Raw genomic sequence first — 46,859 nt, forward strand, 5'->3', positions numbered from 1 at the left:
GGATTCGGCGGCGGGGGCCGTGGGGGCCGGGAAGAGGGCGGCCACGGCGGCTACGCGGCGTTGGGCTGCGGCGATGACGGCCGCGCCCGCGCCCATGCCGTGGCCGGCGAGCACGAGCCGGTCGGGGTGGACGCTGATATCGCCGTCGCCGAGGCGGACGCCGGAGCAGATGTCGAGGGTGGTGAGCAGGTCGGTGGCCAGGCCGAGGTGGGAAGGGATGGGGCCGCGTTCGGTGTCGGGGGCGGCGGTGACGAAACCCCAGGACGCCAGGTGTTCCAGCAGGGTGCGGTAGTTGTCGGAGCCGGTCATCCAGCCGTGGCCGAACGCGATCGCGGGTAGATTCCGGCCGGATTCGGGGGTGTACACGACGCCGGGCTGGCCCGCGATGGCCAGGTTGCCGCGCAGCACCCGATGCGGGCCGCGGCTGGTCAGGGTGCTCAGGAGGGATTTCACAGACGCCGACACGACGTGAACGTTATCCGATAAGTACTCTGGTGAGCCATGTGCGGAATCGTGGGGTACGTCGGGTACCGGGATGCTCTCGGCGTCGTCGTCGACGCGTTGCGCCGCATGGAATATCGCGGATACGACTCGGCTGGTGTCGCGATCCTCGACGGCGCGGGCGCGATCGCGGTGGAACGCAAGGCGGGGCGCCTCGCGAATCTGGAGGCTGAGCTGGGCGAAGCCGGTGCGAGCGAGTTCGCGGGCAGCACCGGGATGGGGCATACGCGCTGGGCCACGCACGGCGCGCCGACCGACCGCAACGCCCACCCGCATCGTGACGCGGCAGGTGCCGTCGCTGTGGTGCACAACGGGATCATCGAGAACTTCGCGCCGCTGCGTCGCGAGCTCGAGGAGGCCGGTGTCGAGCTGCGCAGTGACACCGACACCGAGGTCGCGGTGCATCTGGTGTCCCGTGCCTACGCCGAAGGGCCGACAGCGGGCGACTTCGAGGCGAGCGCGCTGGCCGTGCTGCGCCGCCTGGAGGGTGCGTTCACGCTGGTCTTCACCCATGCCGAGCACCCGGACAAGATCATTGCCGCGCGTCGCTCCACTCCACTGGTCGTGGGTGTGGGCAAGGGCGAGATGTTCATCGCCTCGGATGTGACAGCCTTCATCGAGCACACCCGCGAGGCTGTCGAGCTGGGCCAGGATCAGGCTGTGGTGATCACCTCCGACAGCTACCGGGTCACCGACTTCGCCGGCAACGACGCGGGTTCGCGCACCCGGCCGTTCACCATCGACTGGGATCTGGCCGCCGCCGAAAAGGGCGGACACGATTACTTCATGCTCAAGGAGATCGAGGAACAGCCCGCCGCGGTCGCCGAAACCCTGATGGGGCATTTCGACACCAGCCACGGTGGTTCCGGTCGTATCGTGCTCGATGAGCAGCGCCTCGCCGATCAGGAACTGCGCGACGTCGACAAGGTCTTCGTCGTCGCCTGCGGCAGCGCCTACCACTCGGGTCTGCTCGCCAAATACGCGATCGAGCATTGGACCAGGCTGCCCGTCGAGGTGGAGCTGGCCAGCGAATTCCGCTACCGCGACCCGGTGCTGGACCGCTCCACCCTGGTGGTGGCGGTCTCGCAGTCCGGCGAAACCGCGGACACGCTGGAGGCGGTGCGCCACGCCAAGGAGCAGAAGGCGCGCGTGCTGGCGATCTGCAATACCAACGGCGCGCAGATTCCCCGCGAATCCGATGCGGTGCTCTACACCAGGGCCGGGCCGGAGATCGGTGTCGCCTCGACCAAGGCGTTCCTCGCCCAGGTGACCGCCAACTACCTGGTCGGGCTGGCCTTGGCGCAGGCGCGCGGCACCAAGTACCCCGATGAGGTGGCGCGCGAGTTCGCCGAGTTGGAGGCCATGCCGAAGCTGGTCTCGCGGGTGCTGGAGGTGGCGCCACAGGTGCGGGCAATCGCACGTGAGCTGGCGCAGGTACCGACGGTGCTGTTCCTCGGTCGCCATGTCGGTTACCCGGTGGCGCTCGAGGGTGCGCTCAAGCTCAAGGAACTGGCATACATGCATGCCGAGGGTTTCGCGGCGGGTGAGCTCAAGCACGGACCGATCGCCCTGATCGAGGATGGGCTGCCGGTGATCGTGGTGATGCCGTCGCCGAAGGGGCGTGCGGTGCTGCATTCGAAGCTGCTGAGCAATATCCGCGAGATCCAGGCGCGTGGCGCGCGGACGATCGTCATCGCGGAGGAGGGCGACGATACGGTGCGCCCGTTCGCCGACGACCTCATCGAGATCCCGTCCGCGCCGACGTTGTTCCAGCCGCTGCTGTCGACGATCCCGTTGCAGATCTTCGCCGCTGAGGTGGCGCAGGCACGCGGGTATGACGTCGACAAGCCGCGCAACCTGGCCAAATCGGTCACGGTCGAATAAGTAGCTGAACCATGAACACCGACCTGGCCGAAAGCGGCCAGGTCGGTGTTCATGCGTGTGACAGCGAGGGCGTCTTCGCGCTACCGCACTTGTGCCATGACCTCGCTGCCGACGTGGTCCGGACTGCCCGTGGCCGGATCGTGGCGGTCCGACGGCGCCGGCGCGTCACGACGCTCCAGCCTCGCCGAGACGACCGCCAGCACCAGAGCGCTCGCCGCGAGCAGCGCCCCCACCCAGTTCGGTGCGGTGTAACCGAGACCGGCGGAAATGACGAGCCCGCCGAGCCACGCCGCCAGCGCGTTGCCCAGGTTGAACGCGCCGATATTGATCGCCGAGGCCAACGTGGGTGCACCGGCGGCCTGGTCAAGGACGCGCTTCTGCAGGGGCGGCACGGTGGCGAAGCCGAGCGCTCCGATCAGCACGATGGTGATCGCGGCGAGGGGCTTGCTGTGCGCGGTGACGGTGAACAGGGCGAGGACCGCGGCGAGCAGACCGAGCGCGATGTAGAGCATCGGCATCAGATGACGATCGGCGTAGCGGCCACCGATCAGGTTTCCCGCGAACATGCCGAGGCCGAACAGTACGAGTAGCCAGGTCACCGAAGTTTCGGCGTATCCGGTGACGTCGGTCATCATCGGTGCGAGATAGGTGATGGCCGCGAACACGCCACCGAAGCCGAGGACCGTCATGGCCATGGCGAGCAGCACCTGCGGATTGGCCAGCGCGGAGAATTCCGACCGCGGCCGGGCCTCGCGCGGTGCGGGCTGCTCGGGGATCAGCGCGACGACGCCCACCATCCCGATCACGCCGATCACGGCAACCAGGGCGAAGGTGAGTCGCCAGCCGAACTGCTGTCCGAGCAGCGTGCCGAGCGGTACGCCGACGACGGTTGCGGCGGTCAGTCCGGTGAACATGATGGCGATCGCACCGGCCTTGCGTTCCGCGGCGACGAGGCTGCCCGCGACGACCGCGCCGATACCGAAGAACGCGCCGTGCGCCAGCGAGGCCACGATCCGCCCGGTCAGCATCAGGGCGAAGCTCGGAGCCAGCGCCGACAGCAGATTTCCGGCGATCAGCAGCAGCAACGATCCGAGCAGCATGCGTTTGCGGGATACGCGGGTGCCGAGCCCGGTCATGACCGGCGCGCCCGCGACGACGCCGAGCGCATATCCGGTGACCAGCAGCCCGGCGGTGGGAATGGACACCGCGTAGTCGGCGGCGATGTCGGGCAGCAGCCCGACCACGATGAATTCGGTGGTGCCGATGGCGAACGCCCCGAGGGTGAGGGCAAGGAGGGCGAGCGGCATGGGGAGAGCCTCCACTTGATGTTGCGCATGAGCTTTACAGGCGTTGAGAATAATTGCACATGCATTTAATTGCAAGCGCGGGCTATTTCGGAAGTCATCTATCCTGAGTGGAGAGTTCCGAGGGAAGGACCACCATGACCGCCGATGCCGCCCTCACCGGCCTCGCCGACGGCTGGTACGCGCTGTCGCTGCTGCACGACCGGATCGAGGCGCACATCGAACGCGCCTTGCAGACCGGCCATGAGCTGAGCGTGCGTGAGTACTCGCTGCTCGTGGTGTTGTCCCGGCAGCACGACGGGCCCGGTGGCCACCTTCGGATGCATCAGGTCGCCGAGGCGGTCGTGCTGAGTCAGAGCGCGACGACGCGACTGGTCTCACGGCTGGAGGATCGCGGGCTGCTCCAGCGCTACCTGTGCCCGGATGATCGCCGCGGCATCTACACCGACGTCACATCGACCGGCCTCGAACTACTCGACCGCGCGCGGCCGACCCATGACGCGGCATTGACGAGCGCATTGCGGCAGGCCGCCGCGAACCCCGAACTGGCGCCGCTGGTCTCGGCGGTCGAGGCGTTGAACGACGGCAGTCCGCGCACCCGCGAATACCGACCGATATGAGGCAGTAGGCCCCGGTCGGTGCTGTCCCTACTGCACCGTGATCGTGCCGCGCATATCCGGATGGATGGGGCACAGGTAGCGGAACGAACCGGTGGTGGTGAAGGTATGGCTCCACTCGCCCTCGGTGAACAGCGGGCTGTTGATACCCATCGCCTTGTCCCCGATGCCCTGAACGCCGTGCACCACGTCGTCCTCGAATTTCCAGGTGACGGTGTCGCCGACCGAAATCGTGAGGTCGGCCGGGGAGAATTTCATATCGTCGACCTCGACGACGAAGGTCTGCGCCTGTCCATCGTCGGCAGCGGGCGCCGAGGTCGGGGCCGACGTCGCGGTGGTGGCCGGTTCGGAGGCGCTCTCGTCGTCGGAGCCGCATCCGGACAACAGCGCCGCGGTGAGGACGAACCCGGCGGCGATGACGGAGGTGGCGTGACGACGCGGCATGGCCATGATGGTCAAGCGTAGTCTGCTGACGTCGCGGCCCGAGCAACCAGTGGAGGTGCGTGTCCGATGTCCTCGCAGCGTGGCTATTTCACCGTCGACGCGGTCCGGGCGGCCGAAGCGGAACTGTTCACCCGGGTCGCTGCCGGCGTGCCGATGCGGCGCGCGGCCTACGGTTTGGCGACCGTCGTCGCCGGGGAACTGCGTGCCCGCACCGGGGGCGTGGCCGGACGGTCGGTGACGCTGCTGGTCGGATCGGGTGACAACGGTGGTGACGCGTTGTGGGCAGGCTACTTCCTGCGGCGGCGCGGGGTGACGGTCGACGCCGTGCTGCTGAATCCGGTGCGCGTGCATGCGGAAGGCCTTGCGGCGCTGCGGAAAGCCGGAGGCCGGGTGCGTTCGGAGGTCGGCGATCCGGATCTGGTGATCGATGGGATCGTCGGCATCTCCGGTCGTGGTTCGTTGCGGCAGGCCGCGGCGGAGATCGTTTCGCGGATCGAGGCGCCGATCGTCGCGGCGGACCTGCCGAGTGGGGTCGATCCCGATACCGGTGCGGTGCACGGTCCGGCGGTGCGCGCGCAGGTGACGGTCAGTTTCGGTGCGTACAAGCCGGTGCATGCGCTGGCCGCGGCGTGGTGCGGGCGAATCGAGCTGGTGCCGATCGGGTTACGGCTCCCATCGCCCGATCTCGCTGCGCTCGAGCCATCCGCGATCGGCGCGGAATGGCCGGTGCCCGGTCCCGCCGACGATAAGTACAGCCAGGGTGTCACCGGGATCTGCGCGGGCAGCGCGGCCTATCCTGGCGCCGCCGTGCTGTGTACCGGGGCGGCGGTCGCGGCGACGTCCGGCATGGTCCGCTATGCGGGCACCGGTGCCGAGGACGTGCTCGCTGCCTACCCGGAGGTTGTCGCCTCTCGCGATATCGCCTCGACCGGCCGAGTCCAGGCCTGGGTATTCGGTCCAGGTGCGGGCACCGATGACGGCGCGTTGGCTCGACTCGCGCAGATCCTTTCGACCGATCTGCCCGTGGTCGTCGATGCCGATGGCTTGACCCTGCTCGCCGACCATGCCGCCATGGTGCGCGAGCGCACCGCGCCGACAGTGCTGACCCCGCATGCCGGTGAGTTCGCCCGCTTGACCGGGCAGCCACTCGGCGACGATCGGGTCGCGGCGGTCCGTGAGCTGGCCGCATCGTGGCAGGTGACGGTGTTGCTCAAGGGGCGCGCCACCCTGATCGCCGAACCCGGACGGCCGGTGCTGGTGAACGAAGCGGGTGGATCATGGGCGGCGACCGCCGGTGCCGGCGACGTGCTGTCCGGTGTCATCGGCGCCCTGCTCGCCGCCGGACGAGATCCGGTCTGGTCCGCCGCCGCGGCCGCACGCGCCCACGCCCTCGCCGCCAACCTCGCGGCCGCCGAGGGTCCCGCCGCCGCCCCGATCTCCGCGACCCCGCTGCTGCGCCATCTTCGGCCCGCGATTCGAACCCTTCGCGCCCTTGCCGATTGATGTGTTCGGACTGGGCGCGACACCGGGGCTGTGCTGCTCGAGGTCGCTCCGCCCTGACCGGCCCAGCGCGGCCGGGCCTGGTGAGCAAGACACGGCATCCGGGTGGCAACGCCGGCGCACCCCTCGCTGGCTGCTGCCCTCGCACAACCGATGACGGCCGGGCGGTTGCCGACCGCGGGCTGTCGGCCGAAGCGATCGGCGCCGTTGGCAACCACAGCCTGCGTCTCAGCACTCCGTCGCCGATGGAGTTGAAGGTTCAAGTTTATCGCCACGCGAGCTCGATCCCAGGTGGGTGCCCACCGCCGACGACCCCAGTGGTGGTAGGATCGGGAATCGTGAATGCGCAAGTGGAGACGGTCGTCGATCTGGATGCCATCGCTCATAACGTGCGGATCCTGCGTGAACACGCCGGCGACGCGGCGGTGATGACGGTGGTGAAAGCCGACGGCTACAACCATGGCGCGGTCGAGGTCGGGCGGGCCGCGCTGGCGGCGGGAGCCGCCGAGCTCGGCGTCACCACGATCAGTGAGGCGGTGCACCTACGCGAAGCGGGGATCACCGCCCCGATCCTGTGCTGGCTCAACAACTCCGGTGCCGATTACGGAGCGGGCATCGCGGCCGATATCGAAATCGGCATCTCCTCGATGTCCCAGCTGCGCGCGGTCGAGGCGGCGGCGCGGCGGCTCGGGCGCACCGCGACGCTGACCCTCAAGGTCGATACCGGACTCAACCGCAATGGAGTCTCGGTCACCGAATACCGCGACGTCCTCACCGCGCTACGCCCCCTCGTCGACGAACAGGTGCTGCGATTCCGCGCGATCTTCTCCCATCTGGCGCACGCAGACCAGCCGCATCACCCCACCATCGACGTTCAACGCGACCGATTCGTCGACGCCATCGCCACCGCCAAGGAATACGGGCTGGTGCCGGAGGTGACGCACCTGGCGAACTCGGCCGCTGCCCTGACCAGACCGGATCTGGCCTTCGACATGGTGCGGCCGGGGATCGCCATGTACGGATTGTCGCCGGTCCCCGAACTCGGCGATTTCGGCCTGCGCCCGGCCATGACCTTCCAAGCCGAGATCTCCCTGATCAAACACGTCGCCGCCGGTGAGGGCGTTTCCTATGGGCACGAATGGATCGCACCGCACGACACCACAGTCGCACTCATCCCGGCCGGATACGCCGACGGCGTCTCGCGCCGACTCGGCGGACGCTGCGAGGTGTGGGTGCGTGGTGCGCGGCGCCCGAGCATCGGGCGGGTGTGCATGGACCAGATGGTCATCGACCTCGGCGACAACCTCGACGGCGTCGCCGAAGGTGACACCGCGATCCTGTTCGGCACCGGAGAATCCGGCGAACCACACGCCCAGGATTGGGCCGATCTCCTCGACACCATCCACTACGAGGTGGTGTGTTCGCCTCGCGGCCGCGTGGTTCGCCGTTTCCGAGGTGGCCAACAGTGAGTCGTAGGCGGGTGACCATCCTGCGCGGCGGGATGGCGACAGCGGGCCTGGTCGGCGCATTGGCGGGCGTGCACGCGCTGCGCCGAGCGGGAGCGCGCGTGCTCGTGCCGGTGAGTCGCGACCCCTACCGTGGTGAGGACTTCTCGCTCATCGACGCCGATCCCGCCGACGAGGTCAGCGCCGATGACGGTGTGCCGCTCGCCACCAGGGAATGCGGTCCCGCCGACGCGCCGGTCACCGTCGTGTTCGTGCACGGTTTCTGCAACACCATGGAGTCGTTCCACTTCCAGCGCCGCCACCTCGAACAGCGCTGGGGCCCGCGGGTGCGGATGGTGCTGTTCGACCTGCGCGGCCACGGCCGCTCGGGCGTCCCGGAGACCGAAACCTGCACCGTCGGCCAACTCGGCCGCGACCTGGCCCGCGTGATCGAGGCGAAGGCGCCGCAGGGGCCACTGGTGCTGGTCGGGCATTCGCTCGGCGGGATGGCGGTCTTGGCCGCCGCCGCCCAATTCCCCGATCTGTTCGCGCAGCGGGTGGCGGGCGTAGCGCTGTTGTCGACGGCGGCGGCCGAGGTGGCCAGTGCAGGCATCGGGCAGTTGTTGCGTAATCCGGCGCTCGACGGTTTCCGGATGGCGGTGCACACCGCGCCCGCGCTGGTCCAGACCGGGCGGATGACCGCAAAGCACGTGATCACACCGATCCTGCACGTCAGCTCGTTCCATGGTTCGGTGAGCCCGACGCTGTCGCGGTTCGCCACGCTGATGATCGACCGCACTCCAGTCGAAACGATCGTCAAGTTCCTGAAGGCGATCGAACTCCACGACGAATCGGCCGCGCTGCCGGTGCTCGCCGACATCCCGGTGCTGATCATGGGCGGCAAACATGATCTGGTCATCCCGTTCCGCAATTCGCGCGCACTGGCCCGCGAACTGCCAGGCGCCGAGCTCGTCGAACTGCCGGACGCCGCGCACATGCCCCACCTGCAATTCCCCGACCTGATCGACACCGCCATCGACCAGCTGCTGTTGCGCGCGCGCGTCGTCACCGAGACCGATGCACCAGAGGTGACGCGTGACTGAACCACACCGGCGGGTCCTGCCCACTGTGGACGACACCGAGGCACTCGGCCGCGAACTGGCCGCAGGCCTGACCGCCGGCGATCTCGTGGTGCTCGACGGTCCGCTCGGCGCGGGCAAGACCGCGCTCACCCGAGGCATCGCCGCCGGGCTCGGGGTGCAGGGCAGGGTGAGCTCGCCGACGTTCATCATCGCCCGCAGGCATCGGGCAGGCGAACGCGATAACGGCGCTCCGGTAGCGCTGGTGCACGTCGACGCCTATCGTCTCGGCGGCGGTCTCGACGAACTCGACGCCCTCGATCTGGACACCGATCTGCACGACGCGGTGGTCGTCGTCGAATGGGGCGGAGGTGTCGTGGAACACCTCTCCGACCGTCATCTGCGCGTGCGGCTGGCCCGGGATCCGGAATCGGAAGTGCGTACCGCGACCTGGGAATGGGTTGGGCGCCAGGCCGATCCCGCCGCGGGCTAGCAGCACACCCGCCAGCGCTTCGGACCTGCGCGCCCTGACGGCGTGCCGTGCCCGGCCGCGTGGTCGGGCGTATCTGCGCCACGCGCGGCCCGACGCCCCGGCGTCCGCGACCGCCCCGCAACGCTGTGACGTGGGCAACCTCGACGAGGACGGGCACACACGCATCGCGGCCGCGACCCTCATGGCTGCGCGGCGCGTGGGGACCAACCGGTATCGTTGGGCCAATCATGCTTGTACTTGCTGTCGACACCGCGACGCCCGCCGTTACAGCGGGATTGGTGGAACTGGAGCAGTCCGCGGCCGGTGCCGAGGCACCGGCCGACGTGCGCACCATCGCCGTCCGGGTGCGGGTCGACGCCCGCGCCCATGCCGAGGTGCTCACCCCGCAGATCCTCGAATGTCTCACCGAGGCAGGCCGTTCCAGGACCGATATCGCGGCCGTCGTTGTCGGTGTCGGGCCGGGCCCGTTCACCGGATTGCGGGTCGGAATGGCGACGGCGGCGGCGTTCGGCGACGCGCTCGGCATCCCGGTGTACGGCGTGTGCAGCCTGGATGCGATCGCCGCCGACGGCGCCCGCGATCTTGCCCCCGGCGCGGAGCTGCTCGTGGTCACCGACGCTCGCCGCCGCGAGGTGTACTCCGCGCGCTACCGCGAGGATGTGCCGTGGGCGATGGGCGGTATCGGCCGTCGCGTCGCGGGCCCGGACGTCGGCAAACCGGGCGAGCTCGACACCGAGCAGGCGACCGTGATCGCGGGCTCCGCTTCCCATGTCGACCTGTTCGACCTGCCCGTTCTCCCGGTGGAGACCCCGTCACCGGCCGGACTCGTGCGCGTCGCCGCACCTGTCGTGCTGGCACGCGCAGTTCCCGAACCGCTGGTCCCGCTGTACCTGCGCAGGCCGGACGCGGTCGAGAAGAGCTACCGCACCCTCGATCGGACGGGAGCGTGAGCGTGGGCATCCGCATCGAACTGATGACCGTCGGGGATATCGACCGCTGCGTGGAACTCGAGCAGCTGCTGTTTCCCGAGGACGATCCGTGGCATGCGATCTCGTTCCGGTCGGAGTTGGCGGCGCGGCACAACCGCTACATCACTGCCCGCGACGAGGACGGCCGCATGGTCGGTTACGCCGGTATCGCGCTGCTCGGCGACGCCGAACATCCCGAGGCCGAAGTGCACACCATCGGCGTCGACCCGCAATGCCATCGCGGCGGTATCGGCACCAAACTGCTCGAGGCGTTGCTCGCCGAGGCCGGACGCCGTGGCGGGCCGGTGTTCCTCGAGGTCCGCACCGATAACGCGGCGGCCATCGCGCTCTATGCCAAGCACGGCTTCCACATCATCGGGTTGCGCAAGAACTACTACCACCCCAGCGGTGCCGACGCGTACACGATGCGCAGGCCCGCGCTGTCGTCGATGACCACTGAGTGGGGCGACGCGAACCGACCGGACGAGGTGCTGTCGTGATCGTCATGGGAATCGAGAGCTCCTGCGACGAAACCGGTGTCGGCATCGTCCGGCGCAACCCGGACGGCAGTTGCGAGTTGCTGGCCGATGAGGTCGCCTCGAGTGTGGATCAGCACGCCCGGTTCGGTGGTGTGGTGCCCGAGATCGCCTCACGCGCGCATCTGGAGGCCATCGTGCCAGCGATGCGGCGTGCGTTGTCCTCGGCGGGCATCGTCGCGCCGGATGCGCTCGCGGTCACCATCGGTCCCGGCCTCGCCGGTGCTTTGCTGGTCGGGGTCGCCGCCGCCAAGGCGTATGCGGCGGCCTGGGACGTTCCGTTCTACGCGCTCAATCACCTCGGCGGGCACGTCGCGGTGGACACACTCGAGCACGGTCCGATGCCTCCGTGTGTCGCGCTGCTGGTCTCGGGTGGGCACACGCATCTGCTGCACGTCACGGATCTGGCCGAGCCGATCGTCGAGCTGGGCAGCACCGTCGACGACGCGGCGGGCGAGGCGTTCGACAAGGTCGCGCGGTTGCTCGGTCTCGGCTTCCCCGGCGGTCCCGCGCTCGACGCCGCCGCCGCGTCCGGTGACCCGAAGGCGATCGCGTTCCCGCGCGGTATGACCGGCCCGCGTGATCCACGCTACGACTTCTCCTTCTCCGGTCTGAAGACCGCGGTGGCTCGCTACGTGGAGGCCGCGCAACGCGACGGGTTGGCCGCCGCCGACCTGCCGATCCCGGATATTGCCGCCTCGTTCCAGGAGGCGGTCGCGGATGTGCTCACCATGAAGGCGGTGCGCGCCGCGCAGGACGTCGGCGTCGGCACGCTGGTGCTCGGCGGTGGCGCGACGGCCAATTCCCGGATCCGGTCGCTGGCCGAAGAGCGCTGTGCGGCCGCCGGTGTGGAGCTGCGGGTACCGAAGCCTCGGCTGTGCACCGATAACGGTGTGATGATCGCGGCGCTCGGCGCTCATGTGATCGCAGGTGGCGCGCAGCCTTCTCCGTTGACCGTGGCCACCGATCCGGGTCTGCCGGTGTCGGTCAGCCAGATTTCCTGAGCCGCGCAGAGATTCAGTCCGTCGGCGCCAACGATGTGCCATCGGAGGAGCCGGTGCCGACTCGTGGCACCGGATTCCGGCCCTGCGCCGGTGAGCTGCTCGGACGCGAAGTGCTCGGCGCCGCACCCGGAGTCGGCGTACCACTGGTGGTCGGCTCCGAATCCGGGTCGCCCTCCCTGGCATTGTCCGGAGCGGCCCCCGAGCCCGACGGTGGTGTGGTGGTCGGCGGGAACAGCGGGCCGAGCAATTCCGGCAGCTCCGGGAACGGGATCTGCGGCAGGTTCGGGTCCGGGCGCAGCGTCGGCTGCGACGATGAGGTGTGCGGAGTGGTCGGCGTGACGCCGGTGGTGGTCGGCACCTCATCGGGACTGCTCGGCGCGACGGTGGTGTCGGTGGGCCGGATCGGCGGAGTCTCGCGCACGCCACCGGTGGTAGCGCTGCCGGGAACGGGGGGCGGGTAGGACGTCATCGGTGGCGGCAGCTGGGTGCTGCTCGTGGTGCCTGCGGGGGAGACCTCCTCGCCGGAGGTCGGGGCGAGCGCCTTGACTCCATAGCCGATGACCAGCCCGACGACGACGATCGCGCCGGCCAGCGTACCGACGACCTTGGTGAACGTGCCCACCGGCGCGTCCGAACCGAGCGCGGCGACCGGGCCCGCGGCAGGCTGGGCGTCATCGGCGACCAGCGCCGCGCCCTTCGCGATGACCGCGTCCGGATCCGGCACGGTGAGCACCGGCATATCGAGTTCGTGCTGCAGGGTGTCGACCACGGACGGAACATTGGCGCCGCCGCCGATCACGGCGACCGCTTCGGGCCGCTCGGGCGCGCGCCCGAAGGTGACCGCGGTGAACGCGGCGAGTTCGCGCAGTTGGTCGGCGATCAGTTCTTCGAAGTCGGTGCGGGTCAGCTTGAGTGGCCGCCCGGCGACATGGTCGATAGTGACCGCGGGCGCGATGGACAGGTGTTCCTTGGCCGCACGGCCGCGGTTGGTGAGCATGCTCCGGTTGGGCCGGGTGCCGCGGCGGGCATAGTGGGCGTCGACCAGATGGTGGTAGATGAGCTCGTCGATCGCATTGCCGCTGACGGTGGTGGTGCGCGCCGAATGCAGGATGGTGCCGTCGGCCTGGGTGGCGACGGTGACGGTGACCCCGGAGGCGCCGACATCGACGAGCGCGACGGTGCGGTACCGGTCGACGAGGCCGGTGTGGCGCAGGTAGGCGAGGGCGGCGGTGGCCTCGGGGACCAGCTGTAGGTCGTGCTGCTTGCCCGTGGCCGATCGAATGGCCTGGGCCTGAGCCTTGCTGCGGTAGGCGACGGCCACGGCCGTGGGTGGACGGCTGAGGGCCGCGTCGAGGTTGTAGGCATGGGTGCCCGCATATCGAGTCCCGGCCGCGCCCGTATCGTGCGGGTGGGTGGCAGGTAGCTGGGTCGTCATCAGTTCGATCGATGATGCGACGAGATCGCCGAGATCGGAATGGGCCTCCGCCGACACGACGCGGTAGTCGAAGCTCTGGGCTCCGTTGGTCGCGGTGGCGACGAGCGCCGAGCACACCACCTCGTTCCCGGCCGAGATACCGAGGGATGTTCGCATGTTCACCTCCCTTCGAGCGGATGGTCCTGGTGTCGGGCGACCATCTCGAATGGACTCCCGGAACGGCGTGTGGGTCACGATCGCACCGGGCTCGCTATCCGGGCCGCCTCGTTGCCTGGTGGGCGCGGAGACGGCCGTGGATCGGGTGTTGCTGGTGGCTCTCTGTTCAGCTGGCCGGATCGTTCGTGACGACCTGTCGTTCGGGCGGGACGCCGGTTCGTGATGAACACGGCGGCCACTGAGCGACCGTCGTCAATACTGTCACAATCCGTTATCCGAACGTTACAGATTTTGTGAAGTAATAGGAAGCCCTAGGAGCTGGGGGCGTGCCGAATGTATAGATCGGCCCTGCGCTGCGGCGATCGGTGTTCTGTCGATCGGGCTCGACGCCGGGAGATTGGCACCTCCCGCCCTTGAGCGCTGGCACTCGCATGTATAGAGTGCTAGTGGCGCTGTGTGATGTGTGCCAGTGCCGAGTTCGACTACTGAGCAGGTCCCGGCACCCGCGACGACGGGGCTGTGCGCAGGGTCGGCATCGTGACCGAACCGATGGTCCGGGACAACAGTCCCGGACGACCGTAAATCCCCTGAAAGTGGAGGGCTCAACGTGGCGAGCGTGAACATCAAGCCGCTCGAGGACAAGATCCTCGTCCAGGCCAACGAGGCCGAGACGACGACGGCCTCCGGCCTGGTCATCCCGGACACGGCGAAGGAAAAGCCGCAGGAGGGCACCGTTGTCGCCGTCGGCCCCGGCCGGTGGGACGAGGATGGCGACAAGCGCATCCCGCTGGATGTCCAGGAGGGCGACACCGTCATCTACAGCAAGTACGGCGGCACCGAGATCAAGTACCAGGGTGAGGAATACCTGATCCTGTCCGCGCGCGACGTGCTGGCTGTCGTCAGCAAGTAAGTCATCGCTGCGCATGGCGTTCCGCCCCGGTGTCGGTGTTTGCGACCCGGGGCGGAGTGCGTTCCGCGCACCGTGACAGCGCACCGAAACACAGGAGCGAACACATATGGCAAAGCAGATCGAGTTCGACGAGAAGGCTCGCCGGGCTCTCGAGCGCGGTGTGGACAAGCTCGCCGACGCGGTCAAGGTCACCCTCGGTCCGCGCGGCCGGCACGTCGTGCTCGCCAAGGCGTTCGGCGGCCCGACCGTGACCAACGACGGTGTCACCATCGCGCGTGACATCGATCTCGAGGACCCGTTCGAGAACCTCGGCGCCCAGCTGGTCAAGAGCGTCGCCACCAAGACCAACGACGTCGCGGGCGACGGCACCACCACCGCCACCGTGCTGGCGCAGGCGCTCGTGCGCGGCGGACTCAAGAACATCGCCGCAGGCGCCAACCCGATCGGCATCGGCTCGGGCATCGCCAAGGCGGCCGAGGCGGTCTCCGACGCACTGCTGGCTCTGTCCACACCGGTTTCCGGTGAGCAGGCCATCGCGCAGGTCGCGACCGTCTCCTCACGTGACGAGGAGATCGGCGCGATGGTCGGAAAGGCGCTGACCACCGTCGGCAAGGACGGCGTCGTCACCGTCGAGGAGTCCTCGACGCTGCAGACCGAGCTCGTGGTCACCGAGGGTGTCCAGTTCGACAAGGGCTACCTCTCGCCCTACTTCGTCACCGACACCGACACCCAGCAGGCCGTGTTCGAGGATGCCTACATCCTGCTGCATCGGGAGAAGATCAGCTCGCTGCCCGATTTCCTTCCGCTGCTGGAGAAGATCGCCGAGTCCGGCAAGCCGGTGCTGATCATCGCCGAGGACGTCGAGGGCGAGGCGCTGTCGACGCTGGTCGTCAACGCGATCCGCAAGACGATCAAGGCCGTCGCGGTCAAGGCGCCGTTCTTCGGTGACCGCCGCAAGGCGTTCCTCGACGACCTCGCCGTCGTCACCGCGGGCACCGTGGTCAACCCCGATCTCGGCATCAACCTGCGTGAGGCGGGCCTCGAGGTGCTCGGCAGCGCGCGTCGCGTCGTCGTCACCAAGGACGACACCACGATCATCGACGGTGCGGGCACCGCCGAGGACATCGCGGCCCGCGGCGCCCAGCTGCGTCGCGAGATCGAGGCGACCGATTCCGATTGGGATCGGGAGAAGCTCGAGGAGCGGCTGGCCAAGCTGGCCGGCGGCGTCGCGGTGATCAAGGTCGGCGCGGCCACCGAGACCGCTCTCAAGGAGCGCAAGTACCGGGTCGAGGACGCGGTCAGCGCGGCCAAGGCCGCGGTCGAGGAGGGCATCGTGCCCGGCGGCGGTACCGCGCTGGTGCAGGCGGGCACCAAGCTGGTCGACCTGCGCGAGTCGCTGTCGGGCGACGAAGCGGTCGGTGTCGAGGTCGTGCGGCAGGCCCTGCGGGCACCGCTGTTCTGGATCGCCACCAATGCCGGCGTCGACGGCTCGGTCGTGGTCAGCAAGGTCACCGAGGGCAAGGAAGGCTTCAATGCCGCCACCCTCACCTATGGTGATCTGCTCACCGACGGTGTCGTCGATCCGGTGAAGGTGACCCGTTCCGCGGTGATCAACGCCGCCTCGGTCGCTCGGATGGTGCTCACCACCGAAAGCGCTGTCGTGGACAAGCCTGCCTCGGACGAGGGCAACGGTCACGGACACGGCCACAGCCACTGATCGACCGATCGGCGGCCGTCGGGCCAAGGTGATCGAGCGGACCGTTCATGTTCCCCCCGGACGTGAACGGTCCGTTCGTCTTTCGGCCGTCAGGGCCGGAACGCGGGGAAGTCTCGGGAGAATCCGCCAGAAGAAGTCAGGAGGCCACCGGCGGCTGCTCCGCGGAGATCGCGGTGAGCAGCCGCCCGCGCAGCGCCGCCGGCGGCTCATGGGCCGTCGCGACGGCGAGCGCTGCGAGCGCTTCTCTGGTCAGGTGCACTTCGGTGATGAACTCGGCACGGCGAGCAGGGTCTTCACTGTCGAGCAGGTCTTGTACCGCTTGATGGTCTTCGTCGTCGATCGATCCGAGCGCGACGGTGTGCGCGAGATCGATCTGGCGTTCGTTCATCTCACGTCACCCCCAAACTTTTCTTCAGTCGTGTCAGGCCGTCCCGAATTCGGGACTTAACGGTCGGTAACCCTACGCCGAGATGGGTGGCCACTTCTGCGTAGGTTCGCCCGCCGTAGTAAGCGAGCGAGATGGCTTCTCGCTGTGTTTCGGTCAGTGTGCCGAGGCTGTCCAGGACGGCCCGCTGTTCGAACTTGCGCTCGACTTCCTCGGTGACCTCGTCGAATTCGTTGCCGAGAACCCGTATCCCGTAGGCGACTTCGCGTTGGGTATGGGCCTGCTCGGCCCGCACCCGGTCGACGGCGCGGCGATGTGCCAACGTCATCAGCCAGGTGGCGGCCGAACCCTTGTCCGGATCGAAACTCGCCGCCGTTCGCCAGACCTGGAGATAGACCTCTTGTGCGGTCTCCTCCGCGTAGCCCGGGTCGTGTAGGACGCGTAGCACCAGGCCATAGACGCGCGCACACGTTCGGTCGTATAGCTCGGCGAAGGCTTCCTGGTCGGACTGGCCACACCTGTGTAAAAGCGCGGCGAGTTCGATGCTTTCAGCTGCGCGTGCCGAGACCGCAGATTCCACGCTGGGTGGAAAGGCTTCTCCACGGAACGAGTCGCCCTCTGCGGCCGGCGGCCGCGTTGTCACAACGCTCCATTCTGTGTCATCGGTCACTACCGTAGCGTGCCGCTATCGGGTTCGCTCGGTAGGGGGCTGTGAAACTGCGTGCGTTCGACGCCGGCAGGCGCACCCGGTGGTGACCGGGGGCCTGACGGGCGTTGTCGTGCGTGCGAGCCGAAGGACTGTGTGCCAGTGCACGGCTCGCACCCATGGTGCTGGTCGGCAGTTGTTGCTAGGAATTCGGCGCCCTGCGTGGCGCGGATGGGAAGGGATTCACAATCACCCGCCGACCCGGGCGTGCCGTGGTGACCAGCGGCTTCTCAGACCGCCATCCGACGCCGATTGCGCCGGGCATGTGTCTCGCGCTCGGTCTCGGACATGCCGCCCCAGATGCCGTAGGGCTCGCTCACTTTGAGTGCGTGGCTGCGGCACTGCATCAGCACCGGGCAGCTGTGGCAGATCTCCTTGGCGCGCATCTCGCGCGCGGTACGGGCCCGGCCGCGTTCGCCGTCGGGATGGAAGAACACCGCGGAGTCCACACCGCGGCAGGATCCGCGCATCTGCCAATCCCAGACATCAGCGTTCGGCCCGGGAAGGTGGGTGGGCATGGGCATGTATGAACTCCTCGTGGTGCGAGCTCGTCGGCGTTGTCGAGCAGGTGTGATCTGCAACGGTCGCTCGGCGCGGATGTATGTCCGGCCGAGCGCATTCCGGCCACGGTGCGGCGTATGTCGTCCGAGAGCCCGCCAATGATGGTCGCTGCAATTTCGCGCGGCGCCGTCCGTGGCGATGAGCTACGTTAGGTCCCGCCGCGAATTTCCGTCAATAGTTCGGCGCAGGGGTTTCGCAAATGTTCGGCGGACAAATTTAACCTTCTCGCTGTTTACTTTTAACGATGCTTCCGGAGATAATGGCCGGTTGACCCAACGGCGGTGTACCGCCTTGTCTTCGAGGTCGGCGTATCCGTGCAGGTGGTGGCCTGGTTTCGAGCGTTGGCCGGGCGGCCGTCGGGTGAGCGCACCCGAGTCGGCGGTGATCCGGTTCACCCGCCGGGGTGGGCGAGGCCGGGGGAGATGGCGATAGCGGGGCGCACGGGTTAATTGCTCGAAACGCATATGAATTCATGGGGTGCATGCCCGGCGATTGCCGGGATGGTTTTTACCTGATGGAAACATGATGTGCGCATGTTCGCATTCCCTCCGGCTGGGTGCGCCCGTAAAGAAATGCTGATCGGTTGCTCACCGGCTCCGGTCTTTCGCCGGATGCGGTAGCTGTTGCGGGCGCCGAGATAGAGTGCGGCCGTGTTCGTCCCGGATCCCCGCCCAGATGACCGTCGCGCGCTCCTGGTCGACGCCGCCTTCGGTGCCACCCCCGCAGTGGCCGCTGCAGAGTTGCCGCTCGCGCGTGACGCGGGCGAAGCCTGGCTGCGCGCAGTCGTGCTCGGCGGTCAAGGCCGCTACGCCGCCGCCCGCGCCGAACTCGGTGGTCTCACGGTCCATCACGCCGATCCGGTACTCGCGGCCCTCGCCGCCTCCACTCGCGGCTCGTTGCTGCGTCAGCTCGGCTGGCACGCCGCGGCCGCACGCCACGACGGCGCTGCGGCCGCCTTGGTAGTCCCCGAGCTGTCCCCGGCCCGCGCGGGTGAGCCCTCGGTGTCATCGGATCTTCGCTTCCGGCCCGACCGTCTCGATGCCGCATGCGACGCCCTGACAGGTCTGGCCGCCGACGCGCTCGGCACTGGTAGAACCGACCTCGCCACCCGTCTGCTCAACCGGGTACGGGTTCTGCTCGGCGACGCCGCCGAAGTGCCCGATCCGCCCAGGCTGCGGCTCGCGATCAGGCTGCGCTGGGTCAGCGCGGAGACCGCGCTGGCCGCGGGTCGCCTGCCAGAGGCCATACCCCACGCCGAGGCCGCGCTCACACTGGCCGAGCAGGGATCCTCGGTGCGGCATCGGGTGAAATCGCGGCTGCTGGTCGCGGCAGCCACCGCGGCCAATGGCGGTGATGCGCGCGAGCTCGCCGAGTCGGTGGCCGCCGAATGCCGAGAACACGGCCTGCTGCCCTTGCGTTGGGCCTGTGCCATGTTGCGGACCGGGTTGTCCGGAGGTGACATCGATCGCACTGCGGCCGAACGAGAAGCCGCCGAATGTGCGAGCGTCATCGAACGGCTCGGTGGGCACTTCCGTCCGGCGGACGCGCGCTGAGGGTTCGCGAACCTCTGGATCGACCCGGTCGAATGATCAGTTGATGACGCAGTTACCCGGTTCGCCAACGGGTATCGCTATTGTTAGACCCGTTCCGCTGCACCCGCGGAAGCATCGGTCGATACCCGGCCGTGCCACTTGTAACGCCAGGAAATTCTCTGACGATGTCGAACACGGGCGAAGAGTTGGACCTCGCCGTCGCTGCCGCTGCGCAGGGCGACAGATCCGCTCTAGCTCAGGTACTGGAGTTGATCCGCCCACTGGTGATGCGTTATTGCCGGGCAAGGATCGGAGCTGCGGAGCGTGGATCGCTCTCCGCGGACGACGTTGCGCAGGAGGTCTGTCTGGCGGTCATGACAGCCCTGCCCAGGTATCAGGACCAGGGCAGGCCGTTCATGGCCTTCGTATACGGAATCGCTTCGCACAAGGTCGCCGACGCTCATCGCAACGCCTCACGTAACAAGGCGGAGGCGATGGCCGAAGTACCAGATGTCATATCCACCGACCACGGGCCGGAGCAGCGAGCTCTCGAATCCGAAACGAGCAGGCAGATGAACCGTTTGCTTGCCACGCTTCCGGAAAAGCATCGAGAGATCCTGATCCTGCGCTTGGTCATGGGTTTGTCGGCAGAAGAAACCGCGACCGCCGTGGGCAGTACGGCGGGAGCGATACGGGTCGCCCAGCACAGGGCACTCGCGAAATTGAAGTCACAAGTGGCGAGGGCAGGTGAAATGTATGGCTAGGGATGGCGGACGCGGTCGGGGTGACTGGAGGGCGCGACGTGGATCGCGGGACAGCGGTCCCTACGCCGAGGGGTCCTCTGGCGACAACGCTCCGGTCGACATCGCGGCGGTACGCCGCGACGACGCGCTGATTGATGCCATCGCCAGCGACGGGCCGGTTCAGACCGACAGCACCGAAGAGTTCCAGCTGGCGGCTCTGCTGGCCGACTGGCGGGCAGAGATCGTCACACCACCGATTCCGGACGCCCCGGATCTCGACACGGTGGTCGCAGCGGTCAATCAGGAAATCGGCGCGCGACAGGCGCGAGTCGGCGCACGGACGGGTAGCAGGCTTCGGCTTGTGCGTCCGATTGCCGGTGCCGCTGCCGGTTTGGCGCTGGTGTTCGGCGGTATGACGGCCTTCTCCTACAACGCCGAGCCCGGCGATCCGCTGTGGCGGTTCAAGGAGGTCGTGTTCAGCGAGCAGGCCCAGTCGACCGTGGTGCAGCGCGCCGACGACGATCTGGCGGCGGCGCAGGAACTGATCGACCAGGGCAATCCCGAGCGTGCGCGGGCACGGCTGGAGCAGGCGTCGGCCAACGCGACCAAGGTTGATGATCCGGCCAAGCGCGGCGATCTGATGGATCGCTGGGAGCGACTGCTGAACGACCTGCGTGGCCTGTCGCCGGAGGCGGCGGCTCAGCTGGAGCAATCGCGTCCAGGCGAGACACGGCCGGGTTCGACCACCGATCCCCGGGCGACGACCACCGAGACGACAAAGCCTGGTGAGACGACGCGGCCCGGTGGTGGCGACGGTAGCGGCAGCACCGCGCCGACGATCATGGGTGTGGATCCGTCGGTGTCGGCTACCAAGCCGCCGGTGACCACCGCTCCGGACACCACCGCGCCGACCACGCCGCCGACGACCGGCCCAGAGGACACCGGCACTCCGCCGACCGTCGAGCCGACCACGCCGCCGGTGACCACTCCTCCGGTGACTCCGACCACCGTGTCGCGGCCGACGGATATCGAGCCGCCGGTGATCACCACGATTCCGGATTTGCCGCCGACCGGTGGAAACACCGGGACGCCGGGGACGGGCGGAAGCACAAGTTGACCGGTCGGCCCTGATGTGGGCAACGGCCGCGAACAACTGAGCGGGATCGAAAGACGGGTGAAACCGATCGCCAAGAGGGCGGTCGGTCTTTTTTTATCCGGCCGTTATTCCATGCCGTGGGAAGTGTGGTGATATGCCACACATCATGATGTCGCGCACGTGACGAAGCGGCGCTCATGGTCTCCGCGTTGCGTATTCGTGCGGTGGACCGAAGGGGCGGACCGATTGTGGCCGACCGAGAAGGGATCAGCTGTCGAAACCGTCGAAGCCGTCGCCGTGGAATGCCTCATTCATCGAAGCATCGGCGTAGCCCCGGCAATAATCCCAGGTGACGTAGGCCTCGGGTGTCGGATCGTAGGCCGGCTCGTGCGGGCGGACCGTTCCGTCGACCAGTAGCTGAAGCAGGTTGGCGCGCAGCATGTCCCAGTCGTGGTAGTGATCCTGCCTGCAGTCCTCACAGCTGACTACAAGGCCGCGGATGCCGCGATGGCCGAGTAGTGCTTCGTACACTGCGAGGTCGGCGAGATCTTCCTCGACCGCGAGGCGCTCATGAGGATCCAGCGGTTCGCCCGGCTCGATGGCATCGAGCGCGGCCGACGGGTCGGAGGGGTCTCCGGCGAATGGATCCGGCGGCAAGCCAGGTGGTAGATGGTCACGCACATCCCCACGGTACGCAGAACAGGGCGGTCTGCGCCAGCTATGCGCGCCGCCAGTTTCGGCAACGGCCTCACTTGATGGCGCGTTCCACCGGACAGATACCATAGGTGAAACGCGCCGACGCGTACCCGACAACCCGTCGGCGGTGTCAGATCCGCACAGTCCATCCCATGAAACAGTCCGCACGGCTACCTCGGCCTTCGCGGAACTGTCGACGTCCAGGAGGGGTCGATCCGAATGAGTAATCCCGTAACGGGCGAACGAAGCGCTGTCCGCCCTCATACGGGTGGTGACGATCCGAACAAGATCGCCATGCTCGGCCTCACGTTCGATGATGTGCTGCTGCTGCCCGCGGCGTCGGATCTCATTCCCAGTTCGGTCGAGACCTCGAGCCAGCTGACCAGGGAGATCCGCCTGCGCACCCCGCTGTGCAGCTCGGCAATGGATACCGTCACCGAGGCCAGGATGGCGATCGCGATGGCGCGGGCGGGCGGTATGGGCGTGCTGCATCGCAATCTGTCGGTCGCCGATCAGGCAGGCCAGGTGGAGACGGTCAAGCGGTCCGAGGCCGGCATGGTGACCGATCCGGTGACCTGTCGCCCCACCGACACGCTCGCCGAGGTCGACGCGATGTGCGCGCGGTTCCGCATCTCCGGCCTGCCCGTGGTGGACGAGACCGGCGCGCTGGTCGGCATCATCACCAACCGCGATATGCGCTTCGAGGTGGACCAGGATCGCCGAGTCGCCGACGTGATGACCAAGGCGCCGCTGATCACCGCCCAGGAGGGCGTCACCGCGGAGGCCGCGCTCGGTCTACTGCGCAGGCACAAGATCGAGAAGTTGCCGATCGTCGACGGTAAGGGCACGCTGCGCGGCCTGATCACCGTGAAGGACTTCGTCAAGACCGATCAGTACCCCAACGCCACCAAGGACCGTGACGGCCGGCTGCTGGTGGGTGCCGCGGTCGGTGTGGGCGAGGACGCCTGGTCGCGGGCGATGACCCTGGCCGACGCCGGCGTGGATGTGCTGGTGGTCGACACCGCACACGGCCACCAGGCGCAGGTCCTGCAGATGGTCACCAAGGTCAAGGCCGAGGTCGGCGACCGGATCCAGGTGGTCGGCGGCAATATCGCCACCCGGGCCGGGGCGTTGGCCCTGGTCGAGGCGGGCGCGGACGCGGTGAAGGTCGGTGTCGGACCCGGCTCGATCTGCACCACCCGCGTGGTCGCCGGCGTCGGCGCACCGCAGATCACCGCCATCCTGGAGGCCGTCGCGGTGTGCAAGCCCGCCGGTGTTCCGGTCATCGCCGATGGCGGCATCCAGTTCTCCGGTGACATCGCCAAGGCCATCGCCGCGGGCGCGTCCACCGTCATGCTCGGTTCGCTGCTGGCGGGCACCGCCGAATCGCCCGGTGAGCTGATCCTGGTCGGCGGTAAGCAGTTCAAGAGCTACCGCGGTATGGGATCGCTCGGCGCCATGCAGGGCCGTGGCCAGGCCAAGTCCTTCTCCAAGGACCGCTACTTCCAGGACGACGTGCTCGCCGAGGACAAGCTGGTCCCCGAGGGCATCGAGGGGCGGGTGCCCTTCCGCGGCCCGGTCAATCAGGTCATCCACCAGCTCGTCGGCGGCCTGCGCGCGGCCATGGGCTACACCGGCTCCCAGTCCGTCGCCGACCTGCAGGAAGCGCAGTTCGTGCAGATCACCGCGGCAGGCCTGAAGGAAAGCCACCCGCACGACATCACCATGACGGTCGAGGCGCCGAACTACACCGGCCGCGGCTGACGGGGAGCCGATTGTGCGCACGGCACGATCGGCGCGGTCTGGCTCGCCCCGGTGTTCGCATCCGATTCGTCCGGGTCGCGTCGGCATGCCCGCAATAGTGGATCTGGTCACGATGGGTATCGTTCGTAGACGGTGACGGCACGACATTGCCTGGATCCACCACAAACAGAATCCTGCCCGTGGCCTGCCCACGGACGCGAGCTTGCGATGCAAAAGTGCCGCAAGTCCACACAACGGAGGGGCGACCTCGAGGAGCCCCGTTCGCGGCCCGTCTCGTGTTCCGCGGCCGCTGCGCACGCCGAAGGCAAGCAGCGGCCGCGGAAACACGAGACACCGGGGGCCGCGAACACGCGGTGCCGCAGGCGCCGCAATTAGATACAGGAGCGAGCACAGTGCGCGACATGGTCGAGATCGGGATGGGCCGGACGGCTCGGCGTACCTACGAGCTGGACGATATCGATATCGTCCCCTCGCGCCGGACCCGCTCGGCCAAGCAGGTATCGCTGGCGTGGCAGCTGGATGCCTACCGGTTCGAGATCCCGTTCCTCACGCATCCGACCGATGCGCTGGTGTCGCCGGAGTTCGCGATCGAGCTCGGCAGGCTCGGCGGTCTTGGCGTGATCAACGGTGAGGGGCTGTGGGCGCGGCACGCGGATGTCTCGGCCAAGATCGATCAGCTGCTCGACCTGGTCGCCAAGGGTGGCTACGAGCGGGCCATCGCGTTCCTGCAGGAACTGCACGCCGCGCCGATGCAGCCGGATCTGCTGGCCGCCGCGGTGGCGCAGGTGCGGGCCGCGGGCGTGACCACAGCAGTTCGGGTGAGCCCGCAGAACGCCCAGGCGCTGACCCCTGCGCTGGTGCAGGCCGGTATCGATCTGCTGGTCGTGCACGGCACGATCATTTCCGCCGAGCATGTCGGCGATGGTGAGCCGCTGAACCTGAAGACCTTCATCGCCGAGCTGGATGTGCCGGTGGTTGCCGGTGGGGTGAGCGATCACCGCACTGCGCTGCACCTGATGCGTACCGGTGCGGCGGGCGTCATCGTCGGTTACGGCTCCTACCCGGGTGCGACCACCACCGGTGAGGTGCTCGGTATCGGTGTGCCGATGGCGACGGCCATTGCCGACGCGGCCGCGGCGCGTCGCGACTACCTGGACGAGACCGGTGGCCGCTACGTGCATGTCATCGCCGACGGCGATATCGCGGCGTCGGGTCAGCTGGCGAAGGCGATCGCCTGCGGTGCGGACGCGGCCATGATCGGTGTGCCGCTGGCAACGGCTGCCGAGGCGCCGGGTCGTGGCTGGTACTGGCCGTCGGCGGCAGCGCATCCTTCGGTGCCGCGTGGATCGATGCTGCATGTGGACGATCCGTGGGATCTGGGTGGCGACGGTGAGGAGTCCGTGCGGCCGAGCCTGGAGCGGGTGCTGTTCGGTCCGTCCGATGATCCGTTCGGTTCGCTCAATCTCGTCGGCGGATTGCGCCGGTCGATGGCGAAGGCCGGGTACTCGGATCTGAAGGAGTTCCAGAAGGTTGGGCTCAGCGTTCGCGCCTGATCGCCCGATCAGCGGCGCCGGGTGGCGGTGCTGACCGCGCGGCTGCGCAGGAACTGACGGATGGCGTGATTGACCGGATCCGGATGGGTCATCGTCACCGCTAGCCGCGCGCCGTCGATTTCGATGAAGGTCGAACCGGGGATCGACTCGACGAGGAGTTTCCCGCGCTCCCGGGCGATGCCGCTGTGGCTGGCGTGTACGACCAGGGCCGGGCAGCTGATCTCGGACAGCCGGTCCAGCACCGAATCCCGGCCGAGCAGACAGCCGGCGGCGACTTCGATGCCGTGCCGGTCGTGGGTGAGCCAGCGCTCGGTCCACACCGAGCGGTGTCGGTCATGGTCGCCGATGAGCCAGTGCGCCAGGCGCTGTACCGCTCGTGGACGGGATCCGTCGTCGTACCATTCGGCCAGGAAACGCTGTGTGGCCGTTGACTGTTCGGGTGTCGGGCCATGAGCCTCGGTGCTGATCAGGATCAACGCGGTAACCCGCTCGGGCGCGATGAGCGCGGTGCGCAATGCGGTGAACCCGCCCTGGGCGGTGCCACCGACCACGGCGCGTTCGGCGCCGAGATGGTCGAGCACGGTCAGTGCGTCACGGGCGGCGGTCCAGTAGGTGAACGGCAGGCCCTGATCTCTGGTGTGGCCGTGCCCGCGCGCGTCCCAGGTGACGATGCGGAACTCCGGCGCCAGCGCGTCCATCTGTTCGGCGAACATGGTGCGGTCCATGAAGAATTCGTGTGCCAGCAGAACCAGTGGGCCGTTGCCGCCGGTGTCCTCGTAGTGGATGTCGGCATCGATCGCGCGGGCGAATGGCACGACGTCGAGGATAGCCAGCAGTCCGGGGACGCGTCGGGCGATTCGCCCGCGGTGCGGGCTGCGGTCAGAGCGGTGATGGCCGAGCTCTAAACTATTCGGGTGGCAGATTCGCAGAGACCCGTCCTCGTCGTCGACTTCGGTGCGCAGTACGCGCAGCTGATCGCCCGTCGAGTCCGCGAAGCGAGTGTCTACTCGGAGGTGATCCCGCATTCGGCCTCGGTCGAGGAGATCGCGGAGAAGCAGCCGCTGGCCGTCATCCTGTCCGGCGGACCGTCCAGCGTGTACGCCGAGGGCGCGCCGCAGCTGGACGCGCGGCTGTTCGACCTCGGTCTGCCGGTGTTCGGCATCTGCTATGGCTTCCAGGCGATGGCGCAGGCGCTCGGCGGCACGGTGGCCCACACCGGCACCCGCGAGTACGGCCGCACCGAGCTCAATATCGACGGTGGTCTGCTGCACGGCGGTCTGCCGACCATCCAACCGGTATGGATGAGCCACGGTGATGCGGTCACCGACGCTCCCGCCGGTTTCGAGGTCACCGGCACCACCGCGGGTGCACCGGTCGCCGCGTTCGAGAATCCGGCCAGACGGCTGGCCGGTGTGCAGTACCACCCGGAGGTGCTGCACTCCCCGCACGGTCAGCAGGTGCTGAGCCGGTTCCTGCACGAGATCGCGGGCATTCCGTCCACCTGGACGCCTGCCAATATCGCCGAATCGCTGATCGAGCGGGTTCGTGAGCAGGTCGGCGACGCGCATGCCATCTGCGCGCTGTCGGGCGGTGTGGACAGCGCGGTGGCCGGTGCCCTGGTGCAGCGCGCCATCGGCGATCGACTGACCTGTGTTTTCGTCGATCACGGACTGTTGCGTTCAGGGGAGCGCGAGCAGGTGCAGCAGGACTTCGTCGCCGCGACCGGTGCCCGGTTGGTCACTGTCGACGCGGTTGATCAGTTCCTCGGCGAGCTGAAGGGCGTCACCGACCCGGAGGAAAAGCGCAAGATCATCGGGCGGGAGTTCATCCGGTCCTTCGAGGACGCGGTGTCGGAGGTCGTCGGTGCGCACAGCAGCGCCGATGGCGTCGTGCCCGAGGTCGAGTTCCTGGTGCAGGGCACGCTGTACCCCGATGTGGTGGAGTCCGGTGGTGGCGCGGGCACGGCCAACATCAAGTCCCATCACAATGTCGGCGGCCTGCCGGAGGACCTGGAATTCGAGCTGGTCGAGCCGCTACGGCTGCTGTTCAAGGATGAGGTCCGCGCCGTCGGCCGCGAACTCGGCCTGCCCGAGGAGATCATTTCCCGGCAGCCGTTCCCCGGCCCGGGTCTTGCCATCCGCATCGTCGGCGAGGTGACCGAGGACCGGCTGCACACGCTGCGTCAGGCCGATGCCATCGCCCGTGAGGAACTCACCGCGGCCGGGCTGGACCGCCAGATCTGGCAGTGCCCGGTGGTGCTGCTCGCCGATGTCCGCAGCGTCGGCGTGCAGGGCGATGGCCGCACCTACGGTCATCCGATCGTGCTGCGTCCGGTGTCCAGCGAGGACGCCATGACCGCGGACTGGACCCGCCTGCCCTATGAGGTGCTCGAGCGCATCTCCACCCGGATCACCAACGAGGTGGCCGAGGTCAACCGCGTGGTGCTGGATGTGACCAGCAAGCCGCCGGGCACCATCGAGTGGGAGTGATCAGCCGATTCGGTAGGGCCAGCCTCGGCCGAGGATGATGCGGCCGAGTGGGACGCCGTCCGACGGTGCCGCGGACGTGGGTTCGAGTGGATGCTCGTCGGGTGTGATCGGCGGGTGTTCGGGATGTTCGTGGTGCTCGGAACGGTACTGCGACATCGGATCTCCTGTCGGCCGTGGTTCGGCTGCGTCGGTCGGTGCGAGTCGGGTTGCCGCGGAAGGCTTCTCGATCCGACCGCGACGGTGGTGCTACGCGAACAGCCCGCCGGTGCGGGCGGGCCGTTCCTATGAGGTTGTGTTACCGGCGTTTACGTGGGGAGAGTACGAGCAGCAGCCCGACGATGATGGCTGCCGCCACGATGATCCAGCCGATCGAGAGGACGCCGGCGGCGGGCCAGGACACCGGCCCGGTCAGGGCCCAGACGCTCAGGGCGAGCGCCAGCAGCCCGACGATCAGCAGGGAGAACGAGGGCCCGCGGCGCTTGTCGGTCGCGTTGCCGGTGTGGTTGTCAGCCACGGCGCACCTCCGCACTTCCCGCTCGGACATCGATGTTCAGGTCGAGCACGGGAGCGTCGCCACCGGGCCCGGTCAGACCCTCGGGGCATTGAGCGTCGCCCATCCGCACCGTGCAGTCGGCACGGACGTTCATATTCTCAGGTACCAGCACAATCGCCTCGCCCATTTGCACCGACACGTCGACGGTGCGGTTCTCGGTCAGGCCGAGTTCACGCAGATCCAGCGTCCCCGAACCCATCGTGACGCTGTACTCCGGCTTCAGATCGCCGGTCGCCAGCGGGGTCCAGGTGCGCTCACCCATGGTGGCGCCGTCGAAGCTGACCGGCCCGATCATCGAGGCCAGCACCACGAACCCGGCCAGCGGTGCGGTCACCACCAGCAGGCCGTAGCCGCGCCGCAGGAACGCACCGAGGATCAAGCCGAGACCGACCACGCCGAGCGCTACCGCGGCAATCCGCCCCGGCGTCATCCACTCCACTCCCGACGCGGCCGCCGCACCCGCGCCCGCGGCGGCCAGAATCGCCAGGCCGAGCACCATCGGAGTCAACCGGGAACGCGGCTTCTCCGGCTCCGGGGCGACGACAGTCTTCGCCGGGGAGGGTTCGGGCAGATCCCAGGCCAGCGGAGCCACACCGAGGGGATCCCAAGAGGGCGGGGTGGGGTTCGCGGTGAGCGGTCCGGTGCGCAGGGTGCTCGATGTGCGGGGCACTGCGGGTTCGACGCGGGGCGAGGCAGCCCCCTCAGCGGTGCTGCTCGACGCCTTGTCGAGGGAAGTCGTCGCACCGTCGGTGACATTCGCGCTGGAGTCGATGGCTTCTGTGGCCCCCGCACCGGTACCGAGGACCTCGGTGGCCTTGGTGGTTGCGATGACCTCGGTCGCACGTTCGATTTCCGGCACCTCGGTGCTGTTCTGGTCGGATTGCGCCGTCGAGGAGTCGGCTGCGGGATCTGTAGGCGTCTGCCGCGACGAGTCGGCTGCGGGTGGCGCGCTCTGAGAGGTGGGTGCGTTCGACTCCTTCCGCAGAACGACCTGCTGCTCGGGCACGTACCGCTCGGGCAGTTTCGTGTACGGCGTGTAGGGGCCGTAGGTGGGGGATTCGAAGGTGTCCTGGCCGGTCCACAGCGGCGTGGTCTGCGGGAGGGCGGTGCCCGGGTACCCGGTCCCCGTGACACCGTCGACCTCGCCGAACCCCAGTGCCGGTGGTTCCGGGGTGCGCATGAACAGCATCCACCAGCCGGCCAGCATGGCCGCCAGCCCGATCACCCCGGACCCGCCGAGCCCGACCCCGATCGGCCCCACCGCGCTCACCGCGATGGCAAGGGCCACGATCAATACGATCGTCTTGGTCTGCGACTGCGAGCTGTGTCCCTTACCGATCAACGACTCGGCCGCCGACGTCTCATCGCCCTGCGCGCTGCACAACAGCCAGGCCAGCAGATACAGCACGATCCCGGCGCCACCGAAGATCGTCGACACCACGAACGCCACCCGCACCAGCACCGGATCGACGTTGTAGCGCTGTCCGAACCCGGCCGCGACGCCCGCGATCGGCCCACGCCGCGGCAACCGCACCGGCCGCGTCCGCCACATCTGCTGAAGCTGATCGCCGAAGCTCGTCCTAGTCATGGAATCCATGGTCGGCCCAGGCGCGCCTCCTGCGCATCGGGGTTCACCCTGAAAATCCTCCTGAACCGCATGGACGAGAGTCGGCGAAGGGATTTCAGGGTGTTTCCCCATGGCTGGCCGTCGGTGGGGCGTGCCAGTATCGGAAGTATGTATCCGTCTGTTCCGGCGTTCGACTCACGTGGGTTCGATGCTGCGCGCGGGGGCGAACCCGTCGAGGCGGCCCGGATGCGGCTGGTGCGTCGATCGGGTGGACGGATCGTCGGTGGGGTGGCCGGCGGGATCGCCGATCATCTCGGGGTCGACGTGTTCAAGGTGCGGATGGCGTTCGTGCTGCTGTCCGCGCTGGCGGGGGCGGGAATCGTCGCGTACGCGATGCTGTGGATCTTCACACCGGGCGGTGCCGACGAGGTGCGGCCGTCGGGGCAGGAGCGGCGTCAGGCGATCGGGCTCGCGTTGCTCGGGTTCGGGCTGTCGGTGGCGATGTCCGCGTTGTTCAGCGGGACGGCGGCGCGGATCATCGTCCCGCTGATCGCGGTGGCCGTCGGTGCGGCGCTGGTATGGCGCGAGTACGACGCGGACGGTCCGCGATCACTGCTCGGCCTGCCCGCGAAACCGACGATGGTCACATGGTCGCGCATCGTCGCTGGCATCACCTTGATCGTGGCGGGGCTCGCGGTGGTGGTACTTGCCCGCATCGACATCGGCTCGCTCGGCTCGGCACTGCTGGCGGTGGCGGTCACCCTGCTCGGTGCCGGACTGCTGTCGGTGCCGCTGTGGCTGCGGATGATGCGCGCACTGAACACCGAACGCGCCGCCCGCATCCGCAACGAGGAACGCGAGGAAATCGCCTCGCACCTGCACGATTCGGTGTTGCAGACCCTCGCGCTCATCCAGCGTCAGGCCGATGATCCGCATGAGGTGGTCCGGCTGGCGCGCAGCCAGGAACGCGAACTACGCAAATGGCTGTTCGAGGATTCTGTGCCCGCGCAATCGAGTTTGGCCGCTGCGCTGCGCACCATTGCCGGTGAAGTGGAGGACCAGCACGGTGTGAAGGTCACGCCGGTGACCGTCGGCGATGTGTCGATGGATATCGCCGACACCGGATCGGGCCTGCCGAAGGAGCATTTCACCGCAGTCCTCGGCGCCAGCCGGGAAGCGCTGGTCAATGCCGCCAAACACGCGGGCGTCCCCGACATCGACCTCTTCGCCGAGACCGAACCGCATCAGGTGAGTGTGTTCGTCCGTGATCGTGGCGTGGGATTCGACGTCGACGAGATACCCGCGGATCGGCAAGGCCTGGCCAAATCCATTCGCGGGCGGGTGGAACGGCGCGGAGGTCAGGTGGAAATCGTGTCCAACCCCGGCCGAGGCACCGAAGTGCGGATCATCATGCCGCGCAACGATTCCGGGATCGAGAACGAATCGTCCGCAGATCCGGGCGACGGTTCGACCGATGATGTGGGCGCGGGTGAACCCGATGCGCCGAGGGCCGCGGTGCCGTTCGCCCCGTTGCCGAACGACACTGGCCAGGCGCGCGAGACGAATCGGGTGCGAAGCGATGACGCGGCAACGCAGCCGATCGTGCCAGCGGTTCGAGCCGATCGACGCTGACGGCTCGATCCGGCCGGTACGCGGCCGTTGTGGTACCGATGGAACTGTTCCGGGCGACCGGGACACTGTGTGACGGCGGATCGGGCTGTCCGGTGAAGGAGAAGTAGGTGGCGGTGAAGGTTTTTCTCGTCGACGATCACGCCGTGTTCCGTTCCGGGGTGCGGGCGGAACTGAGCCGGGAAACCGATATGGAGGTGGTCGGTGAGGCGGGCGGAGTCGCCGAGGCCGTCGCGGGCATCAACAACGCCCGGCCCGATGTCGTGCTACTCGACGTGCACATGCCCGATGGTGGCGGTGTCGCGGTGCTGGCCGGTATCGAAGACGGCCCGGTCTGCCTGGCCCTGAGCGTGTCCGACGCCGCCGAGGATGTGATCGCGGTGATCCGTGCCGGTGCCCGCGGCTACGTCACCAAGACCATCTCCGGCGCCGAACTGGCCGACGGGATCCGCCGGGTCGCGGGCGGTGACGCCGTCTTCAGTCCGCGGCTGGCCGGTTTCGTGCTGGATTCGTTCACCGGGAAATCCCCGGCCCCGGAACCGCCGTTGGATCCGGAACTGGATTCGCTGACCCCGCGTGAGCTCGAGGTGCTGCGACTGCTCGCCCGCGGCTACACCTACCGTGAGATCGCCGAAACCCTGTTCATCTCGGTGAAAACCGTGGAAACCCACGCCTCCAACGTGCTCCGCAAAACCCAGCAGTCCAACCGGAACGCGCTCACCCGCTGGGCGCACCGCAGGCGGATCGATTAGTTGGCGCTGTGTTGGATTTGCGCCGCCCGCGGCGTGGCGAACTCGATGCTCGGTCTCGCTTCGCTCGAAAACGATGTGTGACCGGCCGTTGTATTCAGTGCGCTGACACGACAGGTGTGGTGGGCGCCTTACATCACCGCGACGATGACGGCGATGATGATGACCAACCCGATCAGCAGACCGACAGCGATGGCGAGTGGCGCGTTGCTCGGCTGCGGTAGCTTGGCGCCCAGCGGTGCCGGGGCGGGTGCGACCGGCGCCTGCGTGGGCTGGGTGCGGCGCGGTAGCGGCGTCGACAGCGGACTACGCAGCCCCGACGCCGAATTACGGGCCGCCCACGCCGGAATGGTGCCGTCCTCGGTACGTACCGGGGCGCCGAGAATATAAGGCCCGGTGCCGGGGCCGAATGCTGCGGTGAGGATTTCGTCCCTGGCCTCGGCCATGGTTGGCCGACGCTGCGGCGCCGGTTCCATCATGTGCAGCAGCACCTGGGTGAGCACACCGCTACGGCTGGGCGGAATGATCTGCGCCATGGCCGCGCGCTCGACGACGGCGCCGCTGTCGTCGTCGAAGCCGAACGGCGGCTGGCCCTCGACGGCGGTGTAGAGCGTGGCGCCGAGGGAGAACACGTCGCTGGCCTCGGTCGGGCGGGCGCCTCGGGCCACCTCGGGCGGCAGATAGGCGGGAGTGCCGGTGATGACACCGTCCGGTTCGTCGGCGGACTCACCCGAACCGCGGGAGATGCCGAAATCGCTGAGCTTGGCCATCCCGACGCCTGGCCCGCGGTCGGCGACGAGGATATTGCCGGGTTTGATATCGCGGTGCACGATGCCGACGGCATGCGCCGCGGCCAGCGCATCGGCGACCTGTGCGCCGATCTGCGCCACCTCGATCGGCGGGAGCGTATCGACCAGCCCGAGCGCCTTGGCCACATTGCGCGACGGTAGGTGTTCCATCACCAGCCAGGGCTCACCGGCCTCGAGTACCACGTCGTAGACGGCGATGGCGTGTTCATGGGAGAGCTTGGCCGCGACCCGGCCCTCATGGATGATCTGCTCGCGGATCCGGTTCGCCTCGTCCTCATCGAGCCCTGCCGTGGTCAGCACCTGCTTGATGGCGACATCGCGGTTCAGCAGCCGGTCGGTCGCCAGCCATACCGCGCCCATACCGCCGCCACCCAGTTTCGACTGCAGACGGTAGCGACCGGCCACCAGATAATCCGGGCCGACGTTGGGACGGGGACGATCGATCATGGTGCGAGACTAGCCGAATTCCGTGGTAGCTGGCCGGATTCGGGCCGGGAGTTCGCTGCCGTGACAGTGGTCACGGCGACGGCAGGGCGGTTGCGTTCGGCGCGGGCTTGACGGATTTCAGGGGCGGGTTTCTACTGAGAGTCGATCGAACGTATATTCGATAGTGATCGATAGCTGGATCGGTGCTGGACTGTCGAGACGCCCCGGCGGCATGCGTGCGGCGGGGAGTGCTGGTGGTCGGCGCCGGATGCGCGCCGTACCGCGATGCTCGCCGGGCCAGGCCCGGTGGGTGCCGTTGTCGGCTCCGGCGGCTGTGCCCGGAGCAGAGTCCATCCGTGGAGGTAGGTGAGTGTGATGGGTTCGGATTCGCGAGGGGCGGGGCGCGCGACGGCGCAGGAGTTGGCAGAACTGCGGCGCAAAATGGCGGCGGTGCCCGGGCGTGGCGAATCCGCTGTCGTACGGCCGCCCACCTCGGAAGGAACACCTCGGGAGACATTGCCCGTCCCGTCGGCTCTCGCCGAACTCCTGCCCGACGGCGGCGTGGTGCGGGGGTCAGTGGTGGCCTACACCGGGGCGGGATCGCTGCTCGCCGGTGTGCTGGCCGCGGTCACCGCGGGTGGCGGGCATGCGGCGGTGGTCGGTATGCCGCGCCTCGGTTTGCTCGCCGCGGCGGAAATGGGGGCGCGGCTGGAGCGCCTCGCCGTCGTCGCCGACCCGGGGCCGGACCCGCTGGAGGTGGCCGCGGTGTTGCTCGACGGGCTCGACCTTGTGCTGCTCGGCCTCGGTGACCGAGCCGTCGCCCCCGCCCGGGCCAGAGTGATCGCCGCCCGCGCCCGCAACAAGGGCGCCACGCTGATCGTCACCGAAGGGCGCTGGCCCGCACCCTCCCTACGTCTTGGCGCCCGGGTCGCCGGCTACACCGGACTCGGCGCAGGCCGCGGCCGCCTCGACTCCATCTCCCTCGACGTCGAGGTCGCCGGTCGCTCATCGCTGCCGCGCAACGGTCGGATCACCCTGCGCCCGCGCGGTGGCCGGATGGAATGGGTGTCCCGCGAAACAAGTACCACCGCAAGCGAATCGACCAACGATGTGCGTGAAACCGCATCGTGAGTGTGCCGCGCCAGCAGGGCGCAGCCCATGACACGCCGAGCCCGGGTACTCGCGGTGTGGTGCCCGGATTGGCCTGCGGTCGCGGCGGCGGCACTGGGGAAGGTGCCCGCCCACCGGCCGGTGGCGGTGTTATCGGCGAACAAGGTGGTGGCCTGCTCGGCGATCGCCAGGGCCGACGGGGTGCGGCGCGGACTGCGTCGGCGTGAGGCGCAGGCGCGCTGTCCGGAGTTGTTCATCGCACAGGCCGATCCGGATCGGGATGCGCGCCTGTTCGAGCCGGTAGTGGCCGCGGTAGACGCTGCGGTGCCCGGGGTGGAGGTGCTGCGACCGGGGCTGCTGATCCTCGGTGCGCGCGGTGCGGCGCGGTTTTACGGTTCCGAGGAAGCCGCGGCCGAACGCCTCGTGGATGTGGTGGCCGCGGCAGGCGCCGAAGCTCAGATCGGGATCGCCGACGAACTGTCAACGGCGGTACTCGCGGCGCGGCGCGCCACCATCGTGGCGCCGGGTGCGGGTGCCGAATTCCTTGCGGCGCTGCCGATCGGTGAACTCGCCGTCGAACCGGCGTTGGCTGCGCCCGAACGCGTCGATCTGGTGGATCTGCTGCATCGGCTCGGTCTGCGGCGGGTGGGCGATTTCGCTGTGCTTACCCCGACGCAGGTCGCTTCCCGATTCGGCACCGACGCCATCGCGGCGCACCGCTGCGCCCGCGCCCTGCCCGAACGCCCACCGTCCGCGCGGACGCCGCCGCGCAACCTGACGGTGGAATTGCGCTGCGATCCGCCGATCGACCGCGTCGACGCCGCCGCGTTCGCCGGTCGCCTGCTCGCCACCCGCGCCCATGCCGCCCTCTCGGCTGCGGCGGTGGCCTGTACCAGACTCGCGGTCTTCGCCGAGACTGCCGCCGGTGAACATCTCACCCGGATCTGGCGCTGTGCGGAACCGCTGAGCGCCGACGGAGTCGCCGACCGGGTGCGCTGGCAACTGGACGGCTGGCTCACCCACCGCGACACCGGTGGCTCCGGCGGACCCACCGCACCGATCACCCTGCTGCGGCTTGAACCGGTCGAGGTGATCCCGGCCGCCGCCCTCCAGCTCGGTCTATGGGGTGATGCGGGCGGCACCGACGCACGGGCGATGCGCGCCCTTGTCCGGGTACAGGGGCTGCTCGGCGGTGCGGCGGTGCAGGTCGGCGTGCTCAGCGGCGGTCGTGGACCCGCCGAACGGATCACCATGGTCGCCCTCGGCGACGAACAGGTGCCCGCCACCGATCCCGCGCTGCCCTGGCCGGGTCGTCTGCCCGAACCGGCACCCGCGGTGCTCATGATGAACCGTCCGCAGGTCCGACTGGAATCCGCCGGTGGTGTCCCGGTACACGTCACCGATCGCGGCCTGTTCAGCGCGACCCCCACCCGGCTGCGCTGGGGCGGCAAACACTGGGAGCTGACCGCATGGGCGGGTCCGTGGCCGATGGACGAGCTCTGGTGGGCCTCGGGATCCGCACCCGCTGCTCGCGTCCAAGTCGAGCTACCCGGACCCCACACCCTGTTGCTCATCACCCGCGAGGGGAGCTGGCATGTGGAAGGCCTCTACGAATGAGGTGCCGTTTCGCCGCCTCCGTGGACGGTCCATTTCTTTCCGCTGACAGGTCGCTGGTGCGCCACCGGTGTGTGGCAGATCATCGCCCTTCGCCCGCTACCCGCCGGTACCCTCGAAAATCGTGGATCTGACGACGGCCAGGGTCGCGCTCGGCGACGTGCTGATCGCCTACCGGGACTCCGGGGCGGTCGCGGTCGACGATGTCCCGGTCGTGCTGGTGCACGGTATGGGCGGAGACGGCCACACCTGGGATCGGTTCGCCCGCGAACTGGTGCGGGCGGGACGCCGGGTCATCATTCCCGACCTGCGTGGACACGGTCGCAGCGCGCATACCGAGTCCTATCTGTTCGGCGAGTTCGGCGACGATGTGCTGCGGCTGTGTGAGTCCCTCGAACTGGACCGGGTCGACCTGGTCGGGCATTCACTCGGCGGTTACGCGGTGTCGTGTATCGCGCAGGAACGACCGGGCCTGGTTCGTCGCCTTGTCATGGAGGAATGCCCGCTGCCGCTGCGGTCGGGCACCGAGGAACTCACGCTCACGCGCAGGCTGCCGAGTATCCCGGAGCTGTGGCATGCCACCTCCAGTCTGCTCCGCCATCCCCGCGCGGTGCTCGCCTTCGACCGGTCGATGACGCGGACCGCGCTCGAACAGTTCCGCAAACCGCATCCGGAGTGGTGGGAGCGGCTCACCGAGATCACCGCCCCGACCCTCGTCCTGCGCGGCGGCCCCGGCGGCATGGTCGATCCGGACAAACTCGAGATCATGCGCACCTCGGTGCCCGACTGTTCGGTCACCGCCTTCACCTGCGGGCACAGCATCCACCGCGACCGCTACCGCGAATTCGCCGCCGCCGTACTGCCGTTCCTCGGTCACTGAGAACCGCAGCCGCCGACCGACTCGCCGGATCACCAGTGGGTGCCGGGAACCCAGCGGGCGGCGCGGCGAAGGGCGGCGCCGGTGGCCTTGCGGGCAGCCGAGCGAGGTCGGGTGTTCGGTTGTGGGGCAACGATTTCAGTGGGTTCGGGGGTGTCGTCCTGTTCGCCGCGGGCGGCGGGGGAGTCGGGCAGGGCGCGGTAGTAGCGGTGCAGGATGCGGTCGCGCAGGTTCGGGGTGACGATGCCGCCGTATTCGGCCAGCGTGCCGAGCGGGACGTCGATGCGCTTGGGGCGTTCGCTGAGCGCGCGCACGATGGTGGCCGCGGCCCACTCCGGGGATTCGGACGGGCCCTGATTGCCGCTGGGGGTGATCATCGGGGTCCGCACCAGCGGCATGTGAATGGTAGTGAAGGTGACGCCGTCGGCCAGCGTTTCCACTGCGGCCACCTCGGTGAATTTGTCCAAGGCGGCTTTGCTGGCCAGATAGGCCGCGAAGCGGGGAGTGGCGACCTGCACGCCCGCGCTACTGATATTGACGATGTGACCGAACTTGCGCTCGCGCATCTGCGGTAGCAGGGCGAGGGTCATCCGGAGCGCGCCGAAGTAGTTGACCGCCATGGTGCGTTCGAAATCGTGCAGGCGATCGGTGGAGCGGTGGATGGCGCGCCGGATGGAGCGACCCGCATTGTTCACCAGCATGTCGACGTGGCCGTGCTCGTCGAGGATCGCCTTGACCGCCTGGTCCACCGACTCGGAATCGGTGACGTCGCACTGGTATCCGTAGGCGCTGCCGCCGGTGGCGCGGATCTCCTCGACCACGGTCGAGAGTTCGTCGGCGCGGCGGGCCAGCAGTAACACCACGGCGCCTTTGTCGGCGACGGCGAGCGCTGCCGCCCGGCCGATACCGGAGGAGGCGCCGGTGATCAGGACATGTCGTCCGGTGAGGTCGCGATTGCGCTGATTGCGCCGGATCTGTTCACGTGCGTCGGCGTCGTCGGCTCGGGTCATCGCTGCTCCTTCGCAGGTCTGTCGGCACCGAACTTACTCTGAAGTAAGTTCGATGCCAAGTGGTTTGTATCACATCTGAAGAACATCGACGCGACGTGTTCGAACACTCGAAATCAATCGAACATATGTGCGATAATTGAGCCATGACGGACGATCGGATGGCGGATATCTATGCCGCGGTGCGGCTCGGCGGCGTTGACCAGGAAGTGGCACGGCGTGCGTTGCACACGCTGTGGGAGGAGCTCGGTGAGTACGGTGATCCGCTACATCGCTGCGTGATCGCCCATCATCTGGCCGATGTGGTGGAGACGGCCGAGGAGGCGCTGCTGTGGGATCAGCGCGCACTCGCGGCGGTGTTCGCGCCGGGCAGTCCGCTGGATGAGGGTATGCGCGGGTTCCTGCCCTCGCTGTATCTGAACCTGGCCGACAGTCACCGCCGCGTCGGCGATTTCGACTCTGCCCGAATGCAATTGGCACTCGCCAAAGGGCATCTCGAGGTGCTCGCCAATGATGCCTACGGCCAGGTGATCCGCACCGGGCTCGATCATGTGTCCGGCGCGCTCGACGCCGGCTCCACCGAACGGCTCAAGGCGAGCTGATCGGCGTCCGTGATGTGGGGACGATGCCATGGGTTGGAGTAATGGACCGCCCAGCTGGTCGGAGATGGAGCGTGTCCTGTCCGGGCGGCCGGGCAGGCACGACCCGGAGTCGATGTATCCGGGCGACGGTGGCGACAGCCCGGCGTGGTCGCGTAAACGTGGTGAGTACCTGGCCGAGGGCGAGGAGCGCCCCCTCGGCCCGGTCATGCCCTATGCCGAACTGCACGCGCACTCGGCCTACAGCTTCCTCGACGGGGCGAGCCAGCCGGAAGAACTGGTCGAGGAGGCGGCCCGCCTCGGTCTCGAAGCCATCGCCCTCACCGACCACAACGGCTTCTACGGCGTGGTCCGCTTCTTCGAAGCCGCACGGGAATGGGGCATCGCCACCGTCTACGGTGCCGAATTGACCCTCGTCGCACCGGAATCGGTAGCGCCGACCGCACAACCACAACCATCGCGGTCGGCAAGTCCGGCAGAGGCTCGGCCGCGAACACTTCGGCCGGTCGATGCGACGGATCCGGACACTTCGGCGGATTCCTCACCGCCAGAAGCGGTGTCGCCGGCACTGCAACCGGCAGGCCGAATCGCGACAGGACATGCCGATGCACCCGACTCCGTCGCGCGGACGGGGGAACCGGATCCGGCGGGGATGCATCTGCTGGTGCTGGCCAGGGGGCAGGAGGGGTATCGGCGGCTGTCGCGGGAGATCGCGGCGGCGCATATGGCCGCGGGAGAGAAGGGGATTCTGCGCTACGACCTGGACACCCTCACCGCGGCGGCGGGCGGGCATTGGCAGATCCTGACCGGATGCCGGAAGGGACAGCTGCGGCAGGCGCTGGAACAGGATCTGCGGGCGGGAGGGGAGTTGGCGCGATCCGAAGCGGCGCTGCGTGATCTGGTCGATCGTTTCGGCGCCGACCGGGTGAGCGTCGAACTCACCCACCACGGGCTCCCCGCCGACGACGAACGCAACGCCCATCTCATCGCGCTGGCCGAGCGGCTCGACCTGCCCGTCGTCGCCACCACCGGCGCGCATTTCGCCTCCCCGGCCCAGCGGCATCGCGCCATGGCACTTGCCGCGATCCGTTCCCGGCGCAGCCTCGACGAGATCGCGGGGTGGCTGGCCCCCACCGGCGGCGCGCATCTGCGGTCGGGTGCGGAAATGGCGCGGTTGTTCGCCGACTGTCCGCAGGCCATCACCAACGCGGTCGCCCTCGCCCGCGAATGCGCCTTCGACCTGCACCTGATCGCGCCGGAGTTGCCGCCGTTCCCGGTGCCTGAAGGGCACGACGAGGATTCCTGGCTGCGGGATCTCACCTTCAAAGGAGCTGCCGAACGCTACGGAACGCCACAGCGCAACCCAGCCGCGTACCGGCAGATCGAGCACGAACTCGCGGTGATCACCGAGATGAAGTTTCCCGGCTACTTCCTTGTGGTGCACGACATCGTGATGTTCTGCAAGAACAACGACATCCTGTGCCAGGGCCGGGGATCGGCGGCCAATTCGGCGGTCTGCTACGCCATTGGCATCACCAATGTCGACCCGGTCGCCAACAACCTGTTGTTCGAACGGTTCCTGTCACCCGCGCGCGACGGTCCGCCCGATATCGACATCGATATCGAATCCGATCGCCGCGAGGAAGCGATCCAGCACGTCTACACCGCGTACGGCCGTGAATACGCCGCCCAGGTGGCCAATGTGATCACCTACCGCGGTAAATCAGCCGTCCGTGACGCGGCCCGTGCGCTCGGTTTCTCGACCGGCCAGCAGGACGCGTGGAGCAAGCAGGTCAGTCGCTGGAGCGGTGTCGGCGCCGAAACCGGCACCGATATCCCGGAGCGGGTGCTGGAACTGGCAGCCGATATCGAGGGCCTGCCACGGCATCTCGGCATCCATTCCGGCGGCATGGTGATCTGTGATCGCCCCATCGCCGATGTGTGCCCGGTGGAATGGGCGCGGATGCCGGGACGCAGCGTATTGCAGTGGGACAAGGACGATTGCGCCGCGGCTGGACTGGTGAAATTCGATCTGCTCGGCCTCGGCATGCTCTCCGCGCTGCACTACATGATCGATCTGGTGCGCGAACACGAAGGCATCACCGTCGAATTGCACACCCTCGATCTCACCGAAACCGCGGTGTACGACATGCTTTCGCGCGCCGATTCGATCGGCGTGTTCCAGGTGGAGTCGCGCGCTCAGATGGCCACGTTGCCCCGGCTGAAACCGCGTGTGTTCTACGACCTGGTGGTCGAGGTGGCGCTGATCCGGCCCGGCCCTATTCAAGGTGGTTCGGTGCATCCGTATATTCGCCGCCGCAACAAGAAAGAGAAGTGGAACTACGACCATCCCTCGCTGGAGAAAACGCTGGAGCGCACCTACGGCGTACCGCTGTTTCAGGAACAGCTCATGCAGATAGCGGTCGACGTCGCCGGATTCACCGAAGCCGAAGCCGATCAATTGCGTCGCGCCATGGGGTCCAAACGGTCACCCGAACGTATGGAGCGGCTCAAGGCGCGGCTCTACCAGGGCATGCGTGATCTGCACGGCATCACCGGTGAGGTCGCCGATCGCATCTACGAGAAACTGTATGCCTTCGCGAATTTCGGTTTCCCGGAAAGTCATTCGCAGAGCTTCGCCGCGCTTGTGTTCTATTCGGCATGGTTCAAACTGCATCATCCGGCCGCCTTCTGCGCCGGTTTGCTGCGTGCCCAGCCGATGGGCTTCTACTCACCGCAATCATTGGTGGCCGATGCCCGCAGGCACGGTGTCGTGGTGCACGGCCCCGATATCAATGCCAGCCGTGCCGAACCCACCCTCGAACAGCGCGGCACCCAGGTGCGGCTCGGGCTCGCCGCGGTCCGCTACATCGGCGACGAGCTCGCCGCGAAAATCGTCGCCGCCAGGCAGGAGAGCGGACCCTATATCTCGCTCCTCGATGTGACCGGGCGAGTGGAACTCACCGTCCGCCAGGCGGAATCGCTGGCGACCGCTGGTGCGTTGGACAGCATCACCACCGCGACCTCGGCGGAGGGAGGCGCGCCCAAGCCGGCATCGGCCGACACGCCCGGCGCACACAGCAGTCTGCGGCGTACCGCCCTGTGGGCAGCGGGCGCCGCAGCGGGCGAACGTCCGGATCGCCTGCCCGGCATGGTCGCCGCCACCGCCGCCCCCTCTCTCCCCGGAATGAGCGCGCTGGAATTGGCCGCCGCCGATGTCTGGGCCACCGGCATCTCGCCCGGCAGCTACCCCACCGAATTCCTTCGTGCCGAGCTCGACGCGATGGGCGTGATCCCCGCGGACCGACTGCTGTCGGTTCCCGACGGTTCCCGGGTTCTCGTCGGCGGAGCCGTCACCCACCGGCAGCGGCCTGCCACTGCCGCCGGTGTCACGTTCCTGAATCTGGAAGACGAGACCGGCATGGTCAATATCGTCTGCTCGGTGGGCCTGTGGACCCGCCACCGCAGGCTCGCCCAGAGCGCAACGGCACTGATCATCCGCGGCCGGGTCCAGAACGCCGAAGGTGCGGTGAGTGTGCTCGCCGAGCATCTACAACACCTGGATCTGCGCATGGCAGCCAAGTCTCGCGACTTCCGGTGATCGAGAAGCGTGTCGTGACCGAGACGAGCCGCTACGCTGCGACCATGCGGAAGCTTGCGGTGCTATTGATCGCCTTGCTCGGCCTTGCCCTGCTGCTCGGCGGCTGCGGCGATGACGACGACGCGGGTGAATCGACCACCAGCGGACGCGCGTCCATGGACATGCAGGCCCCAGCGGCGACCCCGGGTTTCCGGGAACAGGCACCCGCCAGGGAACAGGACACCGGCGGCGAAACGAACGCCGACCGTAAGGAAGTGATCACCGGCCAGGTCGAGATCACCTCCGCCGACCCGGTCGATGCGGCGGGCAAGGTGACGGCTCAGGTGACCACGCTGAAGGGCCGGGTCGACAGTCGCACCGAACGTCCCGGCACCGGCGACAGCGATCCCAGTGCCCGGCTCACCGTCCGGATTCCGGCCGAGCACACCGACGCCTTCATCGCCGGTCTCGGTGATATCGGTGAGGTCACCGAGGTGAGCACCAACCGCGATGACGTGACCATGCAGTGGCAGGATCTCGACGCGCGCATCAGCGCCCTGCAGGCTTCGGTCGACCGGCTGCGGGTCCTCATGGCCGAAGCCACCAATACCGCCGACCTGCTCGCCGCCGAGCAGGCGCTGTCGAGCCGTCAGGCCGATCTCGACAGCCTCACCGCGCAGAAACGGCTGCTCGACGATCAGATCGCGCTGTCCACGCTGACCATCGAGATCTCCAGCACGCACACCGATTCCGACGACGGGCCCACCAACTTCTGGGACGGCATCGTCTCCGGCTGGAACTCACTGGTCGACTGGTTGAAAGACGCTGTCGTCTTCCTCGGCAAGGCGGTCCCGTGGATCGGCTTCGTCGCGGTGATCGGTGCCGTCGTCTGGGTGATCGTGCGGTTGGTGCGCCGCCCGCGCGGCACGACAGCGGCCGCGACCAGGACGCCCGCCGAGTCCGAAGCTGGGAAAGCTACTGCCACAACAGGAGAATCGAGTGCCGACGACGGTTCGGGCGACGATAAAACCGAACAGCCGTAAGGGCCCGCTCGTCGAAATCCTGGACGACGGTACGGTGCAGCTCTACGTCCGTGCGCCCGCCGTGGAAGGCAAGGCCAACAAGGCCGCGATCGAATTGCTCGCCGAGCACTACGGCGTGCCGAAGAGCGCGATCCGCCTCGCGGCCGGCGCGACGTCCCGTCACAAGCGCTTCGAGATCGACAACTGAACTCGCTGCCTCTGCCTGCCGTCACACCGCGTCGGGGAATCCGTGCTGGCGCCACGCTTCATACACCGCTACCGCCGCAGAGTTCGACAGATTCATCGACCGCCGTCCCGGCAGCATCGGAATCCGCACCAGTTCGGTGACGTGCGGGTCGGCGAGCACCTCCTCGGGCAGCCCGGTCGGCTCGGTCCCGAAGAGCAGCACATCGCCCACGCGATACTCCACATCGGTGAACCGCGTATTCGCCTGCGTGGTGAACGCGAACACCCGCTCCGGTCGGATCGCCTCCCACGCCGCCGCCAGATTCGCATGCACCGTCACCGACGCCAGGTCGTGATAGTCCAACCCGGCCCGCCGCAACTTCGGCTCGGACAGATCGAACCCCAACGGCTCGATCAAATGCAGCTCACATCCCGTCCCCGCCGCCAACCGAATCGCATTCCCGGTATTCGGCGGAATGCACGGCTCATGGAACATCAGTCGGAACACGCCCACCATTCTGTGCGGGTGCCCTGCAGGCTGATCACCCGGGTCGTCGGCCCGACGGTGAGCAGGGTGGTGCACCGCAGGAAACCGCGGTGACGTTGGTCGGTGTGGCGGCGTTGTTCATGCCTGAGCATCTGATAGAGGTCGAGGGGGTCGCCGTGGTCGCATAGGCGCCGGTAGCGTCGGCCGAAAGGCGTTGCGCTGTCCAGCGCTCGCTCGGGGTGGGAGGTCTGCAACAATCGAGGGCGTGACCGACGCCGACGCCCCGACCGCCGAACGACGGCCCGGCGATAGTTGGGCGACGCAGTTCTGGCGCTGTCACCTGCCGATGGTGATCGTCGCGCTGGTCATCCTGGTGGCGATCGTGTTCGTGGCCTCGGAACGCTGGCGGCGCGGTGCGCTGTTCTTCGGCGGTGCCACACTGTTGGCCGCCACGTTCCGGCTGTGCCTGCCTACCGCGCGGGTCGGCCTGCTCGCGGTGCGCAGCAAACCGTTCGACGTCGGTGCGCTCACGTTGCTCGGCAGCTCGATCGTCTTCATCGCCGCCACCATCAACACCCTCGGCGTGAGCTAGCGCTGCGCCCCTCGACGGTCGAGGGGCGCAGGCCGTGTCAGCTCGTGGCCGGATAGCGTTCCGGGAACACGATCCGATCCCGATGGCGCCGACCCGGATGTGGCGGTTGAGCAGCCGCGTAGCCGAGGGTCACGAGTACCGCGATGGCGAGATCAGGCCGGGCCTCGATGCCGATGGCCTTCTTCACCAGGTCGGGGTCCCACCCGTTCATCGGCGCCGAGGCCAACCCGAGACTGGTCGCGGCCAGCATCGCGTAGCCGGCGGCGATCATCGCGTTCTTCACCGAGTTCTCCCGGATCAGGCCGCGCCGGTCCAGGTCGTGGAATTCGGCGCGGGATTCGAACATGGTCCGGAACTCCGCGTTCCAGGCCCCGTTGGCGGTAGCGGTCTCGGCAATGTCGGTGTTCCGCGACTCCCAGGCCGCGGTCTCGGCGACAAATACCAGTACGACCGGTGCCTCCCGCGGCTGCGGCTGACCGAATGCCGCGGCCGACAGTTCATTCCTGGTGGACTCGCTGGTGACCAGCACGATCGACCGATCCTGCATGTTCCATGCCGTCGGCGCCTCGATCACCAGATCCAGTAGTTCGTCCAGCAGCGGCTGCGGTACGGGTTCGGGGCGGTAGTGGCGCACGGTGCGACGGGTGCGAATGGCTTCGGGTACAGAAAGTGGCTGCTTGTTCATGCAGACAACTATTCGATAGTTACTCTCTTTTGGGAAGAAGGCACTCATAAGTGCGTTACACTAATTTTGTGCCCACATATTTGGCGGACTCAGGGCTGCCGGCCGATGTGTACTCGGCCAAATGCCCTACCAGGCAAGTGCTCGATCATGTCGCGGGCAAATGGACAGTGCTCATCGTGGACGCGCTCGCCGACGGCACCTTGCGCTACACCGATCTGCGCCGCCGGATCGAAGGCATCTCGCAGAAGATGCTCACTCAGACCCTGCGTCAGTTGGAGGCCGACGGATTCGTCACGCGCACCGTGTATCCCACGGTGCCGCCTCGGGTCGAGTACACCCTCACCGAGCTGGGGCACAGCCTCCGCACGCCGATCGCCGCACTACGGGATTGGATCGAAACCAACATCAACCGCATCGAGGCAGCTCGCCGCGCTGCTGTGGATCCGAGCTGATCACCGCCGGGGTGTGCCGGAATCGGCCCGGACGGCGGACCTATCGCGCGTTGCGGGCCAGGTTCATGGTCTGGATCAGCAGCTTGGACACCGCCGCTGCCTCGGTGAGGAAGCCGTCGTGTCCGTCGCGGGAGTGCACCACCTCGAGGCCCTGACAGCCGGGCAGCCCGTCGGCCAGTTCTTGCTGGGTGTAGAGCGGGTACAGCCGGTCGGAGTCGACGCCGCCGACCACGCACGGCACCGGCGTGCTCGCCAGCGCCGCCGCGATACCGCCGCGTCCGCGACCGACATCGTGCCGGTTCATGGCCTCGCTCAGCAGCACATAGGTGGCCGGATCGAAACGCTTGCACAGCTTTTCGGCCTGGTATTCGAGGTAACTCTGCACCGCGTATCGCCCGCCGCGCCACGGATCCTCATCACCCTGGGCGTGGTTTTCGAAGCGATGATCGAGTTCGCCTTCGGTGCGGTAGCTCAGATGGGCGATGCGCCGGGCGATGCCCATGCCAGCGGTCGGAATACGGCCGGTGTCGTGGTAGTCGCCGCCCTGCCACTCCGGATCGGCCTGGATGGCGGCGATCTGGGTGGTCTGGGTGCCGATCTGGTCGGCGGTGGCGCGTGCGCCCACCGCGAGCACCAGCGCCGCCGAGACCCGTGCGGGTGCGCCGACCATCCACTCCAGGACGCGCATGCCGCCCATCGACCCACCGACGACGGCGGCCAACCGTTCGATTCCGAGCTTGTCTAGCAGCGCGGCTTCGGCGGTCACCTGGTCGCGAATGGAGATCTCGGGGAACCGGGAGCCCCACGGTTTCCCGTCGGGTGCCGCCGAGGACGGGCCGGTGCTGCCCTTACAGCCGCCGAGCACGTTCGTCGCGATGACACACCACTCGTCGGTGTCCAGCGGCGCGCCGGGACCGACCATGCCGTCCCACCAGCCGGGCTGCGGATGGATGTCATCGGGGCTGCCGACCACATGGGAGTCGCCGGTCAGGGCATGCTCCACCAGCACCACGTTGTCCAGTTCGGGTGACAGCTCACCCCAGCGCTGCACGGCCAGATGTACGTCGGGGACGGTCTCGCCGTTCTCCAGCGCGATATCCCCGACGGCGATGATGCCGAGCCGTCCGTCCGGCGGTGGCAACTCGGCCGCCGTCACACGGGCGGTTCTGTGGTCGGCGCTCACGGTCACGTCGCCGCCGCCGTGAATCCCGCGCGCAGGTCGGTGAGGATGTCGTCGATGCCTTCGATACCGACGGCGAGGCGGACCAGGCCGGGGGTGACGCCTGCGGCGAGCTGCTGTTGGGGGGTGAGTTGGGAGTGGGTGGTGGAGGCGGGGTGGATGACGAGGGAGCGGACGTCGCCGATGTTGGCGACGTGGGAGTGCAGGGTGAGGGCGT

General features: G+C 68.1%; 46 protein-coding genes. 28 read left to right on the forward strand and 18 right to left on the reverse strand.

The features are described from left to right. A partial coding sequence (locus GV792_RS25840) for a poly(ethylene terephthalate) hydrolase family protein (RefSeq protein WP_445738782.1) occupies window positions 1–465 on the reverse strand: 465 nt, incomplete at its 3' end. 36 nt (window positions 466–501) lie between these two features. On the opposite strand from GV792_RS25840, the gene glmS reads away from it, so the two are divergent. Next, complete coding sequence (glmS, locus tag GV792_RS25845; RefSeq protein WP_163827359.1) at window positions 502–2,385, forward strand: glutamine--fructose-6-phosphate transaminase (isomerizing); 1,884 nt, start codon at window positions 502–504, stop codon at window positions 2,383–2,385. Between the two features lie 80 nt (window positions 2,386–2,465). Here glmS and GV792_RS25850 read toward each other — a convergent pair whose 3' ends face one another. After that, window positions 2,466–3,692, reverse strand: coding sequence for an MFS transporter (locus GV792_RS25850; RefSeq protein WP_256673884.1), 1,227 nt, complete (start codon window positions 3,690–3,692; stop codon window positions 2,466–2,468). Between the two features lie 134 nt (window positions 3,693–3,826). On the opposite strand from GV792_RS25850, the gene GV792_RS25855 reads away from it, so the two are divergent. Continuing rightward, the gene (locus GV792_RS25855) at window positions 3,827–4,309 is read left to right on the forward strand and encodes a MarR family winged helix-turn-helix transcriptional regulator (protein WP_163827361.1); all 483 of its coding nucleotides are present in this window, start codon (window positions 3,827–3,829) and stop codon (window positions 4,307–4,309) included. 27 nt (window positions 4,310–4,336) lie between these two features. Here the strand turns inward: GV792_RS25855 and GV792_RS25860 are convergent, their stop codons facing one another. Continuing rightward, window positions 4,337–4,756: a cupredoxin domain-containing protein gene (locus tag GV792_RS25860; RefSeq protein ID WP_256668492.1), complete on the reverse strand. Its 420-nt coding sequence runs from the start codon at window positions 4,754–4,756 to the stop codon at window positions 4,337–4,339. A 60-nt stretch (window positions 4,757–4,816) separates the two neighbouring features. On the opposite strand from GV792_RS25860, the gene GV792_RS25865 reads away from it, so the two are divergent. From GV792_RS25865 to tsaD, 7 genes are all read left to right on the forward strand, one after another. After that, entirely contained in the window at window positions 4,817–6,253 is a 1,437-nt protein-coding gene (locus tag GV792_RS25865) for an NAD(P)H-hydrate dehydratase (RefSeq protein WP_163827365.1), read from the forward strand. 242 nt (window positions 6,254–6,495) lie between these two features. Then, window positions 6,496–7,719 (forward strand): alanine racemase, encoded by a 1,224-nt coding sequence (alr, locus tag GV792_RS25870; RefSeq protein WP_375154474.1) that lies wholly within the window; start codon window positions 6,496–6,498, stop codon window positions 7,717–7,719. Beyond that, entirely contained in the window at window positions 7,716–8,798 is a 1,083-nt protein-coding gene (locus tag GV792_RS25875) for an alpha/beta fold hydrolase (RefSeq protein WP_309139155.1), read from the forward strand. The genes alr and GV792_RS25875 overlap by 4 nt, the downstream gene beginning before the upstream one ends. Next, window positions 8,791–9,267 (forward strand): tRNA (adenosine(37)-N6)-threonylcarbamoyltransferase complex ATPase subunit type 1 TsaE, encoded by a 477-nt coding sequence (gene tsaE / locus GV792_RS25880; RefSeq protein WP_163827367.1) that lies wholly within the window; start codon window positions 8,791–8,793, stop codon window positions 9,265–9,267. Before GV792_RS25875 ends, tsaE begins: the two co-directional genes overlap by 8 nt. Window positions 9,268–9,494: 227 nt before the next feature. Then, window positions 9,495–10,217, forward strand: coding sequence for a tRNA (adenosine(37)-N6)-threonylcarbamoyltransferase complex dimerization subunit type 1 TsaB (gene tsaB, locus GV792_RS25885; protein WP_163827369.1), 723 nt, complete (start codon window positions 9,495–9,497; stop codon window positions 10,215–10,217). A gap of 23 nt (window positions 10,218–10,240) precedes the next feature. Next, window positions 10,241–10,735, forward strand: coding sequence for a ribosomal protein S18-alanine N-acetyltransferase (rimI, locus tag GV792_RS25890; protein ID WP_175584812.1), 495 nt, complete (start codon window positions 10,241–10,243; stop codon window positions 10,733–10,735). After that, window positions 10,732–11,775: a tRNA (adenosine(37)-N6)-threonylcarbamoyltransferase complex transferase subunit TsaD gene (tsaD, locus tag GV792_RS25895; RefSeq protein WP_163827374.1), complete on the forward strand. Its 1,044-nt coding sequence runs from the start codon at window positions 10,732–10,734 to the stop codon at window positions 11,773–11,775. Before rimI ends, tsaD begins: the two co-directional genes overlap by 4 nt. 13 nt (window positions 11,776–11,788) lie before the next feature. On the opposite strand, the gene GV792_RS25900 is transcribed toward tsaD, so the two are convergent. Then, entirely contained in the window at window positions 11,789–13,366 is a 1,578-nt protein-coding gene (locus GV792_RS25900) for an Hsp70 family protein (RefSeq protein ID WP_163827376.1), read from the reverse strand. A gap of 607 nt (window positions 13,367–13,973) precedes the next feature. On the opposite strand from GV792_RS25900, the gene groES reads away from it, so the two are divergent. Continuing rightward, on the forward strand, window positions 13,974–14,276 hold the full coding sequence (gene groES, locus GV792_RS25905; RefSeq protein ID WP_163827378.1) for a co-chaperone GroES: 303 nt from the start codon (window positions 13,974–13,976) through the stop codon (window positions 14,274–14,276). A gap of 106 nt (window positions 14,277–14,382) precedes the next feature. Further along, window positions 14,383–15,993 carry a chaperonin GroEL gene (groL, locus tag GV792_RS25910; protein WP_163827380.1) on the forward strand — a complete coding sequence of 537 codons (1,611 nt, stop codon included), beginning with the start codon at window positions 14,383–14,385 and terminating at the stop codon, window positions 15,991–15,993. Window positions 15,994–16,129: 136 nt separating this feature from the next. Here the strand turns inward: groL and GV792_RS25915 are convergent, their stop codons facing one another. The 3 genes from GV792_RS25915 to GV792_RS25925 form a co-directional block, all read right to left on the reverse strand. Then, a complete protein-coding gene (locus GV792_RS25915; RefSeq protein ID WP_163827382.1) occupies window positions 16,130–16,381 on the reverse strand; it encodes an RskA family anti-sigma factor in 252 nt (83 codons plus the stop codon). A gap of 1 nt (window position 16,382) precedes the next feature. Further along, a complete protein-coding gene (locus tag GV792_RS25920; protein ID WP_163827435.1) occupies window positions 16,383–16,958 on the reverse strand; it encodes a sigma-70 family RNA polymerase sigma factor in 576 nt (191 codons plus the stop codon). Between the two features lie 356 nt (window positions 16,959–17,314). Then, complete coding sequence (locus GV792_RS25925) at window positions 17,315–17,608, reverse strand: WhiB family transcriptional regulator (RefSeq protein ID WP_163827384.1); 294 nt, start codon at window positions 17,606–17,608, stop codon at window positions 17,315–17,317. 687 nt (window positions 17,609–18,295) lie between these two features. Between GV792_RS25925 and GV792_RS25930 the strand changes: the two genes are divergently transcribed. From GV792_RS25930 to GV792_RS25940, 3 genes are all read left to right on the forward strand, one after another. Next, the gene (locus tag GV792_RS25930) at window positions 18,296–19,198 is read left to right on the forward strand and encodes a hypothetical protein (protein ID WP_163827386.1); all 903 of its coding nucleotides are present in this window, start codon (window positions 18,296–18,298) and stop codon (window positions 19,196–19,198) included. A 164-nt stretch (window positions 19,199–19,362) separates the two neighbouring features. After that, window positions 19,363–19,941, forward strand: a complete 579-nt coding sequence (locus tag GV792_RS25935) for a sigma-70 family RNA polymerase sigma factor (protein WP_163827388.1) — start codon at window positions 19,363–19,365, stop codon at window positions 19,939–19,941. Next, window positions 19,934–21,037 (forward strand): anti-sigma-D factor RsdA, encoded by a 1,104-nt coding sequence (locus GV792_RS25940; protein WP_163827391.1) that lies wholly within the window; start codon window positions 19,934–19,936, stop codon window positions 21,035–21,037. The genes GV792_RS25935 and GV792_RS25940 overlap by 8 nt, the downstream gene beginning before the upstream one ends. Before the next feature lie 246 nt (window positions 21,038–21,283). On the opposite strand, the gene GV792_RS25945 is transcribed toward GV792_RS25940, so the two are convergent. Further along, window positions 21,284–21,697, reverse strand: a complete 414-nt coding sequence (locus GV792_RS25945) for a DUF5319 domain-containing protein (protein ID WP_036533470.1) — start codon at window positions 21,695–21,697, stop codon at window positions 21,284–21,286. Between the two features lie 234 nt (window positions 21,698–21,931). Between GV792_RS25945 and guaB the strand changes: the two genes are divergently transcribed. Together guaB and GV792_RS25955 are read left to right on the forward strand one after the other, a co-directional pair. Continuing rightward, window positions 21,932–23,476, forward strand: a complete 1,545-nt coding sequence (gene guaB, locus GV792_RS25950; RefSeq protein ID WP_163827393.1) for an IMP dehydrogenase — start codon at window positions 21,932–21,934, stop codon at window positions 23,474–23,476. A gap of 392 nt (window positions 23,477–23,868) precedes the next feature. Next, window positions 23,869–25,029 (forward strand): GuaB3 family IMP dehydrogenase-related protein, encoded by a 1,161-nt coding sequence (locus GV792_RS25955; protein WP_163827395.1) that lies wholly within the window; start codon window positions 23,869–23,871, stop codon window positions 25,027–25,029. Window positions 25,030–25,037: 8 nt separating this feature from the next. Here the strand turns inward: GV792_RS25955 and GV792_RS25960 are convergent, their stop codons facing one another. Further along, complete coding sequence (locus GV792_RS25960) at window positions 25,038–25,844, reverse strand: alpha/beta fold hydrolase (protein ID WP_163827397.1); 807 nt, start codon at window positions 25,842–25,844, stop codon at window positions 25,038–25,040. 99 nt (window positions 25,845–25,943) lie between these two features. Between GV792_RS25960 and guaA the strand changes: the two genes are divergently transcribed. Continuing rightward, a complete protein-coding gene (guaA, locus tag GV792_RS25965; RefSeq protein ID WP_375154351.1) occupies window positions 25,944–27,518 on the forward strand; it encodes a glutamine-hydrolyzing GMP synthase in 1,575 nt (524 codons plus the stop codon). Here guaA and GV792_RS25970 read toward each other — a convergent pair whose 3' ends face one another. The 3 genes from GV792_RS25970 to GV792_RS25980 form a co-directional block, all read right to left on the reverse strand. After that, window positions 27,519–27,674: a hypothetical protein gene (locus tag GV792_RS25970; RefSeq protein WP_163827399.1), complete on the reverse strand. Its 156-nt coding sequence runs from the start codon at window positions 27,672–27,674 to the stop codon at window positions 27,519–27,521. A gap of 139 nt (window positions 27,675–27,813) precedes the next feature. Then, the gene (locus GV792_RS25975; protein WP_163827402.1) at window positions 27,814–28,032 is read right to left on the reverse strand and encodes a hypothetical protein; all 219 of its coding nucleotides are present in this window, start codon (window positions 28,030–28,032) and stop codon (window positions 27,814–27,816) included. Further along, complete coding sequence (locus GV792_RS25980; RefSeq protein WP_163827404.1) at window positions 28,025–29,659, reverse strand: PspC domain-containing protein; 1,635 nt, start codon at window positions 29,657–29,659, stop codon at window positions 28,025–28,027. The genes GV792_RS25975 and GV792_RS25980 overlap by 8 nt, the downstream gene beginning before the upstream one ends. Before the next feature lie 147 nt (window positions 29,660–29,806). Between GV792_RS25980 and GV792_RS25985 the strand changes: the two genes are divergently transcribed. Beyond that, entirely contained in the window at window positions 29,807–31,270 is a 1,464-nt protein-coding gene (locus GV792_RS25985; RefSeq protein WP_375154475.1) for a PspC domain-containing protein, read from the forward strand. 113 nt (window positions 31,271–31,383) lie between these two features. Beyond that, the gene (locus GV792_RS25990) at window positions 31,384–32,019 is read left to right on the forward strand and encodes a response regulator (protein ID WP_163827439.1); all 636 of its coding nucleotides are present in this window, start codon (window positions 31,384–31,386) and stop codon (window positions 32,017–32,019) included. A 128-nt stretch (window positions 32,020–32,147) separates the two neighbouring features. On the opposite strand, the gene GV792_RS25995 is transcribed toward GV792_RS25990, so the two are convergent. After that, window positions 32,148–33,272 carry a serine/threonine-protein kinase gene (locus GV792_RS25995; RefSeq protein WP_163827406.1) on the reverse strand — a complete coding sequence of 375 codons (1,125 nt, stop codon included), beginning with the start codon at window positions 33,270–33,272 and terminating at the stop codon, window positions 32,148–32,150. 354 nt (window positions 33,273–33,626) lie between these two features. On the opposite strand from GV792_RS25995, the gene GV792_RS26000 reads away from it, so the two are divergent. The 3 genes from GV792_RS26000 to GV792_RS26010 all read left to right on the forward strand — a co-directional run bounded on the left by GV792_RS26000 (window position 33,627) and on the right by GV792_RS26010 (window position 36,855). Next, window positions 33,627–34,382, forward strand: coding sequence for a hypothetical protein (locus GV792_RS26000; RefSeq protein ID WP_163827408.1), 756 nt, complete (start codon window positions 33,627–33,629; stop codon window positions 34,380–34,382). A 27-nt stretch (window positions 34,383–34,409) separates the two neighbouring features. Beyond that, the gene (locus tag GV792_RS26005) at window positions 34,410–35,978 is read left to right on the forward strand and encodes a DNA polymerase Y family protein (RefSeq protein WP_163827410.1); all 1,569 of its coding nucleotides are present in this window, start codon (window positions 34,410–34,412) and stop codon (window positions 35,976–35,978) included. A 121-nt stretch (window positions 35,979–36,099) separates the two neighbouring features. Then, the gene (locus GV792_RS26010) at window positions 36,100–36,855 is read left to right on the forward strand and encodes an alpha/beta fold hydrolase (RefSeq protein WP_163827412.1); all 756 of its coding nucleotides are present in this window, start codon (window positions 36,100–36,102) and stop codon (window positions 36,853–36,855) included. A 29-nt stretch (window positions 36,856–36,884) separates the two neighbouring features. Here GV792_RS26010 and GV792_RS26015 read toward each other — a convergent pair whose 3' ends face one another. After that, window positions 36,885–37,862 (reverse strand): SDR family NAD(P)-dependent oxidoreductase, encoded by a 978-nt coding sequence (locus GV792_RS26015; protein WP_163827414.1) that lies wholly within the window; start codon window positions 37,860–37,862, stop codon window positions 36,885–36,887. Between the two features lie 143 nt (window positions 37,863–38,005). Here GV792_RS26015 and GV792_RS26020 point away from each other — a divergent pair, with 143 nt between their 5' ends. From GV792_RS26020 to GV792_RS26035, 4 genes are read left to right on the forward strand one after another with little or no spacing between them, the layout of a single operon-like run. Continuing rightward, window positions 38,006–38,461, forward strand: a complete 456-nt coding sequence (locus GV792_RS26020; protein WP_175583088.1) for a hypothetical protein — start codon at window positions 38,006–38,008, stop codon at window positions 38,459–38,461. A 28-nt stretch (window positions 38,462–38,489) separates the two neighbouring features. Next, window positions 38,490–42,059 (forward strand): error-prone DNA polymerase, encoded by a 3,570-nt coding sequence (locus GV792_RS26025; protein ID WP_218581218.1) that lies wholly within the window; start codon window positions 38,490–38,492, stop codon window positions 42,057–42,059. Between the two features lie 44 nt (window positions 42,060–42,103). Further along, the gene (locus tag GV792_RS26030; protein ID WP_163827416.1) at window positions 42,104–43,081 is read left to right on the forward strand and encodes a DUF4349 domain-containing protein; all 978 of its coding nucleotides are present in this window, start codon (window positions 42,104–42,106) and stop codon (window positions 43,079–43,081) included. Further along, window positions 43,038–43,268, forward strand: a complete 231-nt coding sequence (locus GV792_RS26035; RefSeq protein WP_163827418.1) for a DUF167 domain-containing protein — start codon at window positions 43,038–43,040, stop codon at window positions 43,266–43,268. The genes GV792_RS26030 and GV792_RS26035 overlap by 44 nt, the downstream gene beginning before the upstream one ends. A 21-nt stretch (window positions 43,269–43,289) precedes the next feature. On the opposite strand, the gene GV792_RS26040 is transcribed toward GV792_RS26035, so the two are convergent. Then, window positions 43,290–43,754: a tRNA (cytidine(34)-2'-O)-methyltransferase gene (locus GV792_RS26040; protein WP_163827420.1), complete on the reverse strand. Its 465-nt coding sequence runs from the start codon at window positions 43,752–43,754 to the stop codon at window positions 43,290–43,292. Between the two features lie 325 nt (window positions 43,755–44,079). On the opposite strand from GV792_RS26040, the gene GV792_RS26045 reads away from it, so the two are divergent. Beyond that, entirely contained in the window at window positions 44,080–44,325 is a 246-nt protein-coding gene (locus GV792_RS26045; RefSeq protein ID WP_175584819.1) for a DUF3017 domain-containing protein, read from the forward strand. Between the two features lie 37 nt (window positions 44,326–44,362). On the opposite strand, the gene GV792_RS26050 is transcribed toward GV792_RS26045, so the two are convergent. Then, window positions 44,363–45,010 (reverse strand): nitroreductase family protein, encoded by a 648-nt coding sequence (locus tag GV792_RS26050; RefSeq protein WP_163827424.1) that lies wholly within the window; start codon window positions 45,008–45,010, stop codon window positions 44,363–44,365. Window positions 45,011–45,078: 68 nt separating this feature from the next. On the opposite strand from GV792_RS26050, the gene GV792_RS26055 reads away from it, so the two are divergent. Next, window positions 45,079–45,462 carry a winged helix-turn-helix transcriptional regulator gene (locus GV792_RS26055; protein WP_163827426.1) on the forward strand — a complete coding sequence of 128 codons (384 nt, stop codon included), beginning with the start codon at window positions 45,079–45,081 and terminating at the stop codon, window positions 45,460–45,462. A gap of 40 nt (window positions 45,463–45,502) precedes the next feature. Here the strand turns inward: GV792_RS26055 and metX are convergent, their stop codons facing one another. Both metX and GV792_RS26065 read right to left on the reverse strand, forming a co-directional pair. Next, a complete protein-coding gene (metX, locus tag GV792_RS26060; protein WP_175583089.1) occupies window positions 45,503–46,651 on the reverse strand; it encodes a homoserine O-acetyltransferase MetX in 1,149 nt (382 codons plus the stop codon). After that, on the reverse strand, window positions 46,648–46,859 hold a 212-nt coding region (locus GV792_RS26065; protein WP_175584809.1), incomplete at its 5' end, for a PLP-dependent transferase. The genes GV792_RS26065 and metX, both read right to left, overlap by 4 nt.

Origin of the sequence: Nocardia cyriacigeorgica, assembly GCF_010868145.1 — a bacterium.
GTDB classification, from domain to species: domain Bacteria; phylum Actinomycetota; class Actinomycetes; order Mycobacteriales; family Mycobacteriaceae; genus Nocardia; species Nocardia cyriacigeorgica_D.

Excerpts from the sequence above, each read along its gene's own strand:
- glmS (WP_163827359.1), top strand. The coding sequence starts at position 502 with ATGTGCGGAATCGTGGGGTACGTCGGGTACCGGGATGCTCTCGGCGTC.
- GV792_RS25850 (WP_256673884.1), bottom strand. The coding sequence starts at position 3,692 with ATGCCGCTCGCCCTCCTTGCCCTCACCCTCGGGGCGTTCGCCATCGGC.
- GV792_RS25855 (WP_163827361.1), top strand. The coding sequence starts at position 3,827 with ATGACCGCCGATGCCGCCCTCACCGGCCTCGCCGACGGCTGGTACGCG.
- GV792_RS25860 (WP_256668492.1), bottom strand. The coding sequence starts at position 4,756 with ATGGCCATGCCGCGTCGTCACGCCACCTCCGTCATCGCCGCCGGGTTC.
- GV792_RS25865 (WP_163827365.1), top strand. The coding sequence starts at position 4,817 with ATGTCCTCGCAGCGTGGCTATTTCACCGTCGACGCGGTCCGGGCGGCC.
- alr (WP_375154474.1), top strand. The coding sequence starts at position 6,496 with ATGGAGTTGAAGGTTCAAGTTTATCGCCACGCGAGCTCGATCCCAGGT.
- tsaB (WP_163827369.1), top strand. The coding sequence starts at position 9,495 with ATGCTTGTACTTGCTGTCGACACCGCGACGCCCGCCGTTACAGCGGGA.
- rimI (WP_175584812.1), top strand. The coding sequence starts at position 10,241 with ATGACCGTCGGGGATATCGACCGCTGCGTGGAACTCGAGCAGCTGCTG.
- GV792_RS25900 (WP_163827376.1), bottom strand. The coding sequence starts at position 13,366 with ATGCGAACATCCCTCGGTATCTCGGCCGGGAACGAGGTGGTGTGCTCG.
- groL (WP_163827380.1), top strand. The coding sequence starts at position 14,383 with ATGGCAAAGCAGATCGAGTTCGACGAGAAGGCTCGCCGGGCTCTCGAG.
- GV792_RS25915 (WP_163827382.1), bottom strand. The coding sequence starts at position 16,381 with ATGAACGAACGCCAGATCGATCTCGCGCACACCGTCGCGCTCGGATCG.
- GV792_RS25925 (WP_163827384.1), bottom strand. The coding sequence starts at position 17,608 with ATGCCCATGCCCACCCACCTTCCCGGGCCGAACGCTGATGTCTGGGAT.
- GV792_RS25935 (WP_163827388.1), top strand. The coding sequence starts at position 19,363 with ATGTCGAACACGGGCGAAGAGTTGGACCTCGCCGTCGCTGCCGCTGCG.
- GV792_RS25940 (WP_163827391.1), top strand. The coding sequence starts at position 19,934 with ATGGCTAGGGATGGCGGACGCGGTCGGGGTGACTGGAGGGCGCGACGT.
- guaB (WP_163827393.1), top strand. The coding sequence starts at position 21,932 with ATGAGTAATCCCGTAACGGGCGAACGAAGCGCTGTCCGCCCTCATACG.
- GV792_RS25970 (WP_163827399.1), bottom strand. The coding sequence starts at position 27,674 with ATGTCGCAGTACCGTTCCGAGCACCACGAACATCCCGAACACCCGCCG.
- GV792_RS25980 (WP_163827404.1), bottom strand. The coding sequence starts at position 29,659 with ATGACTAGGACGAGCTTCGGCGATCAGCTTCAGCAGATGTGGCGGACG.
- GV792_RS25985 (WP_375154475.1), top strand. The coding sequence starts at position 29,807 with ATGTATCCGTCTGTTCCGGCGTTCGACTCACGTGGGTTCGATGCTGCG.
- GV792_RS25995 (WP_163827406.1), bottom strand. The coding sequence starts at position 33,272 with ATGATCGATCGTCCCCGTCCCAACGTCGGCCCGGATTATCTGGTGGCC.
- GV792_RS26000 (WP_163827408.1), top strand. The coding sequence starts at position 33,627 with ATGGGTTCGGATTCGCGAGGGGCGGGGCGCGCGACGGCGCAGGAGTTG.
- GV792_RS26005 (WP_163827410.1), top strand. The coding sequence starts at position 34,410 with ATGACACGCCGAGCCCGGGTACTCGCGGTGTGGTGCCCGGATTGGCCT.
- GV792_RS26015 (WP_163827414.1), bottom strand. The coding sequence starts at position 37,862 with ATGACCCGAGCCGACGACGCCGACGCACGTGAACAGATCCGGCGCAAT.
- GV792_RS26020 (WP_175583088.1), top strand. The coding sequence starts at position 38,006 with ATGACGGACGATCGGATGGCGGATATCTATGCCGCGGTGCGGCTCGGC.
- GV792_RS26025 (WP_218581218.1), top strand. The coding sequence starts at position 38,490 with ATGGGTTGGAGTAATGGACCGCCCAGCTGGTCGGAGATGGAGCGTGTC.
- GV792_RS26030 (WP_163827416.1), top strand. The coding sequence starts at position 42,104 with ATGCGGAAGCTTGCGGTGCTATTGATCGCCTTGCTCGGCCTTGCCCTG.
- GV792_RS26045 (WP_175584819.1), top strand. The coding sequence starts at position 44,080 with ATGGTGATCGTCGCGCTGGTCATCCTGGTGGCGATCGTGTTCGTGGCC.
- GV792_RS26050 (WP_163827424.1), bottom strand. The coding sequence starts at position 45,010 with ATGAACAAGCAGCCACTTTCTGTACCCGAAGCCATTCGCACCCGTCGC.